This window comes from Kocuria kalidii, from assembly GCF_044462225.1.
In the GTDB taxonomy this organism is placed as follows: Bacteria; Actinomycetota; Actinomycetes; order Actinomycetales; family Micrococcaceae; genus Kocuria; species Kocuria kalidii.
Genome location: NZ_JBISWJ010000076.1, coordinates 56246 through 110837, shown reverse-complemented (window position 1 = coordinate 110837; position 54592 = coordinate 56246). Strand labels below are relative to the sequence as shown.

General features: G+C 71.8%; 59 protein-coding genes (2 of these 59 cut by a window edge). 26 read left to right on the top strand and 33 right to left on the bottom strand.

What is annotated here, in order from left to right; translation table 11 throughout:
• Positions 1-136: the final stretch of an MFS transporter gene (locus ACH9D3_RS11365; RefSeq protein ID WP_396410987.1), read on the top strand. It extends 1082 nt beyond the left edge of the window; only the last 136 of its 1218 coding nucleotides appear in the window; its start codon lies beyond the left edge, outside the window; it ends in the stop codon at positions 134-136.
• 73 nt (positions 137-209) lie between these two features.
• On the opposite strand, the gene ACH9D3_RS11360 is transcribed toward ACH9D3_RS11365, so the two are convergent.
• From ACH9D3_RS11360 to ACH9D3_RS11305, 12 genes are all read right to left on the bottom strand, one after another.
• Positions 210-749: a hypothetical protein gene (locus tag ACH9D3_RS11360; protein WP_396410986.1), complete on the bottom strand. Its 540-nt coding sequence runs from the start codon at positions 747-749 to the stop codon at positions 210-212.
• Between the two features lie 118 nt (positions 750-867).
• A complete protein-coding gene (locus tag ACH9D3_RS11355; RefSeq protein ID WP_396399866.1) occupies positions 868-1164 on the bottom strand; it encodes a DUF1540 domain-containing protein in 297 nt (98 codons plus the stop codon).
• Between the two features lie 180 nt (positions 1165-1344).
• Complete coding sequence (locus ACH9D3_RS11350) at positions 1345-2382, bottom strand: metal ABC transporter solute-binding protein, Zn/Mn family (protein ID WP_396410985.1); 1038 nt, start codon at positions 2380-2382, stop codon at positions 1345-1347.
• A 59-nt stretch (positions 2383-2441) separates the two neighbouring features.
• Positions 2442-2834, bottom strand: coding sequence for a Fur family transcriptional regulator (locus tag ACH9D3_RS11345; protein ID WP_396399875.1), 393 nt, complete (start codon positions 2832-2834; stop codon positions 2442-2444).
• A 2-nt stretch (positions 2835-2836) separates the two neighbouring features.
• Complete coding sequence (locus ACH9D3_RS11340) at positions 2837-3763, bottom strand: metal ABC transporter permease (protein ID WP_396399876.1); 927 nt, start codon at positions 3761-3763, stop codon at positions 2837-2839.
• Positions 3760-4575, bottom strand: coding sequence for a metal ABC transporter ATP-binding protein (locus tag ACH9D3_RS11335; RefSeq protein WP_396399878.1), 816 nt, complete (start codon positions 4573-4575; stop codon positions 3760-3762). Before ACH9D3_RS11335 ends, ACH9D3_RS11340 begins: the two co-directional genes overlap by 4 nt.
• 32 nt (positions 4576-4607) lie before the next feature.
• A complete protein-coding gene (locus ACH9D3_RS11330; protein ID WP_396410984.1) occupies positions 4608-6428 on the bottom strand; it encodes an ABC transporter permease subunit in 1821 nt (606 codons plus the stop codon).
• Positions 6425-7987: an ABC transporter substrate-binding protein gene (locus tag ACH9D3_RS11325; RefSeq protein ID WP_396410983.1), complete on the bottom strand. Its 1563-nt coding sequence runs from the start codon at positions 7985-7987 to the stop codon at positions 6425-6427. The genes ACH9D3_RS11330 and ACH9D3_RS11325 overlap by 4 nt, the downstream gene beginning before the upstream one ends.
• Positions 7987-9336 (bottom strand): MFS transporter, encoded by a 1350-nt coding sequence (locus ACH9D3_RS11320; RefSeq protein ID WP_396410982.1) that lies wholly within the window; start codon positions 9334-9336, stop codon positions 7987-7989. The genes ACH9D3_RS11325 and ACH9D3_RS11320 overlap by 1 nt, the downstream gene beginning before the upstream one ends.
• Positions 9311-10084, bottom strand: a complete 774-nt coding sequence (locus ACH9D3_RS11315) for an ATP-binding cassette domain-containing protein (protein ID WP_396410981.1) — start codon at positions 10082-10084, stop codon at positions 9311-9313. The genes ACH9D3_RS11320 and ACH9D3_RS11315 overlap by 26 nt, the downstream gene beginning before the upstream one ends.
• Complete coding sequence (locus ACH9D3_RS11310; RefSeq protein ID WP_396410980.1) at positions 10081-10881, bottom strand: ATP-binding cassette domain-containing protein; 801 nt, start codon at positions 10879-10881, stop codon at positions 10081-10083. The genes ACH9D3_RS11315 and ACH9D3_RS11310 overlap by 4 nt, the downstream gene beginning before the upstream one ends.
• 112 nt (positions 10882-10993) lie before the next feature.
• Entirely contained in the window at positions 10994-11806 is an 813-nt protein-coding gene (locus ACH9D3_RS11305) for a metal ABC transporter solute-binding protein, Zn/Mn family (protein ID WP_396410979.1), read from the bottom strand.
• A gap of 213 nt (positions 11807-12019) precedes the next feature.
• Between ACH9D3_RS11305 and ACH9D3_RS11300 the strand changes: the two genes are divergently transcribed.
• Positions 12020-13423 carry a hypothetical protein gene (locus ACH9D3_RS11300; protein ID WP_396410978.1) on the top strand — a complete coding sequence of 468 codons (1404 nt, stop codon included), beginning with the start codon at positions 12020-12022 and terminating at the stop codon, positions 13421-13423.
• Positions 13424-13542: 119 nt separating this feature from the next.
• Complete coding sequence (locus tag ACH9D3_RS11295; RefSeq protein ID WP_396410977.1) at positions 13543-13947, top strand: hypothetical protein; 405 nt, start codon at positions 13543-13545, stop codon at positions 13945-13947.
• Positions 13948-13996: 49 nt separating this feature from the next.
• Here the strand turns inward: ACH9D3_RS11295 and ACH9D3_RS11290 are convergent, their stop codons facing one another.
• The 4 genes from ACH9D3_RS11290 to ACH9D3_RS11275 form a co-directional block, all read right to left on the bottom strand.
• Positions 13997-14302, bottom strand: a complete 306-nt coding sequence (locus ACH9D3_RS11290) for a metalloregulator ArsR/SmtB family transcription factor (RefSeq protein ID WP_396410976.1) — start codon at positions 14300-14302, stop codon at positions 13997-13999.
• Positions 14303-14388: 86 nt separating this feature from the next.
• Complete coding sequence (locus tag ACH9D3_RS11285) at positions 14389-14544, bottom strand: zinc transporter permease (protein ID WP_396399894.1); 156 nt, start codon at positions 14542-14544, stop codon at positions 14389-14391.
• A gap of 132 nt (positions 14545-14676) precedes the next feature.
• Positions 14677-14853 carry a hypothetical protein gene (locus ACH9D3_RS11280; RefSeq protein WP_396410975.1) on the bottom strand — a complete coding sequence of 59 codons (177 nt, stop codon included), beginning with the start codon at positions 14851-14853 and terminating at the stop codon, positions 14677-14679.
• Positions 14854-14888: 35 nt separating this feature from the next.
• Positions 14889-15224 (bottom strand): antibiotic biosynthesis monooxygenase, encoded by a 336-nt coding sequence (locus ACH9D3_RS11275; protein ID WP_396410974.1) that lies wholly within the window; start codon positions 15222-15224, stop codon positions 14889-14891.
• A 390-nt stretch (positions 15225-15614) separates the two neighbouring features.
• On the opposite strand from ACH9D3_RS11275, the gene ACH9D3_RS11270 reads away from it, so the two are divergent.
• The 8 genes from ACH9D3_RS11270 to ACH9D3_RS11235 are packed head-to-tail and all read left to right on the top strand — an operon-like array spanning position 15615 to position 22321.
• Positions 15615-16460 carry a tripartite tricarboxylate transporter substrate-binding protein gene (locus ACH9D3_RS11270; RefSeq protein ID WP_396410973.1) on the top strand — a complete coding sequence of 282 codons (846 nt, stop codon included), beginning with the start codon at positions 15615-15617 and terminating at the stop codon, positions 16458-16460.
• Positions 16461-16474: 14 nt separating this feature from the next.
• The gene (locus ACH9D3_RS11265; RefSeq protein ID WP_396410972.1) at positions 16475-16996 is read left to right on the top strand and encodes a tripartite tricarboxylate transporter TctB family protein; all 522 of its coding nucleotides are present in this window, start codon (positions 16475-16477) and stop codon (positions 16994-16996) included.
• On the top strand, positions 16993-18498 hold the full coding sequence (locus ACH9D3_RS11260; RefSeq protein WP_396410971.1) for a tripartite tricarboxylate transporter permease: 1506 nt from the start codon (positions 16993-16995) through the stop codon (positions 18496-18498). Before ACH9D3_RS11265 ends, ACH9D3_RS11260 begins: the two co-directional genes overlap by 4 nt.
• Positions 18470-19384, top strand: coding sequence for a PfkB family carbohydrate kinase (locus ACH9D3_RS11255; RefSeq protein ID WP_396410970.1), 915 nt, complete (start codon positions 18470-18472; stop codon positions 19382-19384). The genes ACH9D3_RS11260 and ACH9D3_RS11255 overlap by 29 nt, the downstream gene beginning before the upstream one ends.
• A 7-nt stretch (positions 19385-19391) precedes the next feature.
• A complete protein-coding gene (locus ACH9D3_RS11250) occupies positions 19392-20135 on the top strand; it encodes an IclR family transcriptional regulator domain-containing protein (RefSeq protein ID WP_396410969.1) in 744 nt (247 codons plus the stop codon).
• Positions 20123-20749 (top strand): bifunctional 4-hydroxy-2-oxoglutarate aldolase/2-dehydro-3-deoxy-phosphogluconate aldolase, encoded by a 627-nt coding sequence (locus tag ACH9D3_RS11245; RefSeq protein ID WP_396410968.1) that lies wholly within the window; start codon positions 20123-20125, stop codon positions 20747-20749. Before ACH9D3_RS11250 ends, ACH9D3_RS11245 begins: the two co-directional genes overlap by 13 nt.
• A gap of 45 nt (positions 20750-20794) precedes the next feature.
• Entirely contained in the window at positions 20795-21844 is a 1050-nt protein-coding gene (mgrA, locus tag ACH9D3_RS11240) for an L-glyceraldehyde 3-phosphate reductase (protein ID WP_396410967.1), read from the top strand.
• Positions 21845-22321 (top strand): heme-degrading domain-containing protein, encoded by a 477-nt coding sequence (locus ACH9D3_RS11235; protein WP_396410966.1) that lies wholly within the window; start codon positions 21845-21847, stop codon positions 22319-22321.
• Positions 22322-22359: 38 nt separating this feature from the next.
• Here the strand turns inward: ACH9D3_RS11235 and yczE are convergent, their stop codons facing one another.
• Positions 22360-23007 (bottom strand): membrane protein YczE, encoded by a 648-nt coding sequence (gene yczE, locus ACH9D3_RS11230; RefSeq protein ID WP_396411006.1) that lies wholly within the window; start codon positions 23005-23007, stop codon positions 22360-22362.
• Between the two features lie 209 nt (positions 23008-23216).
• On the opposite strand from yczE, the gene ACH9D3_RS11225 reads away from it, so the two are divergent.
• Entirely contained in the window at positions 23217-23921 is a 705-nt protein-coding gene (locus ACH9D3_RS11225) for a TSUP family transporter (RefSeq protein WP_396411005.1), read from the top strand.
• 179 nt (positions 23922-24100) lie between these two features.
• Here ACH9D3_RS11225 and ACH9D3_RS11220 read toward each other — a convergent pair whose 3' ends face one another.
• The gene (locus ACH9D3_RS11220) at positions 24101-24766 is read right to left on the bottom strand and encodes a YitT family protein (protein WP_396410965.1); all 666 of its coding nucleotides are present in this window, start codon (positions 24764-24766) and stop codon (positions 24101-24103) included.
• 252 nt (positions 24767-25018) lie between these two features.
• Between ACH9D3_RS11220 and ACH9D3_RS11215 the strand changes: the two genes are divergently transcribed.
• From ACH9D3_RS11215 to ACH9D3_RS11205, 3 genes are all read left to right on the top strand, one after another.
• Entirely contained in the window at positions 25019-26044 is a 1026-nt protein-coding gene (locus ACH9D3_RS11215) for a zinc-dependent alcohol dehydrogenase family protein (protein ID WP_396410964.1), read from the top strand.
• A gap of 96 nt (positions 26045-26140) precedes the next feature.
• The gene (locus ACH9D3_RS11210) at positions 26141-26860 is read left to right on the top strand and encodes a histidine phosphatase family protein (RefSeq protein ID WP_396410963.1); all 720 of its coding nucleotides are present in this window, start codon (positions 26141-26143) and stop codon (positions 26858-26860) included.
• Between the two features lie 112 nt (positions 26861-26972).
• Entirely contained in the window at positions 26973-27641 is a 669-nt protein-coding gene (locus tag ACH9D3_RS11205) for an SDR family NAD(P)-dependent oxidoreductase (protein ID WP_396410962.1), read from the top strand.
• Positions 27642-27763: 122 nt separating this feature from the next.
• Here the strand turns inward: ACH9D3_RS11205 and ACH9D3_RS11200 are convergent, their stop codons facing one another.
• Positions 27764-28294 (bottom strand): ferritin, encoded by a 531-nt coding sequence (locus ACH9D3_RS11200; RefSeq protein ID WP_396399902.1) that lies wholly within the window; start codon positions 28292-28294, stop codon positions 27764-27766.
• A gap of 165 nt (positions 28295-28459) precedes the next feature.
• Positions 28460-28723, bottom strand: coding sequence for a hypothetical protein (locus ACH9D3_RS11195; protein ID WP_396411007.1), 264 nt, complete (start codon positions 28721-28723; stop codon positions 28460-28462).
• A 17-nt stretch (positions 28724-28740) separates the two neighbouring features.
• Between ACH9D3_RS11195 and ACH9D3_RS11190 the strand changes: the two genes are divergently transcribed.
• The gene (locus ACH9D3_RS11190) at positions 28741-29355 is read left to right on the top strand and encodes a DUF6518 family protein (protein ID WP_396410961.1); all 615 of its coding nucleotides are present in this window, start codon (positions 28741-28743) and stop codon (positions 29353-29355) included.
• 251 nt (positions 29356-29606) lie between these two features.
• Here the strand turns inward: ACH9D3_RS11190 and ACH9D3_RS11185 are convergent, their stop codons facing one another.
• From ACH9D3_RS11185 to ACH9D3_RS11175, 3 genes are all read right to left on the bottom strand, one after another.
• Positions 29607-30446, bottom strand: coding sequence for a sucrase ferredoxin (locus ACH9D3_RS11185; RefSeq protein ID WP_396411004.1), 840 nt, complete (start codon positions 30444-30446; stop codon positions 29607-29609).
• 67 nt (positions 30447-30513) lie between these two features.
• Positions 30514-31719, bottom strand: coding sequence for a JmjC domain-containing protein (locus ACH9D3_RS11180; protein WP_396410960.1), 1206 nt, complete (start codon positions 31717-31719; stop codon positions 30514-30516).
• Between the two features lie 369 nt (positions 31720-32088).
• On the bottom strand, positions 32089-32589 hold the full coding sequence (locus tag ACH9D3_RS11175; protein ID WP_396410959.1) for an alcohol dehydrogenase catalytic domain-containing protein: 501 nt from the start codon (positions 32587-32589) through the stop codon (positions 32089-32091).
• A 153-nt stretch (positions 32590-32742) separates the two neighbouring features.
• Here ACH9D3_RS11175 and ACH9D3_RS11170 point away from each other — a divergent pair, with 153 nt between their 5' ends.
• Entirely contained in the window at positions 32743-35844 is a 3102-nt protein-coding gene (locus ACH9D3_RS11170) for a DUF3427 domain-containing protein (protein WP_449555779.1), read from the top strand.
• Between the two features lie 25 nt (positions 35845-35869).
• On the opposite strand, the gene ACH9D3_RS11165 is transcribed toward ACH9D3_RS11170, so the two are convergent.
• Positions 35870-36976: a zinc-binding dehydrogenase gene (locus tag ACH9D3_RS11165; protein WP_396410957.1), complete on the bottom strand. Its 1107-nt coding sequence runs from the start codon at positions 36974-36976 to the stop codon at positions 35870-35872.
• A gap of 350 nt (positions 36977-37326) precedes the next feature.
• Between ACH9D3_RS11165 and ACH9D3_RS11160 the strand changes: the two genes are divergently transcribed.
• Both ACH9D3_RS11160 and ACH9D3_RS11155 read left to right on the top strand, forming a co-directional pair.
• Entirely contained in the window at positions 37327-38883 is a 1557-nt protein-coding gene (locus ACH9D3_RS11160; RefSeq protein WP_396410956.1) for a sulfatase-like hydrolase/transferase, read from the top strand.
• A gap of 116 nt (positions 38884-38999) precedes the next feature.
• Positions 39000-39296: a hypothetical protein gene (locus ACH9D3_RS11155; protein WP_396410955.1), complete on the top strand. Its 297-nt coding sequence runs from the start codon at positions 39000-39002 to the stop codon at positions 39294-39296.
• Between the two features lie 63 nt (positions 39297-39359).
• Here ACH9D3_RS11155 and ACH9D3_RS11150 read toward each other — a convergent pair whose 3' ends face one another.
• Positions 39360-40268: a CPBP family glutamic-type intramembrane protease gene (locus ACH9D3_RS11150; protein WP_396410954.1), complete on the bottom strand. Its 909-nt coding sequence runs from the start codon at positions 40266-40268 to the stop codon at positions 39360-39362.
• 265 nt (positions 40269-40533) lie between these two features.
• Here ACH9D3_RS11150 and ACH9D3_RS11145 point away from each other — a divergent pair, with 265 nt between their 5' ends.
• Positions 40534-41022, top strand: a complete 489-nt coding sequence (locus ACH9D3_RS11145; protein ID WP_396410953.1) for a DUF3237 family protein — start codon at positions 40534-40536, stop codon at positions 41020-41022.
• A 157-nt stretch (positions 41023-41179) separates the two neighbouring features.
• Here the strand turns inward: ACH9D3_RS11145 and ACH9D3_RS11140 are convergent, their stop codons facing one another.
• Positions 41180-41803 (bottom strand): TetR family transcriptional regulator C-terminal domain-containing protein, encoded by a 624-nt coding sequence (locus tag ACH9D3_RS11140; RefSeq protein ID WP_396410952.1) that lies wholly within the window; start codon positions 41801-41803, stop codon positions 41180-41182.
• Between the two features lie 229 nt (positions 41804-42032).
• Here ACH9D3_RS11140 and ACH9D3_RS11135 point away from each other — a divergent pair, with 229 nt between their 5' ends.
• The gene (locus ACH9D3_RS11135) at positions 42033-43988 is read left to right on the top strand and encodes a primary-amine oxidase (RefSeq protein ID WP_396410951.1); all 1956 of its coding nucleotides are present in this window, start codon (positions 42033-42035) and stop codon (positions 43986-43988) included.
• 177 nt (positions 43989-44165) lie between these two features.
• Here the strand turns inward: ACH9D3_RS11135 and ACH9D3_RS11130 are convergent, their stop codons facing one another.
• From ACH9D3_RS11130 to ACH9D3_RS11115, 4 genes are all read right to left on the bottom strand, one after another.
• Entirely contained in the window at positions 44166-44519 is a 354-nt protein-coding gene (locus tag ACH9D3_RS11130; protein ID WP_396410950.1) for a DUF1048 domain-containing protein, read from the bottom strand.
• Positions 44498-44851, bottom strand: a complete 354-nt coding sequence (locus ACH9D3_RS11125) for a helix-turn-helix transcriptional regulator (RefSeq protein ID WP_396410949.1) — start codon at positions 44849-44851, stop codon at positions 44498-44500. Before ACH9D3_RS11125 ends, ACH9D3_RS11130 begins: the two co-directional genes overlap by 22 nt.
• Before the next feature lie 156 nt (positions 44852-45007).
• Positions 45008-46054: an App1 family protein gene (locus tag ACH9D3_RS11120; RefSeq protein WP_396410948.1), complete on the bottom strand. Its 1047-nt coding sequence runs from the start codon at positions 46052-46054 to the stop codon at positions 45008-45010.
• A 256-nt stretch (positions 46055-46310) separates the two neighbouring features.
• Positions 46311-47213 (bottom strand): LysR family transcriptional regulator, encoded by a 903-nt coding sequence (locus ACH9D3_RS11115; protein WP_396399938.1) that lies wholly within the window; start codon positions 47211-47213, stop codon positions 46311-46313.
• Positions 47214-47391: 178 nt separating this feature from the next.
• Here ACH9D3_RS11115 and ACH9D3_RS11110 point away from each other — a divergent pair, with 178 nt between their 5' ends.
• The 3 genes from ACH9D3_RS11110 (at position 47392) to ACH9D3_RS11100 (ending at position 51621) form a co-directional block, all read left to right on the top strand.
• Positions 47392-48789, top strand: coding sequence for an MFS transporter (locus ACH9D3_RS11110; RefSeq protein ID WP_396410947.1), 1398 nt, complete (start codon positions 47392-47394; stop codon positions 48787-48789).
• A gap of 313 nt (positions 48790-49102) precedes the next feature.
• On the top strand, positions 49103-50023 hold the full coding sequence (gene mmsB, locus ACH9D3_RS11105) for a 3-hydroxyisobutyrate dehydrogenase (protein WP_396410946.1): 921 nt from the start codon (positions 49103-49105) through the stop codon (positions 50021-50023).
• Between the two features lie 38 nt (positions 50024-50061).
• Positions 50062-51621 (top strand): CoA-acylating methylmalonate-semialdehyde dehydrogenase, encoded by a 1560-nt coding sequence (locus ACH9D3_RS11100; protein ID WP_396410945.1) that lies wholly within the window; start codon positions 50062-50064, stop codon positions 51619-51621.
• A 140-nt stretch (positions 51622-51761) separates the two neighbouring features.
• Here ACH9D3_RS11100 and ACH9D3_RS11095 read toward each other — a convergent pair whose 3' ends face one another.
• Entirely contained in the window at positions 51762-52322 is a 561-nt protein-coding gene (locus tag ACH9D3_RS11095; protein WP_396410944.1) for a MarR family transcriptional regulator, read from the bottom strand.
• 147 nt (positions 52323-52469) lie between these two features.
• Here ACH9D3_RS11095 and ACH9D3_RS11090 point away from each other — a divergent pair, with 147 nt between their 5' ends.
• Positions 52470-53120 (top strand): hypothetical protein, encoded by a 651-nt coding sequence (locus tag ACH9D3_RS11090; RefSeq protein WP_396410943.1) that lies wholly within the window; start codon positions 52470-52472, stop codon positions 53118-53120.
• A gap of 198 nt (positions 53121-53318) precedes the next feature.
• Complete coding sequence (locus ACH9D3_RS11085) at positions 53319-53513, top strand: hypothetical protein (RefSeq protein ID WP_396410942.1); 195 nt, start codon at positions 53319-53321, stop codon at positions 53511-53513.
• Here the strand turns inward: ACH9D3_RS11085 and ACH9D3_RS11080 are convergent.
• Both ACH9D3_RS11080 and ACH9D3_RS11075 read right to left on the bottom strand, forming a co-directional pair.
• Positions 53492-53965 carry a DoxX family protein gene (locus tag ACH9D3_RS11080; protein ID WP_396410941.1) on the bottom strand — a complete coding sequence of 158 codons (474 nt, stop codon included), beginning with the start codon at positions 53963-53965 and terminating at the stop codon, positions 53492-53494. The two genes, ACH9D3_RS11085 and ACH9D3_RS11080, sit on opposite strands and share 22 nt — an antisense overlap.
• A 23-nt stretch (positions 53966-53988) precedes the next feature.
• Positions 53989-54592: the end of an acetamidase/formamidase family protein gene (locus ACH9D3_RS11075; protein WP_396410940.1), read on the bottom strand. Its footprint extends 770 nt past the window's final position; 604 of the gene's 1374 nt are visible here — the last part of the coding sequence; its start codon lies off the right edge, out of view — the gene reads right to left on this strand; the stop codon is at positions 53989-53991.

Here is a 54592-nt window from a genome sequence, read left to right as displayed (position 1 = left end):
TCCGCCGCTGATGGGGGCGCTGAACTCCGCCACGGGCGGCTGGACCGTGCCGCTGCTGATCGTGCTGGGGGCGACCGTGATGTTCCTGGTCGGCGGTCTCCTGGCGGTCGCCGAGTCCCGGCGCGACCCGGCGTAGGGGCCCGCCCCCGGCACGACGTCGGGGACGGCGAGCGCTCCCGGCGCCGCGCCGGGGGTCCGCGGACCGGGTCTCAGTCCAGCTCCACCACGGTGATGGGCAGGGGCAGGGACTCGGCGTCGAAGGAGGTCTGCTCGGAGAACGGCCGGCCGGCCTCGTCCCGGCCGAAGCACACGGCCAGCACCTGGTCCGCGTCCGTGCCGGCCATCAGGGTCCAGTGCTGGCCGCTCGCGTCCACGGCGTGGGCCTGGTGGTCGAGATCGGCGTCCCCCTCGACGTCGGCGAAGCGGGCCCGGTAGGCCTCCAGCTCGTCCGGGGTCTGCAGCACGCCGGCGGAGACGACCGCGTCCTGGTCACCCGTCACGGCCGGGGCCACCGGGTAGGCGATGCGGAACGGCGGCTCGAGCACCGCCAGGAGCTCTCGCGCGGGGGTGGCGTCGTCGCCGCGCAGCCAGAGCCGTCCCGATCCGTCGACGAAGCCCGTGTACTCCTCGTCGTTGGGGTAGAAGCAGAGGAAGCCCGATCCGGGGATGCGCGCGGCGAGCCCCTCGAGGTCCTCGGTGCGGTCCACGGTGAGGAAGCGGACGATCGGTTCCAGCGGTTCGGGCTCCACGAAACGGTCTCCTTGGGCGGTGCGGCGGGGTGGGTCCGGGAACGACCTCGTGGTCGTTCCCGGACGCCCTACGCTACGCCGCCGGGGCCCGGCCGCTGTCCGGGCACGCCAGACCGGGTCAGGCGGCCTGGTAGGTGAGGCAGTCGGCCTCGTCGGCGCCCGCCCCGATCTTCACGTCGTGGGCGGTGCACATGAGGTGCTCGTTGTGCACGCACTCGGAGCGCTGGCAGGCGCCGACCTCGGCGTGGACGGTGGGCAGGCCGCCGTCGGGGCCGATCGAGATGAAGGTCCCGCAGTGGGCGTGGCCGGACGAGCCGGTCACGGTGATGGCGTGCGCCGTGCACTCGTGCTCGTGGTTGAACGAGCACTGGCCCACGGTGCAGTCGGAGACGGGGGCGAACTCGGTGGTGGCCATGGCAGTTCCTCCTGGGAGTTCCACGAGGCCGGGCCGGGGGCTGCGACCTCTTCGTCCTTCCAGGATGCGCCTCGCCGGGGGCAATGGATAGCGCATTTTTTCGTGCCCCATTGCCTCGGACCGTCCGGCACGCGGCCCGTCCCCGGCGGCCCTTGACGGGCAGAGGCCCTCGCCGCAGCCCTACGCGCAGTCCAGCGCCGTGCGCAGCGTCTCGAGGTTCTCGCGCATGACCTGCTGGTAATCGGCGCTCTCGTCGACCAGGCCCTCCACCGGGTCCAGCACGGCCGTCTCGATCCCGTGCTCGGCCGCCAGGGTCTCGGCGACCTTGGGGTTGACCAGGGACTCCGAGAACACCGTGGTGACGCCCTGCGCCTCGACGACCTCGCCGATCTCCGCCAGGCGTGCCGGGGAGGGCTCGGTGTCGGGATCGATCCCGGCCACGGCCACCTGCTCGAGGTCGTACTTCTCGGCCAGGTACCCGTAGGCCTCGTGGGAGACGACGATGGTGTCCCGCTCGCAGGTGGCCAGCCCCTCGGCGAACTCCTCGTCCAGGGCCGCCAGCTCCTGGGAGAGCTCCTCGGCGTTGGCCTCGTAGGCCGCGGCGTTGTCCGGGTCGACCTCGGCCAGTTCGTGGGCGACCTCCGTCGCCACCGCGGCGAGCCGCTCCGGGTCCAGCCAGAAGTGCGGGTCCTCGCCGCCGTGGTCGTGGCCGTCCGCACCGGTTGCTGCTGCTTGCTCCTCCTCGGCGTGGGACTCCCCGGCAGGGGCGTCCTCGCCGTGGGCCTCCTCCGCGTGGGACTCCTCCGCGGCCGCGTGCTCCTCGGCCGAGTGCGCCTCCTCGCCCTCCACCCCGGCGTGCGCGGCGTCGAGGACGTGCTCGGGGGCGGCCTGGGCCACCGCGTCGTCGACCGCCGGCTGGAAGCCGGAAAGGTACACCACGGCGTCCGCGGTGCGCAGGCTGTCGACGGCGGACGGGGACAGCTCCAGGTCGTGCGGCTCGCCCCCGGCCGGGGTCAGCGACTCCACCTCGACGAGGTCACCGCCGACGCGCTCCGTGACGTACTCCAAGGGGTAGAAGGACGCCTGCACGGTCAGCGCCCCGTCCGGGCCACCCCCGGCGGTGGTGGCCGACGGGTCGGCGGAACCGGAGGCGCAGGAGGACAGGGCGAGGGCGGCCGTCAGGGACAGCGGCACGACGAGAGCACGGGAAAGGGCCATGAGAACGATTCTCGTGATGATTGAGAACCGTTGTCAACTCCGGCGACGTGCGCCGGCCCTCACGGAGTGCTCCGCCGGCAGGCGGCGCAGATCCCGTGGAGCTCGATCGCGTGGGAGACCTCGGTGAACCCGTGCCGGCGTGCGGCCTGGGCGGCCCAGCGCTCCACCTGGGTCTCGGCGATCTCCACGGTGTGCCCGCAGGTGCGGCACACCAGGTGGTGGTGGTGCTCCGTGCGGACGCAGCGGCGGTACCGGGTCTCCCCGCCCGGGGCGGCGAGGGCGTCGATCTCCCCGGCCTCGGCCAGGGCGTTGAGGTTCCGGTAGACGGTGGCGAGGGAGACGGGCTCCCCCTGCTCCCCCAGCATGGCGTGGAGCTGCTGGGCCGAGCGGAACTCGGGGGTGTGCTCGAGCAGCTCGGCCAGGGCGGAGCGCTGGCGGGTGGTCCGGGACATGGTCATGCTCCTCGTAGCTGGAGGTCGTCCTCGGCGTGGTGCAGGGGATCCGTGCCGTGGGATCCGCCGTGGCGCCGGGTGCGCCCGAGGAGGGGTCGGGCGAGCAGGGTCAGGGCGTAGCAGGCGATGGCCAGGACCACGATCGTGGCCCCGGGGGACAGCGGGTGGAAGTAGGTGATGGACAGGCCCGTCACGCAGACCCCGGCACCCACGGCCATGGCCGTGCCCATGGTCCCGGCGAAGGAGCGGGTGACCAGCTGGGCGACGGCGACCGGGACGATCATCACCGCCGAGACCAGCAGCACGCCGACCACGCGCATCGACACGGACACGGTCAGCGCCGCCATGACGGCCACCAGGATGTTCAGGGCCCGCACCGGCAGACCGGTGGCGAGGGCGAACTCCTCGTCGTGGCACAGGGAGAACAGGGCCGGGCGCAGCCCGAGCCCCACGCCGAGGACCACCGCGGCCAGCCCGGCGGTCAGCCAGACGTCCAGGGGCGTGACGGTGGCGATGGAGCCGAAGAGGTAGCCGGTGAGGTTGGCGGAGGTGCCGCCGGCCAGCCCGATGAGCAGCACGCCGCCGGCGATACCGCCGTAGAACAGCAGGGCCAGGGCGACGTCCCCGCTGGTGCGGCCCTTGGTGCGCATCACCTCGATGAGCACGGCCCCGACGATCGCCGCGACCACCGCGCCGGGCACGGCCAGGGCGTCGTGCGGGGTGAGCCCGGCCGCGGAGCCGGCCAGCCAGCCCATGGCCACCCCGGTCAGCGCGACGTGGCCGATGCCGTCGCCGAGCAGGGCCAGGCGCCGCTGGACGAGGTAGGTGCCGATCACCGGCGCGGAGATCCCCACGAGGGCGGCGATCAGCAGGCCGCGCTGCATCAGGGGGCTGGCCAGCATGGCGGCGAGGGTGTCGAGCATGGTCACTGCGGCTTTCCGTGGAGATCGGGGGCGGTGGGGACGGCTGCGTGCGGATCCCCGTGGGGGTGCAGGTGCTCGTGATCGGGGGCGTCGTGCCCCGGGGCCGGCTGCGGGGGGCGTCCGTCGTGGACGATGCGCCCGTGGCGCAGCACCACGGCGCGGTCCAGCAGGGGGGCCAGTTCGCCCAGCTCGTGCAGCACGACCAGCAGCGTGGTGCCGTCGGCCCGGAGCCCGGCCAGGATGCGGGCCACGGCTTCCTTGGAGACCTGGTCCACGCCGGAGAGGGGCTCGTCCAGGAGCAGCAGCCGGGGCTGCCGCACGAGTGCCCTGGCGATCAGCACGCGCTGCTGCTGGCCGCCGGAGAAGATCGCCACGCTCTCGTGCGCCCGGTCGGCCAGGCCGACCTGCTCCAGGGCCTCGAGGCACGCGCGGCGGCCGCCGGCGCCCGGACGCAGGCGCCGGTGGCCCACCAGCCCCGAGGCGACGACCTCCAGCGCGGTGGCCGGCACCCCGGCGCCGACGCCGACGCGCTGCGGGACGTACCCGGTGCGCGACCACGGCACGTCCCGGCGTGCGCCGGCGACGTCCGCCCCCCAGAGCCGGGCACGGCCGGAGGCGATGGGCACGACGCCGAGCAGGGCCTTGATGAGGGTCGACTTGCCGGAGCCGTTGCCGCCCATCAGGGCCACGGCCTCGCCGTCGGCCACCGCGAGGTCCACCCCGCGCAGCACGGGGGCGGCGCCGAGCACCACGGTGAGGTCCTCCGTGCGGATCACCGAGCGGTCCTCCGGGGGCGTCGGCCCGGGTCGAAGTTTCATGAGATCCATTCTCAACAAAATGAGAACGATGGTCAATTCGGCCCCGGCCGCGCCGACGTCCCGGACCCCACCAGCTCCTTCCCCGGGCGGGGGACAGGGTCCGTGCTGACGGGCCCCGGTCCGGGTCGCGGCGTCCGCCGCGCTCCGTCGGCACTGGAGAGGGAGACGGCCAGGACGGAGGCGAGCACCAGGGCACCCGCGGGGCCGAGCACGGTCCACGGGGCGCGCTCGACGTAGCCGATGCCCTCGGCGAGCAGCAGCCCCCACTCCGGGGCCGGCGGCTGCTGCCCCAGGCCCAGGAAGCCGAGGCCGGCGATGGCCAGGGCGGTGCCGGGCAGGCGCAGGATCGCGTGCCGGGTCACCTCCGGCAGCAGGGTGGGCAGGACGGTCCCGGCCAGGACCCGGACCGGGCCGACACCGAGCAGGGGCAGCACCCGGACGTAGGGCCGGGCCGAGATCTCCCCGACGAGGGCGGCGGTGTGGGCGGCCAACGGCGCCCAGCTGACCAGGGTGACGGCGAGGGCGGCTCCGGCCGCCGACGGGCCGGCCACCGCCACGACGAGGATGCCGGCGATGATCGGCGGTGCCGCGTTGGTGACCTCGACCGGCCCGGTCGACCACGCCCCGGTCACGCCGACGACGAGGCCGATGACCAGGCAGGCGGCGACCACGACCAGGGCGAGGCCCAGGGTGTCCAGGGCGCCGTGGCCCACGCGCGCCAGCACGTCGCGTCCTGCGGCGTCGGCCCCCAGCGGCAGCGCCCAGGAGGGCGCCTCGAGTCTCTCGTGGGCGGAGGTGTAGGGGTCCCGGAGCAGCCCGGCGACGATCAGTCCCAGCAGCAGGGCCCCCGAGACGGCCGGCACCGTCCACCAGGACCGTCCCCGGCCCGCCGGCGGCCCGGGGACGGGCAGGTCCCCGGAGCGGGCGGCCGGGCCCAGCAGCGCCCGGCGGGCCAGGGCCGCCAGGGCCCCGCAGATCCCGGCGACGACGAGCAGGAGCAGCACCCCGGCCTGCAGGGTGGGGATGTCCTGGGACGCGGCGGCCCCGAGCAGGGTCCGGCCCAGGCCGGGGATCGCGAAGACCTCCTCGACCGGCACCGCCCCTCCGGTGAGCCCGACGACGACGAGCGCGATCTGCCCGATCACCCCGGGCAGCGCGCGGTGCAGCGCCGCGAGCGCGATCCGGGGCCCGGAGTGCCCAGCCACGGCCCACGTGTGCACCCAGCGCTCGGTGAAGGCCCCCGCCAGCGCGGTCGAGAGCAGCCGGCCGATCAGTCCGCCCGCAGGCAGGCCGAGCGCCAGGGCCGGCAGCACCACGTGCTCGGGTCCCCGCCACCCGTAGGGCGGCAGCCAGCCCGCCCAGACGGCCACGACGATCAGCAGCACGGCCGCGAGCAGGAACTCCGGCAGAGCGGTCAGCGCGGCGGCCGCCGCCCCGGCCCCGCGGGCGGGGCGCCCGGCGAGCCCGCTGCGGACGGTGGGCACGCAGGTCAGAGCGGCCACGACCAGGGCGACGAGCAGGGCCGCACCCATCAGGGTCAGGGACACCCCCATGGCCCCCAGGACGCCGGGCAGGACCGGGCGCCCGCTGATCCAGGAGGTGCCGAAGTCCCCGGTGAGCACCCCGGACGCCCAGTCGGCGAACACGGCGAGCGGTCCGCCGTCCAGGCCGAGCTCGGTCCGGATCTGGGCCAGCACCTCCGGGGTGGCCGGCCGGTCCGCGTAGCGGGCCCGCAGGACCGTGTACTCCGGGCTGTTGCCCGAGAGCCACGGCAGGGCCCCGATCAGCACGACGACAGCGGCGAAGGCCGCGGCGCGGGAGACCAGGGCCGCGGCCCCTGCCCGTCCCCTCACTCGGCGACGGTGGTCTCAGCAGTGATGAGCTCGCGCTCGCGCGGATCGCGGACCGCGCCCCCCACGCCGCTCTGCTCACCCTGGATGACGCGCTCGTGGAGCATCGGGATCGCCGCGTCCTCGGCCAGGATCGCCGCTTCGGCGGCCATGATCGCCTCCTGGCGCTCCTCGCCGGGAGCGGCCTGCTCCGCGGCGTTCAGGGCGTCGTCGACGGTCCCGGAGCAGAACTGGGAGAGGTTGAACGAGCCCTCGCAGCCGAAGTCGCTGACCATGTAGGCCACCGGATCACCCGAATCGAGCACCGTGGCCCGGGAGAGGATGAAGGCGTCGAAGTCGCCGTCCAGGGCGTCGGCCTCGATGTACTGGTACTCGCGCACCTCCAGCTCCACCTCGAACCCGGCCGCTTCGAGCTGCTGCTGGAGCTGGACGGCGACCTCGGGCAGCTCGGCCCGGTCGGTGAAGGTGCCGATGGTGATCTTCTGCCCGGCCGGGTCCCCGGCCTCGGCGCGGTCGGCGAGCAGCTCGCGGTAGGCGTCGGTGTCCCGGCCCCCCGCGGCGTAGGGGATCGCCGGGCCCAGCAGCCCGGCGGCCACGTCGGCCCGGCCCTCGTAGACCCCGTCCACCACGGTCTGCGGGTCCAGGGCCTCGCGGGCGGCGGCGCGCAGGGCAGGGTCGGCGAAGGGCCCGTCCTCGGTGTTGAGGTAGAGGGTGTTGGTGCGCGGCATGGGCACCTCCGCCAGGAGGTCCTCCTCCACCTGGGCGGCCTGGCCCACGGGCACGGCCTCGACGACGTCCGCCTCGCCCGTGCGCAGGGCGGCGGCGCGGGCGGTGCCGTCGGGCACGAAGGACACGTCGATGCCGGCCGCGGCCGGGGCGCCGTCCCAGTAGTCGTCGTAGCGCTCGAGGGTGGCCCCGGAGGTGCCGTCCACGGCGGTGAGCTCGAAGGGACCGGTGCCGTGGCCCACCGGGGTGACGGCACCTTCCTCGTAGGCCGCCGGGGCCAGGACGGACAGCTGCGGGCTGGACAGCCGCTGCGGCACGAGCGGATCGGCCTCGGCGGTGGTGACCCGCACCGTGTCGCCGTCGGCGGCCACGCTCATCTCCACCCCGTCGAGGATGCGCGGGGCCGGCTCGGCCTCCACCGCCCGGGCGAGGGAGGCGGCGGCGTTCTCCGCGGTGAGCTCGGTGCCGTCGTGGAAGGTGACGCCGTCGCGGACGGCGAAGGACCACGTGGTGTCGTCGAGCTGCTCCCACTCGGTGGCCAGCATCGGCTGCGCGACTCCGGCCTCGTCCAGCCGCACCAGGGTCTCGGCGGTGGACCAGCGGGAGAGCTTGAAGGCGTCGTCGCTCAGCGGGGACAGCCCCGAGCGCGGGGGCTGCAGCATGGCCAGCTCGATCCGGGCGTCGGTCGAGCCGTCGGTCGCGCCGCCGGCTCCCCCGGCGGAGGCGGTGCCGGAGCCCTCGGCGAAGCAGCCGGTGAGCAGCAGCAGGCTGACAGCGGCGAGGCCGAGGCCGGTCCGGCGAGGGGTGAGGCGGGGAGCGGAGGGGCGAGGGGGCATCAGGAGGCCTTTTCGTCGTGGTGTTCGATGGATGGTGACGCGGAGATTCCGGGCGGCCGCCGGTCGGGCAGCATCCGCGGGATCGCGACGGCGGAAAGCAGGGCGAGCAGGACCAGCGGGGCCCACGGCGTGCCGGCCCACCACTGGAACCGGTCGGTGGCGTCCACCAGCCGCCCCAGCACGGTGTTGCCCACCAGGACCGCGATGCCGCCGCAGGTGGCGACCAGCCCGTAGTAGGCCCCTCGGCCGGAGACGTCCCCTTGCCCCGAGGCGTCCCGAGCGTGGAGAAACGCGGGGACCAGCGACAGGATCGTGGGGGTCAGGGCCATGTGCCCCAGCACCAGGACCGCCACGGTGATCAGCACCGGTGCCACCGCCTCCGCCGTCGGACCGCCGGGGTGCACGGCGGTGCCGGCGGCCACGGCGAAGGCCGCGGCCAGCAGAACGAAACCGGCCGAGAGCGTGGGCCCGGAGCCGACCCGTCGGGCCAGGCCGGCGACGGGCAGCTGCAGGCTGAGGGTGAGCACCGACGCCAGCAGGAACAGCCCGCCCAGCCACGCCTGGCCCAGGCCGCGGCGCTCCAGCTCCACGGGGATGGCGAAGTACAGCTGGTTGTAGGCCAGGAGGTTCACGGAGCCCAGCGCGCAGAAGGCGAGGAAGCGGCGGTCGCGCAGACATCCCAGGGCGGGACGGGACGGGACCGACGGACGCCGGCCCGCCGTGTCCGCCGTGTCGGCCGTGTCGGCCGTGTCGGCCGGCGCAGTGTCCGTGCGCGCGGGGGGCGCGGGCAGCCGCCACCACAGGAGGACGGTCACCGCGGCGAAGACGGCGATGCCGGCCGTCAGCGCGGCGTCGAACCCCCACCCCAGCAGGGCGGAGCCGAGCAGCGGTCCCAGCACGGCGCCGATCTCCCCGGTGATGGCCAGCCACACGAACACGGACCGGCGCTTCGTGCCGGGCGGGGCCGGCTGGTCCGCGTGGGAGAGCTGCGCCTCCAGGGCCGGGGAGAACAGCGCCCCGCCCGCCCCGGTGAGCACCGCGCCGAGCAGGAACAGCGGCAGGTCCGAGGCGCCCAGCAGCGTGGCGTAGCCGGAGATGCGGACCAGGCAGCCGGTGAGGATCGACCGGCGGGCGCCCCACCGGTCCGCGAGGATCCCGCCGAGCAGGAACATGCCCTGCTGGCTGAAGGTGCGCGCCCCGAGGACCAGCCCGACCGCCGCGGCCCCCAGCCCGTAGTCGGAGCGCATGGCGCCGGCCAGGAAGGGGATCACGGCGAAGAAGCCGAGGTTGAACACCAGCTGGGCGCCCAGCAGGGTGCGGGTCTCAGGCGGACAGTCGCGGAACAGCATCCACCAGCTCCTGCGTCGTCGGGTGGCGGGGGGTCTCGAGGAGCCGGTCCGCGGGACCCTCCTCGACCACCTGCCCGTGGTCGAGCACCAGCGCGCGGTCGCACAGGCTGCGGATCGCGGTGAGGTCGTGGGAGATGAACAGCAGCCCCAGCCCGTTCCGGCCGCGCTGCTCGCTCAGCAGCTCCAGCACCTGGTTGCGCAGCGGCAGGTCGAGCCCGCTCACCGCCTCGTCGGCCAGGAGGATCCGGGGGCGGGTCACCAGGGCCCGGGCGATGGCCACGCGCTGGGCCTGGCCGCCGGAGAGCTCGTGGGCCCGCCGGCCCAGGTGCTCGGCGCCGAGCCCGACCTGCTCCAGGGCGTCCCGGACCAGGCGGGAGTGGTCGCCCGGGATCCGGAAGCGGCGCAGCGGTTCCCGCAGCTGGCGTTCGACGCTGCGGCGGGGATCCAGGCTGGAGGCCGGGTCCTGCGGGATGTACTGCACCGCCTGCCGGGCCCGCCGGAGCTGCTCCCGGCCGGTCAGGGGCGCGCCGTCGAAGAGGATCTCGCCCCGGTCCGGGCGCTCCATCCCCAGCAGCAGGGACAGCACGGTGGACTTGCCGGACCCCGAGGGGCCGACCAGGCCCAGGGACTCCCCCTCACGCACGGTGAGGTCCACGCCCCGCACCGCCGCGACGACACCGGAGCGGCCCCGGTAGGCCTTGGTCAGACCGACCCCGCTCAGCGTGGTCGGCTCCGCCCCCGGGCTCACGAGGCCGCGCCCAGCGGTGCCGCGGCAGGCCGCAGACCGGCGCGGGCGGCCTCCACCAGGGCCGCGGTGAACGCCGCCTGCGGCGATCGGACGACCTGCTCCATCGGGCCCGCTTCGACCACCCGTCCGCGCTCCATGACGACGACGTCGTCGCACAGGTCGGCGGCGACCGCCAGGTCGTGGGTGATGAACAGCAGGGCGCTGCGGTCCTGTCCCGTGCAGCGGCGCAGGGCCTCGACGACCTGGCGCTGGCTGATCATGTCCAGGGCGGTGGTCGGCTCGTCGGCCACCAGCAGGTCCGGGGACGCGGCCATGGCCAGGGCCAGGCACACCCGCTGCCGCTGCCCGCCCGAGAGCTGGGAGGGGTGGGCGCGCAGGATCCGCTCCGGGTCCTCGAAGCCGACCTCGCGGAGCAGGTCCGCGATGACCCGGGCGGCGGCGGCCGAGCCGACCCCGCGACGGCGCGCCACGGCGGGCAGGAGCTGCCGGTCCAGGCGCACCACCGGGTTCAGCGCGGCCTGCGAGTCCTGGAAGACCGCCGCCATCCCCGGGCGGCGCCCCGGTGCCTGGCGCCAGGGCAGGTCCCGGCCGGCGACCCGCAGGGAGCCCTGGACCCCGAACTGAGGTCCGAGCAGGCCCAGGACGGCCATGGCCGTCAGCGACTTGCCCGACCCCGAGGCCCCGAGCAGTGCCACCCGCTGTCCGGGCGCCACCCGGAGGTCCACCCCGTGCAGCAGCGGCCGGCCCGCCGCGGAGACACCGAGATCCACCACGTCCAAGTGGGCAACACCGCGCACGGTCACTCCTCGTGTAGACACCGCCAGCAGTGTCCTACTGTAATGACTATCATTCTCATCCTGCAAAAACCCGGTGCGGGCATCCCCCTGCTGGTGGCGTCGGCACGCCGGGTCAGCAGCCGAGTCCGGCACGGAGAGCCTCGAGATTGGCCCGCATGACCTGCTGGTAGTCCCTCGTTCCGTCCACCTGGGACTCGACCGGGTCCAGGACGGCGCTGTCGATGCCGTGGTCTTCGGCCAGGGTCCGGGCGACCTTGGGGTTCAGCCGGGACTCGGTGAACACCGTGGTCACCCCCTGCTCCTCGATGATCTCCCCGACCTCGGCCAGCCGGGCCGGGGACGGCTCGGCCTCCGGGTCCAGGCCGGCGACGCCGGCCTGCTCCAAGCCGTACTTCTCGGCCAGGTACCCGTAGGCCTCGTGGCCGGCCACCAGCGTCCGCTGCTCGCAGGACGCCAGGCCCTCCCGGAACCGGTCGTCGAGCTCGTCGAGCTGACGGGCCAGTTCGGCCGCGTTGGACTCGTAGCTGTCGGCGTTGCCGGGATCGGCCGCGCCGAACTCGCGGGCGAGCTCCTGCGCCACGGCCCCCAGCCGCACCGGGTCCAGCCAGAAGTGCGGGTCCACACCGCCGTGGTCGTGCCCTTCGTGGCCGTGATCGTGGCCCTCGTGGTCGTGGTCCTCGTGAGCGTGGTCGTGGTCGGGCGCGGCCATCAGTTCGGCGGGCCCCGCCGCGTCGAGCACGTGCTCCGGTGCGGTCGTGGCCACCGCGTCGTCCACCGCGGGCTGGAAGCCGGAGAGATAGACCACCACGTCGGCCTCGCCGAGGTCGGCCACCGCGGCCGGGGACAGCTCCATGTCGTGGGCGTCGGCCCCGGCCGGGGTCAGCGACTCCACCGCGACCAGGTCCCCGCCGACGCGTTCGCTCACGTACTGGAGGGGGTAGAAGGACGCCGCCACCACAGGCGGACAGAACTGCGACCGACAGGGCGGCACACGCGGACACGACGGCACGAGAAGTCTTCATGCGAACGAGTCTCATTTGATGTGAGAATGATTGTCAAATGCCAACTTGGCCGCCTGCAACACCTCTGCACCCTGCGCTAGTTGAGAATGGGTGTCATTCTCATTTAGGCTTCGAGCATGCACACTTCATCCCGCACCCTGACCCTGACGGGTCTCACCGTGGCCGCGCTGGCGCTGTCGGCCTGCTCCCCCGGATCGGCCGAGACCGAGTCCGCCGCCCAGAACGCACCTGCCACCACGGCCCCCGGCACGGCCTCCGGGTCGCCGTCCGCCTCCGGCAGCTCGGCGGCACGCCAGGAGGTCACATCCCTCACCCCCCGGGTGGTGCTGAGCTACGACGGCGGCCTGATGACGGTGGACACCGAATCCGGCGAGGTGCTCGGGACCACCGAGCACGAGGGCTTCCTCCGCCTGAACAACGCCGGGGACGGCCGGCACGTGCTGGTCAGCGACGGGGACCTCTTCCGCCTCTTCGACTCCGGCCTGGTCGACCAGGGCCACGGCGACCACTCCCACTACTACGAGCAGGCCCCCGCCCTGACCGACACCGTCCTGGACGCCCCCGAGGCCGCGCACGTCGTGGTGCACGAGGGGAAGACCGCGCTGTTCGCCGACGGCAGCGGAGGCATCCGGATCCTGGACTCCGCGGCGTTCTCCGACGGTGCGGTGGAGGACAGCGAGATGGAGGAGCACACCACCGAGGCCCCCCACCACGGGGTCGCCGTGCCGCTGACGGACGGGAACCTGCTGCTGACCCAGGGCACCGAGGAGAGCCGCGACACCGTACAGGTCGTCACCCCGGCAGGCGAGGTCGTGGCCGAGACCACCGACTGCCCCGGGGTCCACGGCGAGGCCACGGCCGCCCCGACCGAGCAGGGCGACGTCGTGTCCCTGGGCTGCGAGAACGGCCCGGTGGTCTACCGCGACGGCGCCTTCCACAAGGTCGCCGTGGAGGAGGACTACCAGCGCTCGGGCAACCAGTTCGGCTCCCATGACTCCCCCGTCGTGCTCGCCGACTACAAGACCGACCCCGACGCCGAGCAGGAGCGCCCCACCAGGATCGGTCTGATCGACACCCGCACCGACACGGTCCGCACCGTCGACGTCGGCTCGGCCTACTGGTTCCGGTCCCTGGCGCGCGGACCCGAGGGCGAGGCCCTGGTGCTGACCTACGACGGGCAGCTGAACATCCTCGACGCCGGCTCCGGTGAGGTCCTGCACGAGGTCGACGTGGTCCAGCCCTGGGAGGAGCCGGAGGAGTGGCAGGAGCCGGGCCCGGCCGTGAAGGTCGCCGGGGACCGCGCCTACGTCACCGACGCGGCAGCCCAGCAGCTGCACGTGGTCGACATCGCCGCCGGCACCGTGGTGGGCACCTTCGACCTGCCCGAGACCCCGACCGAGATCGCCGTGGTCGACGGCGATCCGGAGTCCCCCGCCACCGCGGAGGCCGGACACAAGGACCACGGGCACGCGAGCGACACCCACACAGACCACGAAGGCCACGAAGGCCACGACCACTGAGTCGGCATGCCTCCGGCAGGGCGTCCGTCACCCCGTACGCGACGGCGGACGCCCGGCCGGGCAGCACGGCACCGGAAGGACCGTCCCATGAAGCGCCGCACCCCCGCCCCCGGAAGCCGGTGGAGACCGGAGAGTCCACAGAGGCCAGCGGCCCGGTGCTGGCCTGGTGCACCGGCCCCCGCTGCACCGCCCTGCACCGCCTCGCCGGCGGCGAGGACCACCAGCGGCAGATCACCTCGACCGTCCGGGAGACCCGCGGGGCCGTGCTCATCACCTCGCCCTGCCTGGGGCGGTGCGAGCTGGCCGGCATCGCCGCCGTCGCCCGCCGGGACGGGCCCAGCAACCGGATCGGCCCGCTGGCGTGGTTCAGCGGCCTGGAGGACCACGACCGGTTCCAGGCGCTGCAGGCGTGGCTGCGCACCGGGGGGCCGCAGCAGCTCCTGCAGCCCGACCGCGTCCTGCCGCCGGGACTCCGGGCAGCGACCTGCGGCACCAGCCCGCCACCGCGCATCCACCGCGCCTGACACCGGCCGGGGCCGCCAGCGACCCCGGCCGCCACGACCACTGCGGCGACTATCCCGGAGGGGTCTGCACTTCTCCCGCGTGCGAGAGGGCGTCCCCGACGATGTGGGAGACGTGGGTGTCGGCCAGCGCGTACACCGCCTCCCGGCCGCTGCGGGTCAACGCCACCAGCCCGGTCTCCCGCAGGGTGCGCAGGTGCTGGGAGACCAGGGGCTGTGACAGCCCGGAGCGCTCCACCAGCCGGGAGACGGTCGCCGGCCCCTCCTCCAGCAGGCACAGCAGCTGCAGCCGGGCCGGTGTGGCCAGGGCCCGGAACAGGCGGGCCGCCGCCTCCAGGTCAGCGCGCTCGGGCGTCATCGCATCCTCCAGATCGACCGGGGGTGGAGACCGAGAAGCCCCTGCGCACGGCAGGGGCTTCTCGGCGGGAACAGGGATCGGACGGCTCAGTGCTCGTCGTAGTGGTCCTCGTGCAGGGCGTGCTTGTGACCGTCGTGGATGTAGTCCACGTGGTCGTCGTGCTGCACGGCCTCGTGCCCGCAGTTGTCGCCGTGGGTGTGGTCCTGCACGGTGTGCTCGGCCTGCTTGTCGTGATCGGCCATGACCGCCTCCTCAGTGGTCTCGATGCGCTCCGGGGAGCCTGATGTCCCAGTAGAGCAGACGCATAAACACATCGCAATACGTTGATGCGAGCTCTTCTCGTCTGCGTCGCCACAGGTCACGAGGTAATGCGATCAGCGATGAAGCCGGACGCCCATCCGTGGCATGAGAATCTGGACCAGCGGCCCGATGGCCAGCGAGCAGAGCACCGCACCCAGACCCACGGTGTACCCGATCAGCGCGACGACCACCTCGATCGAGGTGCGCACGACCCGCACGGATCCCTCGGCAGCCCCGGCCAGGCCGGTCATCAGCCGGGAGCGATGACCGACGTGGATTCTTGGACTCAGCCCTGATCGGCGAGCCCGGGGCCATATTGCCGCTCAACCGTCGCCACACGCACCGTGTAGTCCACATACCAGTCGCGGGCACCTCGGCGCTGAGCCTCGAGGTGCGTGGTGACCTGCTTCCAGTCCCGGGCGTGCTGAACGGTCTCCCAGCAGGACACCGTGATGCCGAACCCGTCAGGGTTTCGTGCGCTCTCCACCGCGAGGAACCCGGGCTGCTGCTGGGCCGGCTCGTCCATCTGCCGGGCGGCCGCCCCGTACCCGTCCTCGGGCGTGGACGCCGATCGCCGACTGGAGAAGATCACCGCGACATAGGGCGGGCGCACACCATTCACGCTTGTCAGTATCAAGCCTGCCCGTGCCCGGCTCGACGACGCGGACGCCATCCCGGGCGACCCGGAAGCGGCTCGGCCGTGCATCGCCGCCGGAGAGACCCGCCAGCCCTGGTTCACCTGCTCGCTCGTTCCAGGCCGCATTCGACCCCAGGAGCCGTGACTCTTGTCACACGGCTTTCCCTCTTCTACTCTTGTGCAGTATCAACAGCACTGTTGCAGTATATGCAACAAAGGAGAAAGAGGACGACGATGTCCACACGATCGACGCGACGACGGCGCACTGTTGCTGGGGCCGCCGCACTGAGCAGCCTGCTTGCTCTGACCGCTTGTGCTGACCGAAACGGCGCCGCCGCCTCGGGCGGTGAGTTCCCGGCCGAGACGATCACCTTCATGACGCCCACCTCCGCCGGAGGTGCGACCGATCTGACCGCCCGTACTCTCGCCACCGAGATGGAAGAAGACCTCGGCGTCTCCATCGTGGTGGAGAACCGGCCCGGCGGTGCCGGCAGCGTCGGCATGGAACACCTGGCCGGTCAGGCTGCCGACGGCTACACCATCGCGGTCCTGCCGGTGGAGGTCAGCCTGCTGGGCCACCAGGGGTACGAGATCGACCCCGCCGACTACGACTTCCTCGGCCAGGCGAACTCCCAGCCCGGGACCATCGCCGTTCCGGCCGACAGTCCCTTCCGCACCCTGGAGGACCTGATCCAGGCGGCGGAAGAGGAGCCGGGCAGCGTCTCCGTCTCCAACGCCGGCCCCGGTTCCATCTGGGAGCTGGGCGCCACCGAGCTGGGCAACGCCGCCGGCGTGGAGTTCAAGAACGTCCCGTTCGACGGGGGCGCCCCGGCCGTGACGGCAGCCACGGGCGGACAGGTCGACGCGGTCGTGGCCGGCATCGGTGAAACGGCTCCCGCCCACGAGGACGGTCGCCTCCGGGTGCTGGCGGTCTTCACCGAGGATCGAGCTCCCGCCCTCCCGGACGTCCCGACGGCCTCCGAGCAGGGGCAGGACGTGGTGATCGGGAGCTGGGCCACGGTCGCCGCACCGGCCGGCCTCGACCCGGACGTCGCCGCCACCCTGGAGGAGTCCGTGGAGAAGGCCGTCGCATCCGACGCCTACGTCTCCTTCATCGAAACCGGCGGCAATCTGCCGCTCTACCGTTCCGCGTCCGAGACGGAGAAGTTCGTGGACGCGGAAAGTGACCGCTTCGCCGAGCTCCTCGGGGCCGGGTCGTGAGGGACACCCCGGCAGTGGGCACCACCGAGGAGTCTCCCAGCGCTGAGCCTGCGGTCGCCGACGACGAGGTGAGCGCGGAGTCCTCTCCCGGACCTGGTGGTACCAATGTGCGGGGCCTGCTCGTGGCCTCGGCGGTGGCCGTGGTCGGTGGCACCACGATGTGGTCCGCCCGCACCCTGGAAACCTCGGCGGTGGGCGCATCCATCGGTCCCCAGTGGTGGCCGACGGTGCTCGGCGGCGTCCTGGTGGCCGGCGCCGTCGCCATCGGCGTCGTGGCCCTGCGGCGACCCGACCCGGTACCGGAGCAACGGGTGAGCGCTCACGGCCTGGGGCGGCTGGGAGCCGTCGTCGCGGCTGTGGTGCTGTACGGCCTCGGTTGGTACTACTTTCACTTCCTTCCGGTGACGGCGGTGTTCCTCGCCGCACTGATGTTCGTCACCGGGGGGCGGGGGACTAAAGCCCTGATCGTCTTCCCGATCTCGACCGCGGCCATCCTGTACGGCCTGTTCGGGCTGCTGCTGCGGGTGCCGCTATGAGTGACGTGCTGGCGGGCACCGCCGCTCTCCTGGACCCGGCCATCGGTCTGTGCCTGCTGATCGGGGTCCTCCTCGGTACGCTCGTCGGTGCCGTGCCGGGGATCACGGCGACGATGGCGGTGGCGCTGGCAGCCGGGTTCACCTTGACGCTGGAACCGCTCCAGGGACTGGCCGTCCTGCTGTCCATCTACGTCGCGGCGCAGTTCGGCGACCGGGTACCCGCCATTCTCGTGAACACCCCCGGCACGCCGGCATCGATCGCCTCCACCTTCGACGGCTACCCGCTGGCCCAGCAGGGCAGGGCCGGCATCGCGCTCACCAGCTCCGCCCTCGCCTCAGCGGCCGGGGCGCTGGCCGGCATTCTCATCCTCGTGCTGGCCGCCCAGCCCCTGGCGTCGGTCGCCCTGAGATTCGGACCGGCGGAGATGTTCGCCCTCGTGGTGTTCGGCCTGACCATGATGGTCGGCGTCTCCGGCAGCAACGTCCTGCGCGGCCTCGTAGCCGGCGCGGCAGGCCTGCTCCTGGGCACCGTCGGACGCGATCCCATCACCGGTGACACACGATTCACCTTCGGGATGACCGAACTGAGCTCCGGCATCCCGTTCATCGCCGCGATCATCGGCCTGTTCGGCATCGCGGAGCTCTTCAACCAGATCGTCGAGACGAAGCACAAGAACACCCCCGCCCCCATCACACAGCTGGGCGCGTGGTGGCCCACTCGTGCAGAACGACGTGAGCTCCTCAAACCCTCCGCGATCGGGACGGGGGTCGGCGCCGTGGTCGGTGTCGTTCCTGCCGCCGGCGGAGACATCGCCGGCGTCATCGCCTGGGCCCAGGCCAAGCGGGCCTCCAAGCACCCCGAACGGTTCGGGCACGGCTCGCTCGAGGGCCTGGCCTCCGCCGACAGCGCGAGCACCGCCACGATGGGCGGCTCCGTCACCACGACTCTGGCTCTGGGCGTGCCCGGGGACTCCGTGATGGCCGTGATGATCGGCTCCATGATCATCTGGGGGCTCCAGCCCGGTCCCGCCCTGTTCGTCGAGTCTCCCGATCTGGTCTACAGCCTCGCCGCGATCATGGTGCTCGCCACGGTGCTGGCCCTGGCCCTGGCCCTGGTACGGATGCAGGGCGTGGTGAAGCTTCTCGCCCTGCCGCAGCAGTACTTGACCGCCATCATCATCTCCTTCTGCATCGTGGGCACATATGCGGTGCAGAGCAGCGTCTTCGACGTCGTGCTCATGCTGTGCTTCGGCGTCGTCGGCCTGCTGATGCGCCGGTTCGGCTTCCCCGCCGGCCCTATGGTGCTGGGCCTCATCCTCGGCCCGCTGGCAGAGAGCAACCTGCGACGCGCCCTGGTCATCGACGGCGTGGAAACCGTGCTCACCAGTCCCATCGCGGTCGGCCTCATCCTTCTCAGTCTCGGCGCCGTCCTGCTGCCCTGGCTCCGTTCCACCTCGAAAGCGAGAAAGCTCCGTGCACGAGTTCCTGAAAACGCCCGGTGACGGCCCCGCGGTCCTGTGCCTCGGCGAGACCATGGCCCTCGTCGCACCGGTCCGTGCCGAATCCCTCGAGACTGCGCAGAGCTTCGTCCTCTCCGCCGGGGGCGCGGAGTCCACCGTGGCCCTCTACCTGGCCGGAGCAGGGCACCGAGCTGCTTGGCTGAGCCGCGTCGGCGACGATCCCCTCGGGCGGCGCCTGCTGCGCCAGCTCCGGGCGCACGGGGTCGACACCTCGCTGGTTGGCACGGACACCGAGGCCCCGACGGGGGTCTACTTCAAGGACCCCGGCGGATCCACCACCACGGTCCACTACTACCGCTCCGGTTCGGCGGCCTCCGCCATGGGCCCGGCCGTTCTCCAGGGCATCGACTGGACGGCGCTGCCGCTGCTGCACCTGTCGGGCATCACGGCAGGGCTCTCCCCCAGCTGCCGCGCCCTGCTGGACGCCGCCTTCACCACGGCCCGCGCCCACGGCACCCTCGTGTCCTTCGACGTCAACCACCGTCCCGGGCTGTGGAGCGCAGAAGAGGCCGGACCGGTGCTGGCCGAATACGCCCGGCGCGCCGACATCGTGTTCGTCGGCCGGGACGAAGCGGAGACGCTGTGGCGCACCGGAGACCCCGACACGCTCTACGAGAGCCTCGGGACACCACGTCACCTGGTGGTCAAGGACGGCGCAGTGGGAGCCACGGACGTCTCCGCGACCGGGACGGTGTTCGTTCCCGCGCAGGCTGTCGAAGTCGTCGAGGTGGTCGGTGCAGGCGATGCCTTCGCAGCCGGCTACCTGTCCGGCCTTCTCCACGGTGAACGGATCGAAGCACGCCTGGGACTGGGCCACGCCCTGGCCGCCCGGGCCCTGTCCAGCGTCCATGACTTCGATCTGGTGTAGTGAGCCCATGTCACAGAGCATCCAGCGCGCCATCGAGACCCTCGAGTTCGTCAGCGCCCAACCCAGCACACCGAGCGAGGTCGCCGCGCACTTCGACATCCACCGCTCCACCGCCCTGCGCACCCTGCAGACCCTCACGGAGAGTGGGCTGACGCGACGGCGGGAGGACGGACGCTACGGCGTGGGATACCGCCTGGCCGGACTGGCCAACCTCGCATTGGATCAGTTCGACCTGGCCAACATCGCGCACCCCCACTTGAAAGAACTGGGGCGCCGGTGTGGGCACACAGTACACCTGGCTGCGGTTCAGGGCCGCTCCATCGTCTACGCCGACAAGATCGAGCAACCCGGCATGGTGCGGCTGTACTCCCAGATCGGCCACCCGGTCACGCTCCACACCTCCGGGGTCGGCAAAGCCATCCTCGCCCACCAGTCCCCGGAGTTCGTGGAGCACATGCTCAGCGGCACCGACTTCGCCCGCTACACCGCCACGACGATCACCTCGCGCGAACAGTTCCTCGACCAGCTGGCCCACGTCGTCGAACAGGGCTACGCGGTCGACGACGGCGAGTACGAGGACTTCGTCAACTGTGTCGCCATGCCACTGCGGGACGCCACCGGCCAGGTCACGGGTGCCGTGTCCATCACCGCGCTGAAAGCGCGGGCCACCATGGACGACCTCGCCCAACTGCTGCCCGCCCTCAGAACAACCACCACAACGATCTCCAAGGAGCTGGGATGGCGTCCGTAGACGACTTCTTCGACTGCACGTTCGCACACACATCCGTCATGGCCATCCTGCGCGGCTATCCACCGGAGCGCACCGTGGAGCTGGCCACCCGCGCCTGGGAACTCGGCATCCACTGTGTGGAGGTCCCGGTCCAGTCACCGGCAGCCGTCGAAGCCCTGGCCGCGACCGTCGCCGCCGGGCGGGACCACGGTCGCACGGTGGGCGCGGGCACCGTCGTCAGCCTGGAGCGCCTGGAACAGGCCGTCACTGCCGGAGCGGGCTTCACCGTCGCACCAGGCCTCGACCTCACCGTGGCCGGGGCCAGCCGTGAGGCGGGCCTGGCCCATCTCCCGGGCGTCGCCACGGCCTCGGAGATCCAGCGCGCCGCCGAGCACGGCATGCGCTGGGTCAAGGCCTTCCCCGCAAACAGCCTCGGAACGGCCTGGTTCCGAGGGATGCGCGGGCCCTTCCCCGAGATCAGGATCGTCGCCACCGGCGGAATCACCGCCCGCAACGCCTCGGAGTACCTCGGGGCGGGAGCCGACGTCGTCGCCGTCGGCTCCGCCCTCGAGGACCCGGCCCAGCTCGAGCTCCTGGCAGAGCTGATGCCAGCGGCACCCACCACCGCCCCGTAAGGGGCCCGGACACCCACTGACCACCACGAGGACAAGGACACACCTGTGCAGAACACCACGAGCGACTACACACCGGCCCCCACCCGGTACGACACGATGCAGTACCGCCGGGTCGGCGACAGCGGGCTGAAGCTGCCCGCCGTCTCCCTGGGCATGTGGCACAACTTCGGCGACGACACCCCCCTGGAGCGGCAGCGCGCCATCGTTCGCCGTGCCTTCGACCTGGGCATCACCCACTTCGATCTGGCCGACGGCTACGGGCCCCCGGCAGGCGCTTCGGAGCGCAACGTCGGGCGGCTCCTGGCCCAGGACTTCCGCGGTCTGCGCGACGAGCTGGTGATCTCGACGAAATCCGGCTACCCGTTCTCGCCCGGCCCCTACGGCACCGGCAGCTCCCGCAAGCACCTGCTGTCCTCCCTGGACCGGTCCCTCGACAACCTCGGCCTGGACCACGTGGACATCTACTACAGCCACCGCTTCGACCCGGAAACTCCCGTGGAGGAGACCGCCGCCGCCCTGGACACGGCAGTCCGTCAGGGCAAAGCCCTCTATGCCGGCGTCTCCTCCTACTCCCCCGCCCGCACCCGCGAGATCGCCACCGCCCTCCGCAGCCTGGGCACCCCCTTGCTGATCCACCAGCCGTCCTACTCCCTCCTGAACCGATGGGTCGAGCACGGCACCCCCAGCCTTCTCGAGGTCCTGGCCGACGAGGGCACCGGGTGCATCGCCTTCTCCGTCCTGGCCCAGGGCCTGCTCACCGGCAAGTACCTCAACGGCGTACCCGCCGGGTCCCGGGCCACCCAGGGCAAGACGCTCAAGGACGGGATGCTGTCCGAGGAGAACCTCGACCACGTCCGGGCGCTGACGCGCATCGCCGAGGAGCGAGGACAGTCGCTGGCGCAGATGGCCGTCGCCTGGGTCCTCAAAGACCCCAGGATCTCGTCCGTGCTGGTCGGCGCGAGCCGGCCCGAGCAGCTCGACGACACCGTCCAGGGCCTGCAGGGCCCGGCCTTCACCACCGACGAGCTGTCCCGCATCGAGGAGCACGCCCTCGACGGCGGGCTCAACCTCTGGACCGTCTCGAGCGAGGCTTAGATGACATACGACAGCAGCTACCACGAACAGATCCGGGCCGACGAGCACGACCTGCAGTTCGGGGACTTCGACCGGGAGGACGCCTGGCGTCTGGGCAGCGCCCTGCGCAGCGCCGCCCTCGCACAGGACCTGCCCGTGGTCATCGGCATCACCCTGGGGGCGCAGCGGGTCTTCCACACGGCACTCCCGGGAGCCACCCCGGACAACGACGACTGGCTCGAGCGCAAGGCCGCCGTCGTCACGCACTACGAGCGCAGCTCCATGGGAGTGGGCGAGCAGTTCCGGTCGGCCGGACGGACCTTCGAGGCGGACTCACGCCTGCCTCCGGACCGCTACGCGGCGCACGGCGGGGTGTTCCCCATCAGGCTGCGCGAGTCCGGGCTCGTCGTCGGCACCGTCGGGGTGTCCGGGCTCCCCCAGCGGGAAGACCACGCCTTCCTGGTGGAGCACCTCCGGGCGTTCCTCTCCGCGGCCTGACCGGACAGGCCCCGACCGGGAAGGCACCGACCGCGGCGTCAGCGGTGCAGGCGGACGCTGAACCGGGGCATCATCACCTGGGTCAGCGGCCCGATGGCCAGCGCGTAGAGCACCGTGCCCAGGCCCACGGTGCCCCCGAGCAGCCATCCGACGAGCACCACGGTCACCTCGATCGAGGTGCGCACGATCCGCACGGATCCCCCGGTCCGTCGCACCAGGCCGGTCATCAGTCCGTCCCGCGGACCGGGTCCCAGGTGCACCCCGATGTAGGCGGCGGTCGCCACGGCGTTGAGGAACACGCCGGAGAGCACGAGCAGCACCCGCAGCGGCATCGCGTCGACCGGCGGCAGCACCAGCAGGGTCGCGTCGAGCACCACCCCGACCACCACCGCGTTGCTGATGGTGCCGATCCCGGGCCGCTCGCGCAGCGGGATCCACAGGAGGAGCAGCAGCACGCTGACGACGACGACCACCGTGCCGATGCTCACCCCGAACTGCCGGGAGAGTCCCTGGTGCAGCACGTCCCACGGGGTGACGCCGAGCTCCGACCGCACGAGCAGACCCAGGGTGATGCCGTAGAGCACCAGGCCGGCGTACAGCTGCACGAGCCGCCGGGGCAGTCTGCGCGACTCCGGCCGGTCGATCGAGCGGGCCAGGGCGCGCGGACTCCAGTTCATGCGGACCATCTTCGCACCGGTGAAGCGTTCCCGGTGCACGGGGCGGGCGCGGTCGGCGAGACGTCGGCCCGCCCGGAACACCGTCGCGCCGCCTCCCCGTCGGGCCGTCCCGCCGTCGAGGGCGCCCGCGACGCCCGGCGCACCGCCGCCGGGCGTGTCCCGAGGTGGAACAATGCACCCATTCCTATCTCGCGACCGGAAGGTGCTTCGTGACCGGCATGGAGCTCGCCGTCGTCGCGCTCGTGGTGGGCGTGGCCGCCTGCCTCCAGGGCGCGATCGGCTTCGGCCTGGGCCTGCTCGCCGCCCCGGTGATCGCCCTGTTCGACCCCAGCCTGCTGCCCGGTTCCCTCATCCTGGTGGCCGCCGGGCTCACCACGCTCGGCGTGCTGCGGGACCGCGCCGCCGTGGACGTCAAGGACGCGGGCTGGGCCGTGGCGGGGCAGATCCCCGGCACGGTGGCGGGAGCCCTGCTGGTGGCCGCCCTGCCCGCCCGGACGCTGGCCCTCGTCCTGGCGGGCACAGTGCTGCTGGCCGTGCTGCTCAGCGTGTGCGGGTGGCAGCCGCGGCCGCGGCCCGCGGCCGTCGCCGCCGCCGGCGCGGCCTCCGGCCTCATGGGGACCGCCACGTCCATCGGCGGCCCGCCCATGGCCCTCGTGTGGCACGGGTCCTCGCGCGCCCGGATGCGTGGCACCATGAGCGCGTTCTTCCTGGTCGGCACGCTGCTGTCCCTCACGGCTCTGACCGCGGTGGGGTCGATCGACCGGCGGACCGTGGTCTTCGCGGCGATCATCTTCCCCGCCATGGTCCTCGGCTTCGCGGCCTCCGGAGCGGTCAACACCCGGATCAACCGGCGCATCGTCCGGCGGGTGGGCCTCGGCGCCTCCACGCTGGGCGCGCTGCTCGTCCTGGTGCAGGCCCTCTGAGCGGGACCGACGACGATGCGCCCGGCTCTCGGCGCCCAGGACGGAGCTCCGTCGCCTGCCGCGACGGTGATCGGCAGGGTCAGCACGCCCACCGGCCGGCGCGCCGCCGCGGTCCGGCCCCCGACGGGCCGCACCTCCACGGGGCCGCCCGGGACCGCTGGTCCGGGACAGGCCGCCCCTCACCCCAGGTAGCGGCCCGGACGGTGGTTCATGGCCAGCACGGTGTTGAGCACCACCACCCCCAGTGCGGAGAGCAGCACGCCGCCCGGGGGCACCACCGTGAGGGCGAGCAGGACGACGGCGACGTCGAAGCCCAGCTGCACGTGCCCGGCCCGCCAGCCGAGGCGCTCCTGGGCCAGCAGCGCCAGGACGTTGAACCCGCCGAGGCTGGCGGAGTGGCGGAAGACGATGAGCACCCCGATGCCGATCAGCAGGTTGCCCGCCAGGATCGCGTAGCGCGGGTCCGGGTCGAGCCCGCCCAGCCCGGCCGGGTGCACGGAGGCGAGGACCGAGACGAGCCCCACCGCGATCAGCGTGCGCAGCGTGAACCCCCAGCCCTTCTTCCACCACGCGAGAGCGAGGAAGGGCAGGTTGACCCCGGCGAAGACGACCCCGAACGGCAGACCGGTGGCGTAGCCGACCAGCAGGGCCAGTCCCGCGGTCCCCCCGGTCACCGCCCCGACAGTCCCCAACAGGTGCAGGCCGAACGAGACCACGAAGGTGCCGACGAACAGGCCGGTCGCGTCCTCGAGCCAGGTGTGGCGCGGAGCGGACGCCGGACGCTCCGGGCCGCCGGACGGTCCGGGGCCCGGCACGGCGTCGTCGTCGGGACCGGACCCGCTCACAGGATCCCGCGCACGAAGCCCGGCAGGGCGCTGATGCTGCTGATCGATATCACCAGCAGATAGTAGCCGGGAGCTTCCCGCCGGCAGAGCACCGGCCGGACCCGGACCACGCCCCCTCGCACCGGGGGTTTCCGGATCACCCGACGCCGGGGTTGACTGGACACCGTGCCCCGCCTGCACCGCGGCGCAGGATCCGGCATCGTCCGTCCCCGTTCCCGGGGCGGATCACCGACCCATGAGGAGAACCCCGTCATGCGTGGAGTCCTGCTGCACACCCCCGGCGACGTCCGCGTCGAGGACCGCGAGGTCCCGACGATCGTCGAGCCCACCGACGCCGTCCTGAAGGTCGCCGCCGCCTGCGTGTGCGGCTCCGACCTGTGGCCCTACCGCGGCCTCGAGGACGTCGACGGGCCCGCCCCGATGGGCCACGAGTACGTCGGCGTCGTCGAGGAGATCGGTGCGGACGTGAAGACCGTGCAGGTCGGGGACTTCGTCGTCGGGTCCTTCTTCGCCTCCGACAACACCTGCGAGATCTGCCGCGCCGGCTACCAGACCCACTGCGTGAACCGGCAGCCCGGGGCGGCCACGGGCGCACAGTCCGAGTACGTGCGCGTTCCGCTGGCCGACGGCACCCTCGTGGCCACCCCGGGACGGCCCGACCCGGACCTGATCCCGTCGCTGCTGGCCGCCTCGGACGTGCTCGGCACCGGCTGGTTCGCCGCCGTGGCCGCCGAAGCAGGTCCGGGCAGGACGGTCGCCGTCGTCGGTGACGGCGCCGTCGGGCTGCTCGGAGTGCTCGCCGCCCAGCAGCTGGGTGCGGAGCGGATCATCGCGATGTCCCGCCACGCCGACCGGCAGGCCCTTGCTCGCGAGTTCGGCGCCACCGACATCGTGGAGGAGCGCGGCGACGAGGGCGTGGCCCGGATCAAGGAGCTCACCGGCGGGCTCGGGGCGCACTCGGTCATCGAGGCCGTGGGCACCCAGGAGTCGATGCTGCAGGCGATCCGCTCCACGCGCCCCGGCGGCCACGTCGGCTACGTGGGCGTGTCCCACGACGTCTCGCTGCCCGGCCAGGAGCTTTTCATGTCCGGGGTGCACCTGCACGGCGGGCCCGCCCCGGTGCGCCGGTTCCTGCCCGAGCTCATCCAGCTCATCTGGGACCGGAAGATCGACCCCGGCAAGGTCTTCGACCTCACCCTGCCCCTGGAGCAGGCCGCCGAGGCCTACCGGGCCATGGACGAGCGCCGGGCCATCAAGGTCCTGCTCACCACGGACTGAGCTCCCGCGCGGCACCGGCGCCGCAGCCGGTGCCCGGCGGAGCGGGGAACGGTGGCCGCCCTCTCGGGATCGAGCAGCGCGCCTAGGCTGGACGGCATGCGCCTGCTGCTGATCCGCCACGGCCAGACCCCCTGCAACGTCTCGGGAGAGCTCGACACCGCGATGCCCGGAGCCCCGCTGACGCTCCTGGGACGGGCCCAGGCCCGTGCGGTGCCGGCCGCGCTGGGCCACGAGCGGATCACCGGCATCCACGCCTCGCCGCTGCTGCGAACCCAGCTCACCGCCACACCCCTGGCCGAGGCCCGCGGGCTGGAGGTGCAGATCCGTCCCGGCCTGGAGGAGATCTCGGCCGGGACCTTGGAGGGGCGGGCGGACCCAGACGCCCACCACGCCTACATCTCCTGTCTCGTCGCCTGGATACTCGGCGACCTGGACCGGCCCATGCCCGGCGGCCCGGACGGCCACGACTTCCTCGGCCGCTTCGACGCCGCCGTGCAGCAGATCGTGCAGGACCACGACCCCGCGGACACCGTGGCGGTGTTCAGCCACGGGGCCGCGATCCGCGTCTACACCGCTCTGCGCGGCGGGCTCGACGCCGTCGAGGCGGAGCAGCTGGAGATCATGAACACCGGGGCGGCCGTGCTGGAGAACCGGACCGGCGGCGGATGGGGCGTGGTGGCCTGGCACCGCGACCCGCTCGGCGGCCCGAGCCTGGAGGACCGCGCCGCCGAGGACGTCACGGGTGAGAGCGCCGAGGAGGTTCTCGACGAGACCGCCGAGGACGCTGGAGAGGGGACGCCCCGCCGCACCCCGTGAGGGAACGCCGACGACGACGAGCACACCGCTGCTGTCGAGCTTCCGCAGCCGCGTCTGCACGGCCGGGACCGAAAGGTCGACAACCGGCATCTGTGCCGCGCAGGCTTGAGCAATGACCGATCTGACCGGCCGCACCGTACTGATCGCGGGCGCCACCAGCGCGTCCGGCCTGGCGGCGGCGCGGACCCTGACCGCCGCCGGCGCCCGCGTCGTCGCCACGGGGCGCAGCGCGGGAAGGCTCACCCCTCTCGCCGCCCTGGGGGCCGAGGTGGAGACGGTGGACCTCGCGGACGAGCGCGCCGTGCTCGACCTCGTCCACCGGCTGCACGAGCGCGGACCGTCGATCGACGGGCTGCTCCACCTCGTCGGCGGCTGGCGTGGCGGCGGCGGGCTCGCCGGGCAGACGGAGGAGGACTACCGGGCGCTGGAGACCTCGTTCACCGCGCTGCGGCACCTGAGCCGCGCCGTCTACGACGACCTGCGGATCTCGCCGGCGGGACGGCTGGCGATCGTGTCCTCGACCGCGGTCAAGCGCCCGCTCGCGGGCGGCGCCAACTACGCCGCGGTGAAGGCCGCGAGCGAGGCCTGGACCCGGGCGGTGGCGCAGGGCTGGGCGAAGGCCGCCCGCGAGGCCGGCGAACCGCTGCACGCCGCCGCCGTGATCTTCCGGTTGAAGGCCCTGGCCGGTCTGGAGGACCGGCTCGCGGACGCCTACGCCGGGCTGTGGGCCGCCGAGGCCTCGACGCTGAACGACTCGATCATCGAGCTCCAGGACGGGTGAGGCACTGACCGCGAACGATCCACGACGCGAAGCGCCCGACCACCCGGCTCACCACGACGGCGAGCCCGCGTCCCGCAACCGGCAGGCAGGGACGGACTCCTCATGCGGGGACTGCTGCCGGGTCAGACGGACCCGCCGGCGGCCTCCGGTGCCCCCGAGTCATGGCCGCCGTCGCCGACGTGCCCCTGGGCCACGAAGTTCTCGAGGTCGAAGAGGTTGTCGGCCCGGCGCGCGACGTTCACCAGGGTGGTCATCGAGGCGACCTCCTCGACCTGCTCCTTCAGGAACCAGAGCATGAACTGCTCCCCCAGCGCGTCCCCCTCGGCCCGGGCGGCGGCGAACAGCGCCTTGATCTGCTCGGTGACCTCCTGCTCCTGGGACAGCGCCAGGGCCAGCGGCTCGAGGACGTCGGTGAAGTCGTTGCGCACCTCCCCGACCCCGGGGATGGTCAGGGGCAGGTCCCGGTCCAGGATGTACTGGACGATCATCATGGCGTGGTTGCGCTCCTCCAGGGACTGCCGGTAGAAGTGCCGGGCCAGGTGGGGAAGATCCTGGCTGTCGAACCAGACCGCCACGGCGACGTACTGGTGGGAGGCGGCGAACTCGTTGCCCACCTGGCGGGTGAGCAGGTCGTTGAAGGTCTCGGGGGCCATCGGGAACTCCTGACATCGGTGGGTCCACAGGGCTGACGACGTGCCGGCCGCTCCACCGGTGCGAGCCTGGCGCGGGACCAGCGGGAGTCGTCACTGACGTCTGGGGTTCGAGCCTAGCGCGGTGGCACCGTCGGGTGCAGGCCGGGCACCGGAGACTTTCCGAGCTCAGCACGATGCAGGGTGCAGTCGGGGTCTGTTGCCCCCGCTCTCCACGAGCGATCCGGGAATGTAGTCGGTGAGGTTGCGGAACCCGAGCGCGGAGCCACGCAGGTGCTCGAGCCGGCCGTTGAACGCTTCGGTTCGCTGGTCCCGTTCCACGACGACCGTCATGAGCACGGGGGCGGGCAGGTGTGTGTTGATGCTCGCCCTGTGCCCGGTCATGGTCGTGATGCCCTTGTCCCTGCTGCCCCACTGCTCGGTCACGTCCATGCTGTTAGCTTGGTGCGGTGAAACGTGCTGAACGGCTGTCGGGGACATGGACGCGCGTCGCAGTCGTCATCGTTGTGAGCTTCCTGAGCGGAATGCTGACCTTCTTCGCCCAAGGTCTTCTGCCCGAGGCCGTGAACTCGTTCGCCAACTCCGCCTCCGGCTGGACCCTGGTGACGGTGCTCGTGCTGGCGTGGGCTCGGGTGCGTACAGCGTTCGCGGCGGTGCTCGGGGCGGCGAGCTTCGTCCTGTTGACTCTGGGGTATTCCGCCTCGGCTCACATGCAGGGCCTGTTCTACGATCCGACGTTGTTCGCTGCGGTGGGTGTCCTGGTCGGTCCCTTCGTCGGGATCGCCACGAGTTGGTTGCGGGCAGAGTCCAGGTGGCAGGCCGCCGCAGGTACGGCGCTCCTCTCCGGTATCGGTCTCGGCGAGGGGGCCTACGGATTGACCGTGGTCGCGGACACGACCAGCCCTGTCTACTGGACCCTGGTCGCGGTGATGGCGCTCGGGCTCCTCGTCGCGATGCTGTTCCGCCGCATCCACGGCGTCCTGGTGGTCCTGCTGGCCGTGGTCGGGACCGGCGCAATCGCAGGTGCCTTCGTCGTTGCCTACAGCGCGCTGGGAGGAGTCTGACGCCTTCGTGTCCCGGGTCCGGACGTCACCCACGCGTGCCCCCGCGTGGCGAACGGCCGGCTGGAGCACCTGCGTGGCTCCGCGTTCGGGTCCCGGGACCTCACCGACTACAGCACCGGATCGCTCGTGGAGAGCGGGGGCTTCAGACCCCACCGACACCCTCCATGGTGAAGAGCCGCTTTCCACGGCACCGCGGTCCTCATCGTCCTCGGTCACGGCCACAGAGACTGACCTTTGGTCGTCCCGTCCTGTCAGACGATGCGCAGCGCGGTGACCTCGTAGACCGTCGCCGAGCTCGTCGCCGGTCCGCGGCAGGTCAGCTGACGCGGCGGGGCGGCGCGGGACTGCAGTTCGACCTCGACGAGGCCCGGACGGGGCGGGCGGCCGGCGAGACGGATCCGCCAGCGGTCGCCGTCGCGGACGGTCTCGGCGACCGTGTAGTCGTGGCGCCCGGCCGGGCCGAAGCGTCCGAGCGCGGCCGCGACAGCGGCCTGCTGCGGCGGGAAGAGGTCGGTGTACCCGCGCAGGTGCTCCGCGTGGACCCGACCGGCGAGGTGCTCCTCGACCGTGCTGACGGAGGACTCCGCGTCGAGCCCTCCGTAGTAGACGCCGTCCGGGGCGACGACGACGTTGGCGGCGAACCGGTCGCCGCCGACATGCGAGCACTCCCAGACCAGCTCGGGCCAGCGCTCGTTCAGGGCATCGGCCACGGGTCGTCCGCGCACGGCGCAGCAGGGATCGTGCTGGCCGTGCGCGCAGACCAGGAGGACCGGTAGACGGCCGGTCTCTCCGGGGACGCCGAGGGCCGTGGCGATCTCCCCCAGGTCCTCGTCGCGGCTCCACGTCCCCCAGTGCTGACGATCGGCGCCGGAGTCGTCGTGGCGCAGCACGGCCCACCGGCGGGGGCCCTCGTGCCTGCGGCGGCCGTGGCGCCGGATCAGGAGTATCCGCGCCCGCGCTGCCTGCGCGGCCGAGAACACGAGGGCCTTCGTGTGCGGCTCGAGCTCAAGACCGTCGAACCCGTTGACCGGCCACCCGCCCCGGTGCTCGACGAGGACCCAGACGAAGCCGCGCGGGGCCGTCCCCGCCATCGGATCGCCGCGGATCCGGGCGGCCTCGGTGCAGAAGAAGCGCTCGGCAGCGGTCACGGCGGCGACGTCACGGAGCGGCGGGAACGAGGACTCCCGCGCGCAGCAGTCGTTCGACGAGCTCGACGCCGAGCTCGTCCGCGGTGTGGACCTCGCCGTCGAGCAGGCACGAGACGGAGGGCAGGTCGGTCTCCGGGAAGTCGAGCCACCCCACGCGCGTGCTCAGGCGCGGGCCGTCCAGCCGTGCTTCCAGGGCGCCGCGCAGCCGCACGGGGGAGCCGGGGCCCAGGTCCTGGACGGCGGCGAGCTGGGCCAGCGGACCCAGCGGGGCCGGGCGTCCCTGTCCTCGCCGGGTGCGGTGGAAGCGCGGGGTGGGATCGGCCTCGGCGAGCGCGGCGACCAGGCGCTCCCGGACGGTGTCGAGCTCCCCGCCCGGTCCGTCGACGCCCAGGGGCAGTGACTCGCGCATCAGGGGGTCCTCGGCCAGCAGCGCCAGGGCCTCCTGAACGAGCTGCTCGGCCAGGCCGTGGCGGGTCCAGGTGTGGATCCCGAGCGTGAGGTGGACGGAGACCGCCCCCTGCGCCTGGGCCGCGTGCAGCCAGCCGCGCGGCAGGTAGAGGGCGTCGCCGGGTTCGAGCACGACGTCGAGACAGGCCTCACCCTTCGCGGCCTCGGCCACGGCGGAGCGGCGATCGGTCCAGGGCTGGTCCCGCAGCGGATCCGGGTGCACCGGCTCGTGGAGGACCCAGCGCTTCGTCCCCTCGATCTGCAGGACGAAGACGTCGTGGACGTCGTAGTGGTCGTCGAACCCGCGGTTCTGCGGCGGGGTGATGTAGGCATTGGCCTGCACCGGATGCCCGAGCTCGCTGCTCAGCGCGGCGCTGAAGTCCGCGACCGGCTCCCAGGTGCGGTGCAGCGCCTGCAGCACCAGCGTGGCGCCGTCGGCGAATTGACGCCACAGCGCGGTGTCGTCGAGCTGGTCGGGAACGGTGGCGCCGACCCCGGCGGGGGACGTGAAGGAGGAATCGGGGAACGTCGACCCGTCCTTGGCGACGCGCAGGAAGGGCGTGCGCAGCCCACGCCGCGAGATCAGCTCGTCGACGGCAGCGGCGGAGAACAGATCGGAGAAGCCGCCCGCCCGGCGCGTGAGCAGCGGTGCCCGGCCCCAGACGTCACGGGCGAACCGCTCCCGGCCGATGTCGATCAGACGGGTCTCCAGGACCCCGGAGCCACTCGGGGCGCCGGGGTCCTGCCCGTCAGTGCGGTCGGCGTTCACGCTCAGCCGGCTCGCCCTTCGGCTCCGCCGTCGGCGCCACCGTCAGCACCGCCATCGGCTCCACCGTCCTGGACACCCGGCGTGCCGGACGCCCCACCGTCAGCCGGGCCCTCGGCACCGCCGTCCGCGCCACCGTCGTGGACACCCGGGGTGCCAGCGGCTCCACCGTCGGCCGGGCCCTCGGCCCCGCTGTCAGCACCCCCATCGGCACCACCGTCGTGGACACCCGGCGTGCCGGCCGCGCCACCGTCAGCGGGGCCCTCGGCTCCGCTGTCGGCGCCGCCGTCCGCGCCGCCGTCCTGAACGCCCGGGGCGCCGGAGGCCCCCCCGTCGGCGGGACCTTCCGTCTGGTTCGGATCCTGCTGTGCATCAGTCATGTTGGCCTCCCAGATTCGGGTGACCGGGCCGTCTCCGGCACCTGGTCACCAAGACAGGCGGTTCTTGAGCGAAACCGCCCGTGTCGAGGCTATCCGTGCAGGGCGGGTGAGGGAACCGTTCCCGTGTCCTCGGGCCTCGGGCAACCTGGACGACGACCGGACACGGTGCGGCGGAGGTGCTTGGACGGTCTCGGGCTGCAGGCAGCCGTCCACCGGGGCCGTGGCCTAGAACTGCACGTGTCCGGGTCCACGTTATGCATGCCCAGGCGCGCGGCCCGCGAGCGCGGGGTGGTATGCCCGGCTCCATGCAGATCCAGTCCCCCACGGCCAGGTGAGTCACGCCCTTCCCCACGTCCCGCACCATACCGGCGGTCTCGTGGCTGCGGACCATGGGGGGCTCGACGACGTAGGGCCCGGTCCTGCCGTGCGTGAAGTAGTGGACGTCCCTATCGCAGATGCTCACGGTGTGCGCGCCGGTAGAGTGCACTCGCATTCTTCGGCGCGCCATCTGACATTGAAGCTGACGGCGTTGCCGGCTACATGGGCCTTGCGACCATAGGCTGCCGCCATGGGCCAATTGCAGAACGCCAAATCCGGTCAACTTTCTCCAGGTTTGTATGAGCTCCTTGAAGACTCATCCCTGGCGATGAATCTCATGGACCTGCCGGATGGCAGTGCCGCCCTGGATACCGTGGATCCGGCTGACACCCCTCACGTTCTCGCGCGCTATCTCAGCGACCGCATTCTGTTCCACTTAGAGTCCATACCCGCTGCCACCCGTGTGGACGAAGCCAATCGCATCCTGGCGGCCCTCAACGACGGAATGCAGGAGCCGGCGCGCATCAGCGAAGGTCCGCGACAGCTCGTGGCGATTTCGTCGACGGCTGGTGCTGCAGTACGAAAGCCAGCAACTCCGCTATCTGATGCGGCCCTGCTAACCAATACTCCGCATGAGCCGCAAGTCGGACGTGAGATCGCGACGGAACTCGAAAGCGCTGATCGTGTGGATCTCCTCATCGCCTTCGTCAAGTGGTCTGGTCTGCACGTCATGGACAAAGAGCTCCAGTCCCTGAAGGATCGAGGCATTCCGTTCCGCGTTCTGACCACCGTTTACATGGGTGCCAGTGACGCGAAAGCGATCAATGCGTTAGCCCGGAAGTACGGTGCTGAGATTCGAGTCAGTTACGAAACCCGAAATACACGCCTTCACGCCAAGGCATGGATGTTCCACCGCAAGACAGGCTTCAGCACGGCGTATGTTGGCAGCTCGAATCTGTCGCACGCCGCCATGCTCGACGGACTTGAATGGAACGTGCGTCTGTCCTCCATCGCAACACCGGGGATACTTCAGAAATTTGAGGCGACCTTCGAAAGCTACTGGGCATCGGAGGTATTTGAGCCCTATGACCCGGACGTCGACGGAAAGCGTCTAGCGACCGCGCTGGCCGAAGGCGGTGGGCGCACGTCTTCCGACGTGCCCATAGCCCATCTCGATGTCCAGCCATACCCCTACCAAGCACAGATGCTCCAGGAGCTGGAAGCTGAGCGTGTCATTCACGACCGCCACCGAAATCTCGTCGTTGCCGCGACGGGGACGGGAAAAACCATCGTGGCGGCCCTGGATTATCGCCGACTGCAGGCCGGCACCCTCGACGAGCTCTCGTTACTTTTCGTTGCACATCGCCGAGAAATTCTTGAGCAGGCACGTCAAACCTACGCCACGGTGCTGCGCGACGGAGCCTTTGGAGAGCTCATGGTAGACGGCTATCAGCCGGTCCGAGGCAAGCACGTCTTCGCGTCGATTCAATCCCTTAACGCCAAAAACTTGGACCGCTTCGCCTCCGATGCCTTCGACGTAGTGGTCATCGATGAGTTTCACCACGCCGACGCTCCGACCTATCGGCGTATCATTGAACACTTTCAGTCCCAGGAACTTCTCGGGCTTACGGCCACTCCCGAACGCGGTGATGGTGTCAACGTCGCAGAAAAGTTTTTCGAAGGCCGCATTGCGAGTGAACTGCGACTGTGGGAGGCCCTCGATCAGCAGCTGTTGACGCCGTTCCACTATTTCGGCGTCTCAGACGGCGTAGACCTATCCACTCTCCAGTTCCGGCGAGGCCGGTATGAGGACGCAGCACTTGATGCCGTCTACACGGGCAATGATGCACGCACCGCCAAGGTGCTGCAGGCTCTCAATGACAAGGTACTCGATCCGTACCATATGAAAGCCATCGGCTTTTGTGTTTCCGTCAAGCACGCGGAGTACATGGCACGGAAGTTCACGGAAGCTGGCTTGCCGTCCGCGGCGCTGTCCGGGGAAAGTTCCAGTGATGAGCGGCGGACTGCACTCAAGGCGCTACAGCGCGGGGAACTGCGTGCAGTTTTTGCCGTCGATCTGTTCAACGAGGGCCTCGATATTCCGCAGGTCGACACCATTCTCATGCTGCGACCAACGCAGTCCTCTACGTTGTTCCTGCAGCAGCTTGGACGCGGCCTGCGGCTGGCTCCCGACAAACCCGTACTGACCGTCTTGGATTTCATCGGATTCCAGCATCGAGAGTTCCGATTCGACCTCAAATACCGCGCCGTGACGGGGTCGAGCCGAACTCGTCTGGCCAAGGACCTGGAGGATGGCTTTACCTTCCTCCCCTCTGGAACACAGATCGTCTTCGATTCGGTCGCCCAGTCCGTGGTGCTCAACAACGTGAAGCGTCAGCTACGCCTAACGACCCGGCAGGTGGTCGACGAAATCAGAGATCTGGCGGCGCAGCAATCATTGCCGGAGTTGTACACCCTGCGTCAGTACCTGACGGATTCACTCTCGGAAGCCTCGGACATCTATCGACGGAGCAAGTTCGACGGTCGGCCGACGACCTGGAACACCCTGCGTCGCGCCGGTGGACTGGTTCCTGATGTGCTCTGGCCCGCCGAGGACCAGGAGGTGGAAGTTCTCGTGCTGCTGCAGCGCGCCAAAGCGTTCCTCAACGTGGATGACCCTGCCCGTCTCCAGTCATACGAAGTCCTGCTCCGACCGGATGCCCCGCCGGTGTCGTCTCTGCCACTCAAAGAACAACGGATGGCACGCATGCTGTACTACTCCTTCTGGCCGCAAGGACCAAAGAGCGGCGGACCGGCTGACCTGGAAAGCGGCCTCCAGTTGCTCCGGTCCCACCCCATCTTGCGGAATGAGCTGGCACAGCTCATTGATGTCACCGCCGACGGTGCACGCAACCTGCCGCGGCCGCTGGGACAGGGTTACGCCGACATTCCTCTGCTGACCCATGCGCACTACACCCGTGAAGAGCTTCTAGCCGGTCTGGGCATGGGAGAAGAAGGGCAGCGCACTCCCGGCACAGTGCGCGAAGGAGTGTCCTGGATTCCATCCTCCCGCTGTGAGGCGCTTCTCGTCACGCTTCACAAGTCGGAGAAGGACTTCTCACCCAACACCATGTACAAGGACTACGCGGTCTCCGAGACGCTCTTCCACTGGGAATCGCAAAATCAGACAACTCCGGAGTCTTCTGCGGGACAGCGGTATCAGCACCACACCGCGCAGGACAGCCACATCATGCTGTTTGTCCGCGAGTCCCCGACACAGGAGACCGGCACCTCGCCATACGTATTCTTAGGTCCCGTCGACTACGTGTCGCACGAAGGGGCCAGGCCCATGTCGATCATCTGGAAACTGCGCCGCTCAATGCCGTCCACCCTGTTCTCGGCAGCGAGTACGGTGGCACCCCTCAGCTAAAGACACCAGGCCTGAACGGCATGAATTAGAATTCGATCACCTGACGCACCGCCCGCCCGGCGTCCAACTCGTCCATCGCCTCGTTGATCTGGTCCAGGGTGATGTGGGAGGTGATCAGCTTCTCCAGGGGCAGCGCGCCGTCCCGCCACATCTGCTCGTACTTGGGGATGTCCACCGCCGGCACGGCGGAGCCGAGGTAGCTGCCGATGATCTGGCGGGCCTCGGCGGTGATCTTCAGCGGCTCGATCTGGGACATGGCACCGGGCGCGGGCAGGCCAACGGTGACGGTCACGCCGCCCACGGCGGTGGCGTTGAACGCGGTCTCGAACGCCCGGGGGTGCCCGGCGGCCTCGATCACCACGCGCGGCTTGTCCTCGAGCGCCACGAGCTCATCCGGGGTGAGCGCCTCGTCCGCGCCGAACTCCTTGGCGAGCTCCAGCTTCTCCGCCAGCGCGTCCACGGCGATCACGCGGCGGCAGCCCACGGCCTTGGCGACCAGCACCGCGGCGAGCCCCACGCCGCCGAGACCGACCACGGCCACGGCGTCGTCGGGCGTGGCCTCCGCCGCGTTGATCACGGCCCCTCCCCCGGTGAGCACCGCGCAGCCCATGACGGCCGCGATCGCGGCCGGGACGTCCTCGCCCACGGGCACCACGGACCGCCGGTCCACCACGGCGTGCGTGGCGAACCCGGAGACCCCGAGGTGGTGGTAGACGTTGCCGCGGGCCTCGGATGTGAGGTGCTGCGAGCCCTCGATGAGCGTGCCGGAGGCGTTCGCCTTCGAGCCGACCGTGCACGGCAGCAGCCCCTCCGTCGTGCACGCGGCGCACTCGCCGCAGCGCGGCAGGAACGCCATCACCACGTGCTGGCCCACCGCCAGGTCGGTGACCTCGGCGCCCACGTGCTCCACGACACCGGCCGCCTCGTGCCCCAGCAGCATCGGCAGGGGTCGCGGCCGGTTGCCGTTGACCACGGAGAGGTCGGAGTGGCACACCCCGGCGGCCGTGATCCGCACCCGCAGCTCGGTGGGCCCGGGCTCCCCGAGCTCGAGCTCCTCGACACGCAGCGGCCGGGACTCTGCGTAGGGGGCGTAGGCCTCCATGGTCTCCAGGACGGCTCCACGAATCTTCACGAACGACCTCCGGTGTCGGGGCGGGAATGTGACGCGCTTCACGGTACCGGGTTACCCGGTAGGGGAGGTGGAGCCGGGATCAACGGCTCCTTTCATGTCGGCCGCCTCGGCCGCAGTGGAGCCCCAGGTCCGGCGACTCCCCCGCCGCGGAGCCGCCGGCGGCACCCATCCGGGACGCGGCACCGCGCTGCCGGCCACGCGCTCCGCGCTCCGGTGTACGGCTCGTCAATGAGAGGTGAACACCAGTTGAACGGGTACCGTGTCGGTACTCGGCCCCTACGGTCCGAGAACGAGTTGGAAGTCAAGGGTGCACGGCGAACACGCGGGCGCCTGGAACGCGAGGTGCTGCCATGTCCGGCCGGATTCCGCACGTGATCCGACGGGTCGGCGCTGTCGTGGGACGCCTCTCGGTCTACGTCCTGATCTGGGCGGGGCTCGCACTGCTCATGGCCACCGCCGTCATCCGTTTCTACTGGGGCGAGATCACGGTGGGCCAGATGCTCCTGAACCTCGTCTCCGTGGAGACCGACGGCGGAGGCGGGCCCATCGTCTGGATCGGCGTCCTGGCGATCGGCGTGCTGCCCCTGCTCCTCACGGTCGGGATCGCCGCCCTGTGGCAGCACGTCCGGCGCCGCGAGCGCCGCCGGCGTGGCCACGACGTGCGCCCTCGTCGCTCGCAGTGGGTCAAGCGCACCGTCGCCACCGCCCTGGTGGGCGCGGTGGTCGTCGGCGGCACCACGGCCTTCGCCACCACGGTGGGCATCGGGGACTACATCGCGGCGGGGAACTCCAAGTACGACCTCGGCGACTACTACGTGGAGCCGTCCGTCACCGGCGCCGAGCACCGGCGCAACCTGGTGCTGATCTACCTCGAGTCCGGGGAGGCCACCCTCGCGGACGACCAGCTCTTCGAGAAGGACGCGTTCGCCCCGCTGAAGGAGGTCACCGAGGCCGCGGACGGCTGGCAGAGCGTGGCCGACCTCCAGCAGACCCAGGGCGGAGGCTGGACCATGGCCGGTCTCACGTCGACGCAGTGCGGCGTCCCGCTGAAAGGCGTCGGCTCCGCCGCGGGCAACGGCGCCCTCCACGAGCTCGGCGGCGAGGACAGCTACCTGGGCGGGGTCACCTGCCTGGGCGACGTGCTGGACGAGCACGGCTACCGCAGCGTCTTCCTGGGCGGGGCCAACGCCTCGTTCGCCGCGAAGGACGTCTTCCTGGGCAGCCACGGCTACTCCGAGGTGAAGGACCTCTCCGACTGGCGCGCCGCCGGCGAGCCGGAGCAGAGCTTCCGCGACGACTGGGGCCTGAGCGACGGACGCCTCATGGCCCACGCCAAGGACGAGGTCGACGAGCTGCACGCCGAGGCGGAGAGGACCGGACAGCCGTTCAACCTCACCGTGCTGACGCTGGACACCCACGAGCCGGTGCACGTCTACGACTACTGCACCGTGGACACGCAGAACGTGGTCACCTCCGTGTTCTTCTGCTCCATGACCCAGGTGGCCGGCTTCGTGGACCACATGCAGGAGAAGGGCTACCTCGACGACACCGCCGTGGTGATCGTGGGCGACCACCTCAAGCACATGAGCGCCGGCGACGCCTTCCACGAGCAGCTGGACCACCACGACAACCGCACCGTCTTCAACCGGATCTGGGTTCCGGGGGAGGACGGGAACAGCACGCTGCGTCCCCGCGTGGACCAGCTGAACATGTACCCCACCATCCTGGAGGCCGCCGGCATGACCCTGCAGGACCGTGCGGCCGGGCTGGGCGTGTCCGCCTTCGCGCCGGACGTCCCGGCCGGTTCGGCGCAGGCCATGGCGCCGGAAGCCTATGCCGATCTGCTGGGCTCGCGTTCCGCGCGGTTCTACGCGGAGGCCTGGGCGGGCGGGGACGCCGCCCGGTAGCGCCGTCCGTTGCCGGATCGATATCGGGGAGCCGTACTCTGTCATCCGCCCGCCGCCCTGGCCGCCGCGGCCTAAACTGGTGGCCCCGAAACGGTCGATCCAGAGGAGCGTGCGTCATGGCTTTCATCCAGCTGATCGAATACACCACCTCGAAGCCGGAGGAGGTGGCCGAGGTCCTCGCGGAGTGGGAGCGGGCCTCGCAGGGGAAGCGCTCGGCCCGCCGCCTCATCTCGGCGAGGGACCGCAACGACTCCGGCCGCTACTGCGAGATGGTCTTCTTCGACTCCTACGAGTCCGCCATGGAGAACTCCCAGCTCCCGCAGACTCAGGAGTACGCCATGCGGATGCGTGAACTCATCGACGGGGAGCCCGTGTTCCGCGACCTCGACGTCGTGGAGGACCGCGAGCTCTAGCCCGCCGGGGCGGGACCGGTGGGCGGCACCCACCGGTCCCGCCTGCCCATCACCAGCACGGGCTCAGGCGGCCGCCGGCGGAGCGGCCCGGTGCCGCAGGCCCCGCTGCCGGGCCATGACGACCAGGACGAGGGCGACGGCCGCGACGAAGAGCATCGGCAGCAGCATGATCGGGCCGCCGGCACCGGCGGAGCGGTCGAACCCCTCGCTCATCATTCCCGTGGACGAGGTCACGAGGAAGAACAGGAAGTTGTTCGCCGCGTGCACGAGCACGGCCGCCTCGAGCCCGCCCGTGGCGTGCGTCAGGAGCGACATCGCGACCGCGAAGACCAGGTAGTAGGCGATGAGCCACACGTCCGTCGCGAAGTGCGCGATCGAGAACGTCACCGCGCTCACCAGGGTGCCGAGCACCAGGGACGGCACGGCCCCGGACACCCAGGAGCCGGCGGCCCGCTGGACCACACCGCGGAAGATGTACTCCTCGGACGCCGCCTGCAGGGGCGTGGTCAGCAGGACGATCGCGAGGAAAGCCCACGCCGTGGCGTCCAGGGCGAACGGGCCCGGCGAGTCGAGGAGCGTGAGGACCGCGACATAGGCCACGAACAGCGGGACGACGACGACGGCCGCCCGCCCGAGCCAGTCCCACCGGAAGCGGCCCACCACGGAGTGCAGGGTGCCGACCGGCTGCCGGTGCAGGTACCGGTGCAGGAGCACGGCGACGGCGGCCGTGGCGATCAGGGACAGGTTGGTCGCCAGCAGCAGCGCCGGCGTCATGGTGATCTGCCCGCTCGCGAGCTCGTCCGTGGTGGTGCTGCCCAGGAGGAGGTCGATCGCCGTGGCGCCGAGGGCCAGCGCCACCGAGAACAGCAGGAGCCCCGCGATCAGCACCAGGATGCTGACGAGTCCCTTCCACCAGCGGTTCCGGGGCGTGCGGTAGAACTCCGTGTAGGTGAGCGGCGCCGTCCTCGGCACTCCGGCGGGCGGGAGCGGGCTTCCCGGCGGGGCCGGGTACGGGCCGGGCACCCCCGGCCGTCCGGCGGGCGGGACGGGATGCCCGGGACCGCCGGAATCGTTCGCGGGGGGAGCGTCGGGCTGCCAGGGGGCCGGCCGCCGGGGAGGGTGCGAAGTCATGTGCCCAGGGTAGTTCCCGGTGCCGAACCACAGCGTCCGGGACGCCCTGCACGGCCCGCCGACCGTGGGGCAGGTCGCGTTCCGTGCGGGGCTGTAGTTTGTGCCCATGACCGACGCGCCCACGACCGACGTGCCCACACCGCCCGCGCTGACCTGGTTCGCCTCCGTCGACGTCCAGGTGGACCGCCCCATCGACATCGGCACCACGACCGACGGCGTGCGCCGCGTGGTCCCCATCCGCGGCGGGCAGGTGCGCGGCGACGGGTGGCACGGCACCGTCCTGGACGCGGGAGCCGACTTCCAGCAGTACTCCTCCCCCTCCACGGCCTACCTCGTCGCCTCCTACGTCCTGGAGATCGACGGCGGGCCGCGGCTCCTGGTGGAGAACCGCGCGCTCCGCCACGGCAGCCCCGAGGCCCTGGAGCGCCTCGTGAAGGGCGAGACCGTGGCACCCGAGGAGATCTACTTCCGGTGCGTCCCGCGCATCACCGCGCCCGAGGAGTCGGACCTGGCGTGGGTCAACTCGCGCCTGTTCATCGGCACCGGCACCCGTCTGCCCGACCGGGTCCAGCTGGAGTTCTTCACCGTCGAGTGAGTCCGGCGACCGCACCGGTCGCACCGCGGCACGAGGAGCACGGCCCCGGGGCCCAGCGCACCACCCCGGCCCGGGGCCGCGCCCTGGCGGCCGGCACCGATGCAGCCGCGGCGCACCGGCCGACCCGGCTCCGGACCGCCGACAGTCGCGGAACCGGTCAGGTGCCGGCGCCCGGCACGGCTCCGCCGGGGTGCGCCCGCAGCGCGTCCAGCTGGGCCCGCAGCTGCTGCTCCAGGCGGTGGGGGGAGCCGACGTCCGGATCCAGTGCGGCGGTGATCTGGGCGCCCAGCAGGAAGGTCAGCAGCGCCTCCACGGCGGTCGGGACGTCCACCCGGGGGGCCAGGTCGCCGGCGTCCCGGGCCTGCACCAGCCACCCGGCCATCGACTCCCGCCACTGCGCCATGGAGCGGTTGTTGAGCTCGGCCCGGCCGGCGTCGTGGGCCGCCTCCTGCCAGAACGGGATGACCACGCGCGCCTCGTCCAGCCGCACGGCGTCCAGCGGGAGCACCTGCCGGCAGAAGGCCTCCAGCGCCGCCAGTCCGGTCCGTCCGGCGGCGGCCCGGGCCACGCGCTCGTTGGTGCGGTCGAAGACGTAGGTGTAGGTGGCCGCGATCAGGTCCGCCTTCGTGGCGAAGTAGGGCTTCAGCGCACCGTTGGCATAGCCGGCCTCGGCCGCGATCTGGCGCATTGTCGCCCCCGAGAGCCCGTTCCGGGCGATGATCCGCCAGGTCGCCTGGACCAGTTCCCGGCGCCGCGTCTCGTGATCCACCACCTTGGGCATCCGGTGGGCTCCTTTCCCTGCACGTCCCATCTTGGCACCGTCGCCGAGCACCGTCGTCGAGCAGCGTCGTCCTGGCACCGTCGTCGGGCCCGGGAGCGGACAGGGGGTCTTGCCAGGTCCGCCGGCCCAATCTATTCTCTACAGACGTAGAAACAAAAGTGACTCAGCTCACGCCGCGCAGTCCGCGTTGTCGCTCCACTCCTGCTGCGCCCCACGAAAGGACCCGGGAATGCCCCTCGCCGACACCCGCACCACCGCCGAGCTCGGCGCCTACGCCCTGCAGACGCCCGAGGAGATCAGCACCGTCCGAGCCGTCCTGGAGGAGGCCGGGCACTTCCCCGACTCCGCCCGCATGGCCTACCTCGGACTGGTCGAGCCGGCCCGGGGCACTCCCGCGGACGCCGCCGTGAACCGGCGGTTCCGTGTCTTCCTGCTCGACGTCGACGACGGCCGGCCCAAGGACGTCGTCGTCTCCGCCACCGACCGGCGGATCGAGTCCGTAGTCGAGCTCGACACCGAGGTCACCGGCGAGCTGCCCGTGCTGGAGGAGGAGTTCGAGATGGTCGAGCAGATCCTCTCGACGAACGAGGATTGGCTGGCCGCCCTGGACCGCCGCGGCCTGGACGTGGCCCAGGTGCGGGTGGCGCCCCTGTCGGCCGGCGTCTTCGAGTACCCGGAGGAGAAGGGCCGGCGCATCCTGCGCGGTCTGGCCTTCCTGCAGGAGCACGAGGAGGACTCGGCCTGGGCCCACCCCGTCGACGGGCTGGTGGCCTACGTGGACGTCACGAACCACGCCGTGGACCAGGTCCTGGACATCGGCGTGATGCCGGTCCCCGAGGAGCACGGCAACTACACCGACCCGGAGCTCACCGGGCCGCTGCGCACCACCCAGAAGCCGTTCGAGATCACCCAGCCGGAGGGCCCGTCCTTCACCGTCACGGGCGGCAATCACGTGGAGTGGGAGAAGTGGAGCCTGGACGTGGGCTTCGACATGCGCGAAGGCCTGGTCCTGCACAACATCGCGTTCGACGACGACGGGAAGACCCGGCGCATCCTCGACCGGGCCGCGATCGCCGAGATGGTGGTCCCCTACGGCGACCCCTCGCCCGTGCGGTCCTGGCAGAACTACTTCGACACCGGCGAGTACCTCGTGGGCCAGTGGGCCAACTCCCTGGAGCTGGGCTGCGACTGCCTGGGCGACATCACCTACCTGTCCCCCGTGGTGGTCAGCGGCCGCGGCGAGCCGCGCGAGATCCGGAACGGCATCTGCATGCACGAGGAGGACTGGTCCGTCCTCGCCAAGCACACCGACCTGTGGAGCGGCGTGGCCTACACCCGGCGCAACCGCCGCCTGGTGATCTCCTTCTTCACCACCGTGGGCAACTACGACTACGGGTTCTACTGGTACCTGTACCTGGACGGCACCATCGAGTTCGAGGCCAAGGCCACCGGCGTGGTGTTCACCTCGTCCCTGCCGGACGGGCCCAGCGACTACGCCTCCGAGATCGCCCCGGGCCTGGGCGCGCCGTTCCACCAGCACCTGTTCTCCGCCCGGCTGGACTTCGCCCTCGACGGCGGTCCGTGCCGGGTCGAGGAGGAGGACGCGGTCCGGCTGCCGGTGTCCGAGCACAACCCCCGCGGCAACGCCTTCACCCGCAGGCGCACCGTGCTCGCCAACGAGCAGGAGGCGATGCGCGACGCCGACATGTCCGTGGGCCGCACCTGGGTGGTCTCCAGCGCCGAGTCCTACAACCGGCTCGGCGAACCGGTCGGCTACAAGCTGCACCCGGAGGGCATGCCCACGCTGCTGGCTGCCGAGGGCTCCCCGATCCACCGCCGGGCCACCTTCGCGACCAAGGCGCTGTGGGTGACCCCGTACGAGGAGACCGAGCGGTACCCGACCGGCGACTTCCCGAACCAGCACAGCGGTGACGGCGGGCTACCGGAGTGGACCGGCCGGGACCGCAGCGTCGACGGCGAGGACATCGTCGTCTGGCACACGTTCGGGCTGACCCACTTCCCGCGGGTCGAGGACTGGCCGATCATGCCGGTGGACACCGTCGGGTTCCGGCTGCGCCCGGAGGGCTTCTTCGACCGCTCGCCGGTCCTGGACGTCCCCGCACCCACGCCCGGGCACTGCTGCTCCGGCGGCGCGGAGGCGGAGCACGGCTGCTCCTGCCACTGAGCCCGCTCCGACCGGCCCCGCACCGACCGCTCCCGCCGGTGCGGGGCCGGTCGGTGCGGTTCCAGTGGCGCGGCGCCGGCGGGGCGGGGCCGTGGGGCGGTGCTGCCGTCCGGCCCGACGGCCGGCGCGGGGCCCCGCCGCCGGCTCACCCGGTGCACCGGGTGCGCCGGACCGCCGTCAGCGCGCTCCCTCGCGTTCCTCGGCCTGCGCGATGGCGTCGGTCAACCGCCGCCGCTCCTTGCTCAGCCAGTCCCCGTCCGAGTAGGTCCGCAGGAACGTCTCGGCGAACTCCACGGGGTCGTCCCCCACGATGCCCCGGACCGGGGTCCCGCGCGCGGCGCTCTGCTCGAACAGGTCGACGAGGTCATCCAGCATCGACATCAGGCCCTCGGCGCTCCACGACCTGGAGTACGTCAGGTACCGCTCCAGCGCCTCGACCGCGTCCCGGTAGTGCGCCGGGAGCCGGGCCGCACGAGCCCGGTACTGCCGGTACTGCCGCTTGTCGCCGATCACCTTCGAGATGATGAACATGACTGACCGCCTCCTTCACGGAGCTGTTCCAATCGTTCCGAGAGGAAGCTCCAGGTCCTCCAGAACTCTTCGAGCACTTCCCGGCCCTGCGCGTTGAGGGAGTACACCTTGCGCGGCGGCCCCTTCTCGGACGGGACCTTCTCCACGTCGACGAGGCCGCGCTGCTCGATCCTCAGCAGCAGCGCATAGACGGTTCCCTCGGCGATGTCGGTGAATCCCTGCTCGCGCAGCCACGCCGTGATCTCGTAGCCGTACGCCGGTCGCCCGGACAGGACGGCCAGGACGATCCCCTCCAGGATGCCCTTGAGCATCTCCGTCGCCTGCTTGCCCACCTGCCACCCCCGACAACTACTCAGCGTTATTGACTACCAGTACAGAGTAACGCTGAGTAGTGGACGTGACAAGCGCCACGGCGCGAACGGCCCGCAGGCGGCGGCGAGGGATGCCGGCCCCGGCCGTCGGCGGGGCGCCCGCCGTCGTCGACGCGCTCAGGCGCCGGCCGGCGGGCGGTGGCGCAGCGCGTCGCGCAGCAGTGGCAGGAGCTTGTCCCCGTCGGCGCCGCGCAGGACGGGCACTCCGTTGACGGAGCTCTTCTCCTGATCGGCGCTGTCCGGTGCGCCCGGCCGGACCTGACGCAGGGCGAGGGCCGCCACGCGGTCGGGGTGGGTCTTCGCGAGCTCGCCGTAGATGTCGGGGTCGTGCTCGCCGTCGTCCCCGACGAGCACCCAGGTGACGTGGGGCAGGTCCTCCACCAGGCGGGCGAGGGAGGAGGACTTGTGCTCCCGGCCGTCACGGAACCAACGGTGCGGGGTGACTCCCCAGTCGGTCATCAGGACGGCCCCGGCCGGGAAGTCGTGGCGCGCCAGGAACCGGGTGACCGGCCCCACGAAGTTCCAGGGGCCGTTGCTCAGGTACACCACCCCGGGATGGTCCTGGCCCTCGACGGCGGTCCGCAGCAGCCGCGCCATGCCCGGCACCGACTGCCGGGTCGAGCTGGAGCCGGACAGGGTGCGCCAGCTCGCCCGGACCGGGTGCGAGATGCCGGTGACCCAGACCGTGTCGTCGATGTCGCAGATCACCCCGCGCACCGGTTCGCCGCTCATGACGTGCACGGTCGCCGGCACCTGCTCGCGGCCGTCGAGGTGCAGCAGAGCGGTGCTGGTGCCCGGGGCCAAGGGGGTGTCCAACGGCAGTCGGACGTCGACGATGCCGGCGGAGTCGCTGGTGACCGTGGTCGTGGTGCCGGCGAGCTCGATCCGCACCTCGGTCCCGGGGCTCTCCAGGGTGAGCAGGCGCCGCCATCCGGCGATGCCGCGGCGGGCCGCCGGATCGACCGACGCCGGCGCGAGGACGACCCGCCCCAGCACGCGGGCGTGGTCGGCGCCGGCGTAGCCGGAGTACGGGAGGACCGCAGGGGTCCACCCCCGGGCGGCCGCCCGGCGCGCCAGCACGTCCCGGATGCCCGTCTCCGTGCGGTGGGCCACGGTGATCGCGGTCCCGCGGAATCGGCCGGGTGAGAATCTGTTCAGGTCCATCAGCCCACGGTACCCGTGATGGCCGGGTCCGGACCCGGTCCGCCCACGATCCACCTGACGCCCGGCCGGCGAGCAGGGCGTCCGCACCGGCCGGCGCGCCCCGGACGTCCGCCGGCCGGCCGGAGGCTGTCCTCGACGGCACGGTCATGTGGATCCGGCCGGCTCCGCCGTCGTCGGGGCCGTCCCCGGCGTCCCTGCGGCGGACACCGCGCCGGTGACCGCGCCGTGGTCGGCGGGCCGCGAGCACCGGGCGCGCTCAGCGCGGCGCGGCGATCAGCTCGTCCTTCATGTCGGCCACGGCGGCGCGGATCGCCTCCACGACCGCCTGCACGGCGGGCCGGCGCAGCAGGTCCGCCCGGGAGACCACCCAGTACTCCACCGGGAACCACAGCTCCTCGGGGAAGAGCCGCACCAGGTCCCCGGTCCGCTCGGCCAGGTAGCACGGCAGCAGTCCGACGCCCGCACCCGCACGGGTGAGCTCCACGTGCACCACCGACGACGTCGCCCCCACGCCCTGGCGCATCCGCGGGAACCGCCGGCGCGGGATGTCCAGCTCGGCGACGTCCTGCATGGACTCCACGAAGTAGACGAGCGGGTGCTCCTGCACGTGGTCGGGCGTGCGGATGGGCGGGTGGGCCGCGAGGTAGTCCTGCGAGGCGTAGACGCCCAGGGAGTAGTCGGCCAGGTGGAAGGCCTCCTTGCGGGAGACCTCGGGGCGCCCGACGACCACCTCCAGGTCGATGCCCACCGGGTTGGTCTGCGCCCGCCGGGCCGCGTTGATCATCTCCAGCCGCACCCCGGGGTGCTCCTCGATCAGCCGCCGCATGGCGGCGCCCATCACCACGCCGCCGAAGCCGTCCGGGGCCATCGCCCGCACCACCCCGTTGATCGCGCCGCCGCGGACGCCCGCGCCGAGCGGGAGGGAGCCCATCGCGGCCTCGATCTCCTCGCCGGCGGCCACGAACTTCCGGCCCAGCTCGCTGGGCTCCCACATCTCGCCGGTGCGCACGAGCAGCCGGGCACCCACGATCTTCTCGAGCGCGGCCATGCGCCGGGACACGGTGGTGTGGCTGAGGCCGAGGTCCGCGGCGGCCCCGGCGTAGGAGCCGTGGCGGACCACCGCGAGCAGGAGCAGGAGGTCGTCGGCGCCGTGCGACAAGGGGCAGCTCCTCCGTTCGGCGGGGTCCGCACCGGGGAACGCACACGTCCGGGCGACATGTGCATTTTTGCACAGGTACCGCGAGCGCATGGTCATTGTGAAGCGCACCACAGATCCGCACACTGTAGGCAAACATTGTGACTACCGTCACCGTTTCCCCAGGTACAGGAGAACCCCCATGAGCACTGAGGACAGGGTCGCCGCCACGGCGGACCCGAACGACTCGCCCGAGAACCGGGGCGGGCTGAAGAAGGTCGTGGCGGCCTCGATGGCCGGCACGGTCGTGGAGTGGTACGAGTTCTTCCTCTTCGCCACCGCGTCCACCCTGGTCTTCGGCCAGCTGTTCTTCGTGGACACCGGCAACCCGCTGGACGGCATCCTCAAGGCCTTCCTGATCTACGCGGTCGGCTTCATCGCCCGCCCGCTGGGCGGCATCGTCTTCGGCCACTTCGGCGACAAGTACGGGCGCAAGCACCTGCTGCAGATCTCGATCGTCATGGTCGGCGCCGCCACCTTCCTGATGGGCTGCCTGCCCGGCTACGACCAGATCGGCTACTGGGCCGCGGCGATGCTCGTGGTGCTGCGCTTCGTGCAGGGCTTCGCGGTGGGCGGCGAGTGGGGCGGTGCCGTCCTGCTCGTGGCCGAGCACTCCCCCAACAAGGAGCGCGGCTTCTGGTCCAGCTGGCCGCAGGCCGCCGTCCCGCTGGGCAACCTGCTCGCGACCATCGTGCTCCTGACCCTGTCCTTCGTCCTCTCCGAGGAGGCGTTCCTCGCCTGGGGCTGGCGCGTGGGCTTCTGGCTGTCGATCGTCATCGTGGCCATCGGCTACTACATCCGCACCCACGTCACGGACGCCGCGATCTTCAAGGAGGCCCAGCAGGAGGTCCTCGAGGAGAAGTCCGCCGCCTACGGCGTGGGCGAGGTCTTCCGCCGCTACCCGCGCGGCGTCTTCGGCGCCATGGGCCTGCGCTTCGCGGAGAACATCCTCTACTACGTGGTGGTGACGTTCTCGATCACCTACCTGTCCACCCAGCTGGACGTGGACACCAGCCGGATCCTGCTGCTGCTCCTGATCGCGCACGTGATCCACGCGGTCTGCGTGCCGATCGTCGGCCGGTTCACCGACAAGGTGGGCCGCCGCCCGATGTACGCGGCCGGCGCCGTGCTGGGCATCGGCTGGGCGTTCATCGCGTTCCCGATGTTCAACACCGAGAACAGCTTCGTCATCCTCGCGGCGATCACCCTGGGCCTGATGGTCCACGCGCTCATGTACGCCGGGCAGCCGGCGATCATGGCCGAGATGTTCCCCACCCGGATGCGCTACTCGGGCGTCTCCCTGGGCTACCAGGTGACCTCGATCGTCGCCGGCTCGCTGGCCCCGATCATCGCGACCGCCCTGCTGCGCGAGTTCAACTCCTGGGTGCCGATCTCGATCTACATCAGCATCGCCTGCCTCATCACCCTCTTCGCGGTGGCCACGCTGCGCGAGACCAAGGGCATCTCCCTCCAGGACGTCGACGCCGAGGACCGGCGCCGGCTCTCCGAGGAGAAGGCCACCCGGGACCAGGCCCTCTGATCCGCACCGACGTCCCGGCGGGCTCCAGCACGGATCCTCGCCCGCGCCCAGCGGCGGACCGGTTCCCCGGTCCGCCGCTGGGCGCGCCGTGCGTGCACCCCACCGCCCGGCAGCGTGCGGACCGGTGCTCCGCGGGGCGACAGCCCGCCGTTCGGCGGCCCGCGGTCCGGGACCGCACGGTCCGTCACCTCCCACTGCGGCACCTCCCGGTGCCACACCGCCCGGTGCCACACCGCTCCGTGCGACACCGCTCCGTGCGACACGTCGCAGCACGACACCTCCCAGCACGACACCTTCCAGAAGGGACTCCCCGATGACCACCATCACCTGGATCGGCCTCGGCCACATGGGCAATCCGATGTCCGCCAACCTCGCCGCGGCCGGCCACGACGTCCGCGGCCACGACGTCAGCGCCGACGCCATGGCGGCCGCCCGCGACAGGGGCGTGCAGACCTTCGACTCCATGGAGGAGGCGCTGCAGGGCGCCGACGTCGTGTTCACCATGCTCCCCAAGGGCGAGCACGCCCGGGCCGTCTACCTCGGCGACAGCGGCGTCATCGCGCTCGCCCCGAAGGACGCGCTGCTCATCGACAGCTCCACGATCGACGTGGAGACCGCGGAGCACCTCCACCGGGCCGCCGCGGACGCCGGTTTCCGCTTCGTGGACGCGCCGGTCTCCGGCGGGATCAGCGGCGCGGCGGCGGGCACCCTGACCTTCATGGTCGGCGGGCAGCCCGACGTCGTCGAGACCGCCCGGACCTTCATCGAGCCGATGGCCCGCAAGATCGTGGCCACGGGCGAGGCCGGCACGGGCCAGGCCGCCAAGATCGTCAACAACATGATGCTGTTCATCTGCCTCGAGGCCTGCGCCGAGGGCTCGGTGCTCGCCGACCGGCTGGGCCTGGACCCCCAGGTGTTCTGGGACATCGCCTCGGTGTCCTCCGGCAACTCCTGGGCGCTGCAGACCTGGTACCCGGTGCCCGGGATCGTGGACTCCGCCGCGGCCAACGACAACTTCGACGCCACCTTCAGCGCGACCCTCGCCGCCAAGGACGCCGGCCTGGCCCTCATGGCGGGCGAGCAGACCGGTGTGCAGCTGCCCGCGGCCGCCCTCGTGGCCGAGAAGCTGCAGCAGCTCATCGACGAGGGCCTCGGGGACAAGGACTGCTCCCTCATCGCCAAGTACGCCGCGCCGGACGGGAAGATCCCGGGCTGGGACCCGGACCGGGCCTGAGCGGCGCCGAGACCACCACGACCGAGGAGAAGAACACCATGCAGGACACCAAGCAGGGCGCCGAGCGCGCCGCGCAGCGACAGGCCGAGCAGGGCGGCAGGGACCCCGGGGTCACCGGGGCGGTCGTCGAGCACTTCATCGACGGAGCCCGCCACGGCGGCTCCGAGCGCACCGCCGACGTCTACAACCCCGCGACCGGGAAGGTGGCCAGGCAGGTGCTGCTGGCCTCGGCCGAGGAGGTCGCCACCGCGGTGGAGGCCGCCGAGCTCGCCCTGCCCGGGTGGCGGGCCACCGGGATGGCCAAGCGCTCGGCGATCATGTTCAAGGTCGAGAACATCATCCGGGAGCGCACGCCCGAGCTGGCCGCGATCATCACCGCCGAGCACGGCAAGGTCCTCTCCGACGCGGCCGGAGAGATCGCCCGCGGGCTGGAGAACGTGCAGTTCTGCGCGGGACTGATGCACCACATGAAGGGCGAGTTCCTCGAGCAGGCCGCCACCGGGGTGGACGTCCACCAGATCCGCCAGCCGGTGGGGGTGGTCGCGTGCATCACCCCGTTCAACTTCCCCGCCATGGTCCCGCTGTGGATGATCACCACCGCGATCGCGGCCGGGAACACCGTGATCCTCAAGCCCTCCGAGCGCGACCCCTCGGCGGCGGTGTGGATCGCCGAGGCCTTCGCCGAGGCCGGTCTGCCGCCGGGGGTGCTCAACGTGGTGCACGGGGACAAGGTGGCCGTGGACGAGCTGCTGACCAATCCGCTGGTCAAGGCCGTGTCCTTCGTGGGCTCCACCCCGATCGCCAAGTACATCTACGAGACCTCCGCGCAGCACGGCAAGCGCGTCCAGGCCCTGGGCGGGGCGAAGAACCACATGGTGGTCATGCCCGACGCCGACCTGGACGGGGCCGCCGACGCGGCCGTCTCGGCCGCCTACGGCTCGGCCGGGGAGCGCTGCATGGCGGTCTCGGTGCTCGTCACGGTCGGGGACGTGGCCGATCCGCTGATCGAGCGGATCAGCGAGCGGGTGGCCGGGCTGACCATCGGCGACGGCACCGACCCGGCCTCGGAGATGGGCCCGCTCATCACGCAGGCGGCCCTGGAGCGGGTCAACGCCTACGTGGCCGGAGCGGAGGCCGAGGGGGCGACCGTCGTCGTCGACGGCACGGCCCAGGAGTTCGACGGCGGAGGGTTCTTCACCGGCGTCTCGCTGCTGGACCACGTGAAGCCCGGCATGAAGGTCTACGACGAGGAGATCTTCGGCCCCGTCCTGTCCGTGGTGCGGGTCGCGACCTACGAGGAGGCCGTGGCGCTGATCAACACCAACCAGTTCGCCAACGGGGTGGCGGTGTTCACCCGCGACGGCAAGACCGCCCGGCAGTTCGAGTTCGAGATCGAGGTCGGCATGGTCGGGGTCAACGTCCCGATCCCGGTGCCGATCGGCGCGTTCTCCTTCGGCGGCTGGAAGAACTCCCTGTTCGGCGACACCCACATGTACGGGCCGGAGTCCTTCAACTTCTACACCCGCCGCAAGCTCGTCACCACCCGCTGGCCCGAGCCCTCGGAGTCCCAGATCAACCTGGGCTTCCCGACCCACTGACGGATCCGCCGGTCCTTCCGGCACGACGACGCCGGGGCCCGCCCTCCACACGGACAGCGGGCCCCGGCGTGGTCACCTCAGCATGTCGGAGGTCGGTCCGCATACCGGGCGGCGTCCGTCCGGCGGCGCGGGCGCCCGGCTCAGGCGGCCCCGTGGTCCGGGGAGCGGCGGTCCTCGACCTGCTCCCGGTGCCGGGGCCCGTCGTCGGCCTCGACCGCCTCGGTCATGGCGCGCAGGAAGGCGGTCACCGTGGCGGCCTCCTCGGGGCTCAGCCCGCGGGCCACGCGCATCATGCGCTCGTGCATGGCCCCGAGCGTGGAGCGCACCTCGCAGTGGGCCGTGTCGGTGGCGACGATGACCAGCGCCCGCCGGTCGGTGGGGTGCGGGCGGCGCGCCACGTGACCGCTGCGGGACAGCCGGTCCAGCAGCGTGGTGGTCGAGGCGGAGGAGATGCCCAGCCGGCGCGCCAGGTCCCGCGGGCTCAGCGGGGTCCCGGCACGGTCGGCCTCGAGCAGGTAGCGCAGGGCGAGCAGGTCCTTCTCCCCCATGCCCATCGAGTCCCGGGTCCGGAGCCGCATGGCGGACTCGGCGGCGCGGTAGGCCCGCATGGCCTCGAGCACCTCCAGGGCCGGCGGACGACGACCCTCGGTGGCGTACCAGTAGCCGGGCGAGGTCTCAGACGCATCGGACGCATCAGTCATGCTGACAGTCTAGGGGATTTGAAAACTAGGCGTGCGAATAACTAGACAAGCTAACGATCCTCCTGTTCCATGGGAACGGTGCGGTTCCGCGAGGACCCGCAGGCAGACTCCGAGAAACACCGCAGGACACGCGAGGAAGGTCGAGGAATGAGCCAGCAGCACCCCGGATCCACCGACGAGAAGACCGCCCCCTCACCCCTCCCCACGCTCCGGGACGATCCCAGGACGGCGGCCACCGCCCCGGTGCACTGCGGCCGGCCCATGCCGGTGCGCCTCCTCGACTTCGCCGACGTGCAGGACCACGTGAACCACGCCGTGGCCCAGGCGGCCCTCGACGGCCGGCAGGTGCACGCCTGCGAGTGCGGCTTCCTGCAGGAGGCGCCCCTGACCGACGGGCCTGCGGCGTCGATCGTCCCCGACGGCGGCGCGATGCTGTTCCGCCCGTTCTTCACCCGGCGGGTCCTGGCCGCGGCCGGACGGGTCGAGACCGCCGAGTGGTCCTTCGACCAGACCCTGGGAGACGCCGGTCCCCTCGCCGTCCAGGACGCCGAGGACCAGAGCCGGCGCCTGTGGGCCTTCGAGGCCGACCTCGAGGGCGAGCGCTGGCGGCTCGACCAGGCCGTCGAGACCCTGCGGGACGAACTCCGCCTGGCCGTGCGCCACGGCGTGCCGGTGACCCTCCTGGCCCGCGAAGCCGCCCTCGACGAGGCGGACGTCGAGGACCTGCTGCACCCGGGGGAGGTCCCCGCGCAGTCCCGCGCGAGTGAGCCCGCCCCTGCGCTCGCCGCGGCCTGCTGAGCCCCGGGCTGCTGAGCCCCGGCCCGCTGCCGCCGGGTCACTGCCACCGGACCGTTGTCGCCGGGTCACTGTCGCCGGTTTCCCGGTCGCCCGACGCCGGCCGTGGGACCACCGTGGCCGGGTCGCCGCCACGGGTCCGCGCCTTCCGGGCCGCTACGCTGGAGGTGCCCGAAGCACCCGCGCCCCGGAAGGACGCCCGTGAAGTCGATCGTCGCGACCCTGCTCGTCCTGGCCCTGGTGCTGACCTCGGCCGGGGCCCTGCTGACCACCGTGGACGCCCAGGAGTGGCTGCCCGTCGTGGTGCTCGCGGCCCTCGCCTATCTCGGCACGTTCGCCGTGTACCGGCGCGTGCGGGGCCGCTACGCCGACCGTTACGCCGGCCGCCGGGACTGATCCCGGCGGGAGCGGCGCCACGCCCGCCACGCCCCGGTGGACCACAGGGCCCAGAGCACGAGCAGCGGCTGGAACAGCAGCCGCACGGCCCGGGCCCGGTCGGTGTCCAGGCCGAACGCGTCGGTCCGGGTGAGGTACTGCGAGACGTTGCCCGGGAAGACGGCCACGAAGAACGCCGCGGCGAGCCACCCGAGCGCCACCCGCCACCGGGGCAGGACCACGAGCGCGGCGCCGAGGACGATCTCCACCACCCCGGAGCCGAGCACCACGACGTCGTCGGGCACGGGCACGGGCACCCACCGGGGCACCTGGGCGACGAACTCCTCCCGGGCCACCGTGAGGTGACCGATCCCCGCGCCGAGCAGGACGAGCCCGAGGAGCACCCTGCCGATCGTGCGCGGCAGGGACGTGACGGCGGCGTCCGCCCGGGAGGAACGGGAGGAAGGGGTCATGCCCGGAGGCTAGCAGGGCGCGCTCAGGGGCGGTCGAAGTCCGCCTTGCGGATCAGCCCGTGCACGCCGACCGTGCGGTCCACCACCTGGGAGATCGCGAAGTCCGCGGCGGCGGAGAGGTAGGCGTAGGCGACGGCGCGCTCCATGCCCCGGTCCTGCTCCAGGAAGTCGAGGGCGTTGACCACGGCCCGGCGCATCGCCACGTCGAGGTCGGAGCCCTGGCCGCCGGCCGCGCCGTCCGGGTCGGAGAGCCCGATCGGGATCCAGTGCTCGTCCGTCTCCGCGAAGGGGTAGGCGTGGGCCACGGAGGGCGCGTCCCCCTCCCCCGCCTTGCAGACCGTGAGCCGGAACGTGCCGCGCAGCGAACCCTCCATCGCGGTGAGCGCCACCTCGCCGTCCCCCATGGCCATGTGCGGGTCCCCCACGTAGAACAGGGCCCCGTCCGTCTGCACGGGCAGGTAGAACGTGGAGCCCACGCCGAGATGACGGATGTCGATGTTGCCGCCGCCCAGCGTCGGCGGGATCGAGTTCAGCAGGTCGTCGGTGAGTCCGGCACCCTGCTGGTAGGCGACGCCCATCATGCCCATGAACGGCCGCAGCGGGAAGCGGACCCGGCCCCCGCCCATC

What these genes read in the sequence shown, in the direction of transcription:
- ACH9D3_RS11160 (WP_396410956.1), top strand. Translation starts at nt 37,327, where the DNA reads ATGTCCGGCCGGATTCCGCACGTGATCCGACGGGTCGGCGCTGTCGTG.
- ACH9D3_RS11145 (WP_396410953.1), top strand. Translation starts at nt 40,534, where the DNA reads ATGACCGACGCGCCCACGACCGACGTGCCCACACCGCCCGCGCTGACC.
- ACH9D3_RS11285 (WP_396399894.1), bottom strand. Translation starts at nt 14,544, where the DNA reads ATGGCCGATCACGACAAGCAGGCCGAGCACACCGTGCAGGACCACACC.
- ACH9D3_RS11155 (WP_396410955.1), top strand. Translation starts at nt 39,000, where the DNA reads ATGGCTTTCATCCAGCTGATCGAATACACCACCTCGAAGCCGGAGGAG.
- ACH9D3_RS11205 (WP_396410962.1), top strand. Translation starts at nt 26,973, where the DNA reads ATGACCGATCTGACCGGCCGCACCGTACTGATCGCGGGCGCCACCAGC.
- ACH9D3_RS11300 (WP_396410978.1), top strand. Translation starts at nt 12,020, where the DNA reads ATGCACACTTCATCCCGCACCCTGACCCTGACGGGTCTCACCGTGGCC.
- ACH9D3_RS11345 (WP_396399875.1), bottom strand. Translation starts at nt 2,834, where the DNA reads ATGTCCCGGACCACCCGCCAGCGCTCCGCCCTGGCCGAGCTGCTCGAG.
- ACH9D3_RS11270 (WP_396410973.1), top strand. Translation starts at nt 15,615, where the DNA reads ATGACGCCCACCTCCGCCGGAGGTGCGACCGATCTGACCGCCCGTACT.
- ACH9D3_RS11185 (WP_396411004.1), bottom strand. Translation starts at nt 30,446, where the DNA reads ATGGCGGGGACGGCCCCGCGCGGCTTCGTCTGGGTCCTCGTCGAGCAC.
- ACH9D3_RS11355 (WP_396399866.1), bottom strand. Translation starts at nt 1,164, where the DNA reads ATGGCCACCACCGAGTTCGCCCCCGTCTCCGACTGCACCGTGGGCCAG.
- ACH9D3_RS11290 (WP_396410976.1), bottom strand. Translation starts at nt 14,302, where the DNA reads ATGACGCCCGAGCGCGCTGACCTGGAGGCGGCGGCCCGCCTGTTCCGG.
- ACH9D3_RS11250 (WP_396410969.1), top strand. Translation starts at nt 19,392, where the DNA reads ATGTCACAGAGCATCCAGCGCGCCATCGAGACCCTCGAGTTCGTCAGC.
- mmsB (WP_396410946.1), top strand. Translation starts at nt 49,103, where the DNA reads ATGACCACCATCACCTGGATCGGCCTCGGCCACATGGGCAATCCGATG.
- ACH9D3_RS11325 (WP_396410983.1), bottom strand. Translation starts at nt 7,987, where the DNA reads ATGCCCCCTCGCCCCTCCGCTCCCCGCCTCACCCCTCGCCGGACCGGC.
- yczE (WP_396411006.1), bottom strand. Translation starts at nt 23,007, where the DNA reads ATGGTCCGCATGAACTGGAGTCCGCGCGCCCTGGCCCGCTCGATCGAC.
- ACH9D3_RS11080 (WP_396410941.1), bottom strand. Translation starts at nt 53,965, where the DNA reads ATGACCCCTTCCTCCCGTTCCTCCCGGGCGGACGCCGCCGTCACGTCC.
- ACH9D3_RS11130 (WP_396410950.1), bottom strand. Translation starts at nt 44,519, where the DNA reads ATGTTCATCATCTCGAAGGTGATCGGCGACAAGCGGCAGTACCGGCAG.
- ACH9D3_RS11175 (WP_396410959.1), bottom strand. Translation starts at nt 32,589, where the DNA reads ATGCGAGTGCACTCTACCGGCGCGCACACCGTGAGCATCTGCGATAGG.
- ACH9D3_RS11350 (WP_396410985.1), bottom strand. Translation starts at nt 2,382, where the DNA reads ATGGCCCTTTCCCGTGCTCTCGTCGTGCCGCTGTCCCTGACGGCCGCC.
- ACH9D3_RS11195 (WP_396411007.1), bottom strand. Translation starts at nt 28,723, where the DNA reads ATGGACGTGACCGAGCAGTGGGGCAGCAGGGACAAGGGCATCACGACC.
- ACH9D3_RS11140 (WP_396410952.1), bottom strand. Translation starts at nt 41,803, where the DNA reads ATGCCCAAGGTGGTGGATCACGAGACGCGGCGCCGGGAACTGGTCCAG.
- ACH9D3_RS11135 (WP_396410951.1), top strand. Translation starts at nt 42,033, where the DNA reads ATGCCCCTCGCCGACACCCGCACCACCGCCGAGCTCGGCGCCTACGCC.
- ACH9D3_RS11245 (WP_396410968.1), top strand. Translation starts at nt 20,123, where the DNA reads ATGGCGTCCGTAGACGACTTCTTCGACTGCACGTTCGCACACACATCC.
- ACH9D3_RS11215 (WP_396410964.1), top strand. Translation starts at nt 25,019, where the DNA reads ATGCGTGGAGTCCTGCTGCACACCCCCGGCGACGTCCGCGTCGAGGAC.
- ACH9D3_RS11320 (WP_396410982.1), bottom strand. Translation starts at nt 9,336, where the DNA reads ATGCTGTTCCGCGACTGTCCGCCTGAGACCCGCACCCTGCTGGGCGCC.
- ACH9D3_RS11225 (WP_396411005.1), top strand. Translation starts at nt 23,217, where the DNA reads ATGGAGCTCGCCGTCGTCGCGCTCGTGGTGGGCGTGGCCGCCTGCCTC.
- ACH9D3_RS11090 (WP_396410943.1), top strand. Translation starts at nt 52,470, where the DNA reads ATGAGCCAGCAGCACCCCGGATCCACCGACGAGAAGACCGCCCCCTCA.
- ACH9D3_RS11170 (WP_449555779.1), top strand. Translation starts at nt 32,743, where the DNA reads ATGAATCTCATGGACCTGCCGGATGGCAGTGCCGCCCTGGATACCGTG.
- ACH9D3_RS11280 (WP_396410975.1), bottom strand. Translation starts at nt 14,853, where the DNA reads ATGACCGGCCTGGCCGGGGCTGCCGAGGGATCCGTGCGGGTCGTGCGC.
- ACH9D3_RS11200 (WP_396399902.1), bottom strand. Translation starts at nt 28,294, where the DNA reads ATGGCCCCCGAGACCTTCAACGACCTGCTCACCCGCCAGGTGGGCAAC.
- ACH9D3_RS11095 (WP_396410944.1), bottom strand. Translation starts at nt 52,322, where the DNA reads ATGACTGATGCGTCCGATGCGTCTGAGACCTCGCCCGGCTACTGGTAC.
- ACH9D3_RS11110 (WP_396410947.1), top strand. Translation starts at nt 47,392, where the DNA reads ATGAGCACTGAGGACAGGGTCGCCGCCACGGCGGACCCGAACGACTCG.
- ACH9D3_RS11120 (WP_396410948.1), bottom strand. Translation starts at nt 46,054, where the DNA reads ATGGACCTGAACAGATTCTCACCCGGCCGATTCCGCGGGACCGCGATC.
- ACH9D3_RS11335 (WP_396399878.1), bottom strand. Translation starts at nt 4,575, where the DNA reads ATGAAACTTCGACCCGGGCCGACGCCCCCGGAGGACCGCTCGGTGATC.
- ACH9D3_RS11210 (WP_396410963.1), top strand. Translation starts at nt 26,141, where the DNA reads ATGCGCCTGCTGCTGATCCGCCACGGCCAGACCCCCTGCAACGTCTCG.
- ACH9D3_RS11260 (WP_396410971.1), top strand. Translation starts at nt 16,993, where the DNA reads ATGAGTGACGTGCTGGCGGGCACCGCCGCTCTCCTGGACCCGGCCATC.
- ACH9D3_RS11235 (WP_396410966.1), top strand. Translation starts at nt 21,845, where the DNA reads ATGACATACGACAGCAGCTACCACGAACAGATCCGGGCCGACGAGCAC.
- ACH9D3_RS11100 (WP_396410945.1), top strand. Translation starts at nt 50,062, where the DNA reads ATGCAGGACACCAAGCAGGGCGCCGAGCGCGCCGCGCAGCGACAGGCC.